The organism is Enterococcus sp. C53, assembly GCF_040887425.1.
Lineage (GTDB): Bacteria > Bacillota > Bacilli > Lactobacillales > Enterococcaceae > Enterococcus_B > Enterococcus_B hirae.
On sequence record NZ_JBFOFT010000012.1, the window covers coordinates 1 to 57,671 of the forward strand.

Here is a 57,671-nt window from a genome sequence, read left to right on the forward strand (position 1 = left end):
TAAACATAGGATTCTCCTTTCAAAATAGTAGTAGCTTATAGCTAAGAAAATTTTAGAAAGGGATAGGTAATTTTACAATAGATTAGGGAAAAATTATAAGTTGGAATTTAATGACAGGTACGACAGAACACCAATTATTCAATGGGAGAAAACGAATGAACATTTCTATGTAGATGTATTTTTTAAGTTAAAAAGAAGGAGATTTTAAATTTAAAATTTCCATACAACAAAATGACTTTTTAGCTTAGATAAATCCTATAAAATAGGTATTTAGGATAAGTAATAATTATTGATCAGTTTTCAGAGCATTGCGTCTATATTTTGTGTTTCTTATAATTTCGTTGAAAATAATTAATTTGAAAGGAAGTTTTCAATGAAACGAACAAGTATGATAGCAAGTATTGCAATTATTTTGACTTCGTTACTTAGTTCAGGAGGTGTCTATGCGGCAGAACCAACACAAACAGCTGATCCAGCAAGTGCATCAACACCAGTCACGGCCGATTTAACGACACCGCAACAAATGACGCCTAAGCCACCTTCTGATCCTAATAATCCTGATATCACATAGAATGAACCAGTTGGTGGTGGAGTTACAGGTGAAGAAGGAAATTTAGGGATTGCGTACTTTCCTAAAGGATTTTCTTTCACAGGGAATCTAGGACCTACTGAGTTAACACTTAATGATTCGAGAAGTAATACTAGTAGTGATAAAACTACTTACAATATCGGTGTAAAAGATAATACACAGCAAAATAATTCTTGGACATTAACTGCACAATTGCAGTGGAGTAACAGTGAATTGCCAGGTTCTGAAATTACAGTAACGAATCCAGATCAAGGAAAAGTAAAACTAAATCAAAATGATGGCATATCTAATTTCCAAAATGAAGATTTAGTATCACAAAATGATGTTCAAGGCACTGATTCAAACACAGTTGTTATTAGTAATAGTCCAACTACTATTATGAAAAAAGGTAAAGTTACAGTAGGTAAAGGAACTTATGATTATAGTTTAGGTAATGTAGGTACTTTGAAGTTGATGATTCTTAATGCGACTGATTTGGTTGCGAAACAATATAGCGGAAATGTAAATTGGAATTTACAAATTTCGCCAGACACTTCAAGCTCTAGTGTCGATTAATTCAATGATAAGATGACAGTATCTATTTTTCACTTCTTGAAACATAGATACGCATTCATAAAAGGAAAATGTTATCGCATATTGTTTATGTGATCTACCCACACGTATTTTTATATGCGATAACATCTTTCCTTTTCGCAGACTGTTCTTGGAGCAGTCTGTTTTTGTATTAAAATTAACTGATGGTTATATATTGTAAGAATAAATTATTTTATGTAAATATAAATTTACTGAATTTTGCAAATAAAAGAGATGGGGATTAAATTTTAATTTTATAAAGGCGAAATAATTGATTAATTATAATATACGTTGTATCTTTTATACGTAATGCGCATTATATTTTTTTGTATTCATGTTTTATTTTTATCGAAATGAAAAACAAAAAGGGAGTGTATAGAAAATGAAAAAGCAAAGTATCTTATTTAGTAGTATTGTAATGGTAGGTGTTTTAGCTAATAATGAAACGGTATTTTCGGATCAAATAGCTGATCCAAACAGTGCGGAAACTCCTGTAAGCGCTACCTTAAATGCGAATGATCCTGGAACTCCTAATCCACCTACTGATCCTACTGATCCTGATAACGGAGGGAATGAACCGACTCATGGAGGTGTAATAGGAGAAGAAGGAAAATTAGGAATTGCTTATTATCCTAAAGCGTTTGCCTTTTCTGGAAATTTAGGACAAGCCACTTTATCATTAAATGATCGTAGTGATTCAATGTCTTCTAATGCAACCTATAATATTGGTGTAAAAGATGCAACCCGTCAAAATAATCAATGGACATTGTCTGCCCAATTAAACTGGACGAATGATGAACTTCCTGGATCAACGATCACTTTAAACAATTCAACGGGAACAGTGATGCAAAATACAAATAATGGGACAGATCCTTTCCAAACCAATCAGTTAGTTGCCCAAACAGATGTTATTGGAAATTCAAATGTAACTATTTCTACAGGTGGAACGACTGAAATTATGAAAAAAGAACAAGGAACAGTCGGAAAAGGAACCTATGATTATCGTTTGGGAACATTAGGGAGTCTTCAATTGACTATTCCTAATGCCACAAATTTAGAGGCAAAAACATATAATGGAACAGTCGATTGGAATTTATTAGTTACACCTTAGAAAGTTATATTTTTGAATTTTAATTTATAAATTACAGTTATCTCTTTCTCTTGAAAAGACGGATAATAGTGTGTTTATTGATTAGTGACGATATAGGAAGAGAATTTTTTCTAGTTTTTAGTTACTAAAAAGGATAGATTAATAGTATTCACGTGAATACCTTAATAATGAAAAGGATGGTATGGAAATGAAACGAGCGATTGGCATGACAATACTTATCTTATCTATCTTTTTCTGTGGGGGAGTCATTGCGTATGGGGAAGAAGGGATTGGTGGATTTACCATTGAAGGCGTGCCAAATGCTCATCAATTAGATTCTTCTGTTGGCTATTTTTACTTGAAAGAAGATCCTGGAGAAAAAGATGAAATCAAAGTGAAGTTGATCAATGAATCGTCAAAAGAAAAAACATTAGAAATTAAAGTAACTGATGCCAATACAAATCCTAACGGCATCATTGATTATACTGGAATGATTGAAAATCATGCGTTGTTGAAGACACCCTTAACACAACTTGTTAAGGCGAATCAATCAGAAGTGAAAGTGCCTGCAAATAGTACCAAAGAAACAACATTGAGTGTAATGATGCCTAAAGACAGATTTGAAGGAATCGTCTTGGGAGGAATTGTTGTTTCTGAAAAAAAAGATGAAGAAGAAAGTAAACAAACGGTTTCTGTTGAAAATACGTATAGTTATACTTTGGGCGTAGTATTGACGAATGAAACAGAAAATCAAATGAAACAGTATATTTCAGTCGAATTAGAAGATGTTGGCCCTATTCTTTATGATGGTCGTCGAATTATTCAAGCAGACATTTTAAACCCTAATCCTTACATATTCCCAGATTCGAAAGTAGAAGGACAGATCATCGATCAGAAAACAAAAGAAGTAGTGCGAACAAAAGAACAAGAAAATGTGAGCATAGCACCGCTCTCTGTTTTTCCATTTCAATTTGATTGGGTAAAAGAAGATTTAAAACCTGGGAAATATCTATTTAAGGGTGTAGTGACTGGTGAGGAAAAAGAGTGGAAGTTTGAAAAAGAATTTGAGATCACGGAAGAACAGGCCAAAAAAATCAATCAAGAATCCGTCTTTCAAATCCAAATTCCGAAATGGGTAAGTATTGGTTCACTTGTATTTGCATTATTGGCTTTCATGACGATACTTTTCTTGCTTATAAGAAGTAGAAGGGGAGGGAACTAAAATGAAACATAAGAAATTTACGATGATACTTCTTTTGTTTTTAGGTGTTTTCCTTCTACAATCCTCTACGATGGTTTTTGCGGCAATGACAGACTCAAAAGAAACAGATGTAGCAGTGGAATTACGGGAAACGATTGCCCCCGATAAAGATTTACCAGGAGTAGAAAATATATCGGCTGAATCGGAAATTGTTCCAAAAAGGCGTGGTGTTTTACCAAAGACAGGAGAAATCATGAATCATGGATATTCTTGGCTAGGAGTTGGTTTGGTTATACTTGGTAGTACTCTTTATTATTCAAAAAAGATAGTAAAGGGGAGAGATTAGATGTATACCTATCCGATAATTTATTTGACGTTGGGAAGTATTTTCTTAATAGTAAGCATATATCTGTTTTTAAAAGACTATAAAAAAGTAGTCCAGCAACAGATAGAAAAACGATTCCTTTTTTTGAATATCTTTAGTATACTGTGTGCATTAGGAACAATGATCATGAGCGTAATCTACTTTTTTGTCATCAATAATCAATTATAGGAATATTGAATGGAAGAAGGTGAAAGACTTGAAACGATTAGTAAGTGGACTACTTTGTTCTGTGCTTGTATTTGGATTAGTTAATAACCATGGTGTTTTAAATAGTCATGCAGAAGAAAATGTAGTTACTTCTGAATCTTTGGAATCTGATAATCAAGTAGAACAATCATCTACAATGATAGATTCAGAAACAGAAGAAGACGTTTCTGAATTTGTTCCTAATACATCAAAGGAAGAAACAGTATCGGATAATCAGACAAATTCTTCAAATAGTACAGATAATTCTAAAGAAGAATCAACTACTAATGATACTGAGCAATTGCCTAACTCAAGTATTATGGCTATACAAGAGGGATTTGATTTAGAGGAATGGGAATATCAAGAGAACGAGAATGAGATAATTTTAATAAGTCATAAAGGTACTGCAGAGGAAATTGTAATTCCAGGAGAAATTAATGTGAACAATATAGGAAAACATGTTGTTTTGCAAAATTTATCTGTAGATACAGTTGGAAATCCGATTTCTTTAACAATACAAGAAATTAATGGGAAAAAAGTGGGGTTACAAAGTACAAATTTAATGGCAGCTTTTTATTTAGCTAGGCTTCGTACGTTAGATTTCAGTGGATTGGATACCTCAAATGTAACGAATATGGCACAGATGTTTTATCAAAGCGATTTACAAAGCGCAAATTTTTTAGGTATGGATACATCTAATGTGACAGATATGTCTCAGATGTTTACCTATACTGATCTGACTAATTTCCAGCAGGATTTTAATACTTCGAACGTAACAGATATGCACAATATGTTTGCGGGACTTTCTTCTTCCCCTAAACAATTAGAGGTAAATAATTTTGATATGTCAAATGTTACTAATGTTAGGCGAATGTTTGCAGCTATTCCTAGTATTTTATACTATGATTTATCGAATTGGCATTTTGGAAAAACTGATGTAAATTTTGACCAAATGTTTGCCACATTTGGTGCTAGTGCTTACAAACCATTATTAGTCGTGACAACTGATAGTCAATTACTAGCACAAAATTTTAATTACGATTCAGGAAGTACTTCTACGCCTGCAACAAGATATCGTTCGCCAGCGGGACCATATTTTGATGGTGGATCAGCTTATAATGAGTCTGATTCTATCGGACTATTTTCGAATGGTTATCGATTTCAACGTTTCTTTACAGATTTTTTTGTTCAGCCAGATGATCCTAAATTAGATTTGAATAGGTTAAAAGAATTTATTATAAATCAGGAACAAACTATTCCTATATTAACACCAGCTGCAGCCTATGATTTTACTGGTTATACTTTAAATAGTGGAGGAATAGATACACAAGATGCTACTCAGATAACAGATTTATTTAATAATATTTATACCGCACAATGGTTAAATCAAAAGATAAATAGTAGTGGAGACAATCAAAATTTTACTCCTAATAGTAGTTTATTAGGTTTTGCCTATCTGCCTAAAGCATTTGATATGGGAACTGTTACGTTACAATCTGGTGGCCGTCAAGAAATTCCTTTAAAGAAAACAGAAAGTTTAAATATTGGGGTTAAGGACCGTACAAATTCATATAATGAATGGACAGTTACAGCAACATTTAATTGGACTAGTGGAATGGAAATTTCAGATGCTTACATTCAGGCGAATAATCAGTCAGGAACAATTATGGATAATTGGAATACTGGGGATTACGCTTATAACCCAAGTACAGATTTACATCCTCTAAGCAGTAATGATGTTACTGGGATACCTGACTTTGAGTTGCAAGTGAATCAAACAGTGGTAGTCATGTCAACGAATACAACAACGAGAAAAAATGGTGTTTATGACTATGATTTAGGAAATGCAGTTTTAGTTATTCCTGATGTTTCTCAAGTAGTTACGGGTACGTATTTGGGAGAAATACATTGGAATCTAATAAATGGGCCATCTTAGTAATAGTCTAATAAAAATGAAACGTACTATAATTCTAAAATTGCTGTGTTCTAGTATGGTTTCCCTATTTTAGAAAGAAAAATAATATAGATGTAGAAGATATTACCAACGTGATGATCTATCCTTGCACCAATGGAAAAATAGAAGCGAAAAATACTAGCATAAAGACAATGAAACGAGTATTCCACGAATTCAAATCATTTGAGAACAGTAAAATTTTTTTGATTAATTAAGATGATATAATAAAAAAGCTGAGCTAGATTTGATTTTTCTCAATTTATTAGTCCTTATTGAAAAACGGCTTAAACAAAAAGATACCGCTAATGAAAATTAATTAGCGGTATCTTTTGGTTCTACAATATTTAGTGTTGGTGGAAAATCTACGGATTTTCTACTGACACTTTTTTTGTAAAAAAAGATAGAAAAAGAGATAGCCTAACTGGTAGAATTTAGTCGTCTAAAACAAAACCAAACCAAGAAAGGATATCTCCATGGATCATTGTACTAGAAATTTGTTAGGTTTAACCGATGAAAATTTATTCTTCGAAGAAGAATGGTTAGAGACAGTAGAAGAAGAGGGGTTTCGCATCAATCTTATCCATGACAAACTTAGCTATATACCAAGCCATTGCCGTAAATGTGGCATCAAAAATGAAGGACAAATCATCAAGAATGGCTCACACAAAACAAAAGTTCAACTTTTGCCTTATCGAGACACCAAAACAGAATTACGCTTGGTACGTACGCGCTTTTACTGTAAAGAATGTCAGTCGACATTCAATGCTCAGACAAACTTGGTGGATGAAAACTGCTATCTTTCAAAAGAATTAAAGGTTCAAATTGCCTTGGAGCTGGCCAAGAATACAACAAGAAAAGAAATTGCCGATCGCTATTTTGTCTCTGACGTAACCGTTCTGCGTGTCCTACACACCTGTTTAAAAACGTATCATCCTCGTTTTGATACGTTACCTTCGGTCCTTTGTTTTGATGAGTTCAAATCAATGAAGTCCTGCAGCGGAAAAATGAGTTTTGTCTTTATGAATGGGCAGACCCAACAATTGATCGGCGTATTGGAGAATCGTCGCCTTGCATTCTTAAAACCATATTTCCTTAAATTCACCCGAAAAGCACGAGTGAACGTGAAATACGTCGTGATGGATATGAATGCCCCTTATTTTGAACTTGTAAAGGCGGTCTTCCCAAACGCAAAAATCGTGACCGATCGCTTTCACATTGTCCAACAAATCACTCGTGCGTTAAACCAGTTGCGAATTAAAACAATGAACAGCTTTCAAAAAACGGAACCGACAAAGTATCGACGATTGAAGCGATTCTGGAAATTGCTCCTTAAGCATGCCTATGATCTGGATAGTTCCAATTATCAATATAATCGATCCTTTCGTAGACCAATGACGCAAAAAGCGATCGTCGATGAACTTTTGAGTTATGACGAACAATTAACAAGGGCTTACGAGACTTGTCAGCTCCTCCTCTATCACTTTAAACACAAGGACAGCCAAAGCTTTTTCGATACGATCAATAGCTTAGATCAACGCCTCCCACAATGGTTTTGTAAGAAGCTGACGTTTTTAAATAAATACAAATTAGGGATTCAATATGCTTTAAAAACCAGGTATAGTAATGGGGCATTAGAAGGAACAAACAACAAGATAAAAGTGATAAAACGAGTAGCCTACGGCTATCGAAATTTCCAGAACTTTCGAGCAAGAATTTATCTCATTCAAGGCTTAATCTTCCAAGTAAAACAAAAACCAGTTAAGCAATCTGCCTAACTGGTTATGACTAAATTTTCAGTTGTATCTTTCTCTACCAACACTAAATGTCGAAGAGCCTATCTTTTTGTTAGCTATTTACAGATGTAAAGTACTAAGTAGGATTGAATAAATGAATTGGATTTATATATTAAATATAACATGATACTATTACTAAATACAGCTATACTTGTTTTAATTATTCGTATTATTTCTATTTTTTTCCTAAAAATAGTGAATAAAATAGCCGTGACAAAAATTTAGGAGAATGTTAAAGTAACTATACATCAAAAATTGAGTATCACTATTTAATTAAGACTGTCCTCATTATTTCAAATGGTGCTTCTGGAGGAATCGTCTTTGGAAAAATAGCTTTTGAGTTGTTAGCCGTAAAAGGTTAGACAGAAGGTTTTGTACCATATGTATCTAACAAATACAAAGAACAAGCTAAAACAGAAAATGAAATATTCTCCGATGAATTTATCATTGAGAAAATATTTGATGGTGAGTATAAAGATTATGCAGCATTCAAAAAAATTATGTTTAAAGAACGGAGTGATAAGAAAAATCAAATTAAATCAATAACCGTGCAATGGAATGGTCAAAATAATGTAATAAATAATTACAATGATTTACGATCATTATTTGATATAGCTATAATAAATGACTTGATGTTAGCACAATCAAATAAAAATATGCATTATATGGATGATTTGAAAGCTAAGATCATGCAGGCTTATCATTTGTTAACGAATGATTTTAACGAATCTATTTTCAAATAAAATAATGTACCATTTCCTTTTGGGGGAATGGTACATTTAACTATTTTATATTCAAGTACAGCTTATATAGCTACACACATAGATGAATATCGATAAATTTTATTCAGTTTAATACATTTCAAATAAATATGTCATAAGAATTTGAGCATTTTGATATGTAGAATAAAATATAGTCTCTTATATTAACTTTTTAAAAATTTTTATTATAAGGAGATGTAGTATGTTTTTTGCGAGTAAATTAAATAAAAGTGGAAATAATAAAGAATTTAGCATAAAAAAATTGTCTATCGGAATAGTGTCAGTCTGTATGATAATTTGTTGTAATTTACTAATAGTTAATCCCATCCAAGTACAAGCGAATGAACCAACTACTATTTTAGAATCTCTAGAGAAAAGTAGTGTTAATGGAAAGCAAGAAAATCAAACATTTTCTATTTTTGATAGTAACAGTTTTAGAACAGCGTTGACTAACTCTAAAGACGGAGATATTCTATATTTTACGCAAAGTTTTCAGGAAATAAACGAAGATCCAATTATAATTAATAAGCAAGTTATTCTTGAAGGAAATAATCAAACGATTACAACACGTGCTCCCCGTATCTTATTAAATAATGATGTTATAATTAAAAACCTTACCATTGGATTACAACAAAATATGCATAGTGGAATTTTTGTAAATGGATACTCTTTAACATTAGAGAATGTATCCTCAGCTAATGAAATTGCAACTCCATTAAATATTTATGGTGGGGCATATAACTCTACGATTACAGATAATCGAGAAGCAACGATTTTACTAAAAGGTTCAAAAGTAATTAATGGCTCGATTTATTCAGGAGGATATGGTCAACAATCTTCTCCAGGAAAAACGACTATTGTTCTTGGAGAAGATATTACTAGCAAAATGGATACTATTTATGCTTCGGGTGTTGATTTTTCAAATTATGATCCCAATGATTGGTTTAGTCATTTAGGCATTAGTAGTGGATCAAATATATATCATCCGCTTCAAGATAGTAATAATGTAAAAACCATTGTACAGCTCCATAATACGAAAAATATTTATAATGCTATAGAGGGAAATGGAGTAACTGAACTCCAATTATTTGATAATAAATATGGTTTTTTTGATTTACGTAGTTCGAATCTTGATAAAATTTCTATTTTAAAGGGAAAATACTCTCCATTAAATCCAGAAGTTATCAAAAATGTTTCATTTTATCTTGCTAAAGATACCTTATTAGATTTAACAAGATCATCAGCATTTGAGGATACTGTTATTCGTGAATTAGAATCTGACAATGGGAAAATTTCTATGTTAAATTATGGAACACTTATTTTAGATTCTATAGAAAATAAATCCAAAGTGCTGGTCTCTACTAATAATTCAATAAATGAGGATTATTTTAAAATAGTTATTAAATCAGGTGGACAAAAGAACCAATTCATTTTAGAAGATAAAGATTATCAATTAAAATATAATAAAGATAATAATACTTTTACAGCAGTTGATATTTTTTCAATTGAAGTAGAAAATACTGAAGCAGAAGCTACAGAAGAAATCTCACAAACAGCTGATTTAGCAAGTGCATCAACACCAGTAACGGTAGATTTGACTACACCGAATACACCAACTCCTAAACCACCTTCAGATCCTACTGATCCTGATATCACAGGGAATAAACCAAGCGATGGTGGAGTTACAGGTGAAAGTGGAAACTTAGGAATTGCATATTATCCAAAAGCCTTTGCATTTACTGGTAAATTAGGAACAGATACCTTAAATTTAACTGATTCAGGAAGCAATTTTTCAGGTGGTAATGTTACCTACAATATTGGTGCAAAAGATAATACGCGCCAAAATAATTCCTGGACATTAACTGCACAATTGCAGTGGAGTAACAGTGAATTGCCAGGTTCTGAAATTACAGTAACGAATCCAGATCAAGGAAAAGTAAAACTAAATCAAAATGATGGCATATCTAATTTCCAAAATGAAGATTTAGTATCACAAAATGATGTTCAAGGCACTGATTCAAACACAGTTGTTATTAGTAATAGTCCAACTACTATTATGGAAAAAGGTAAAGTTACAGTAGGTAAAGGAACTTATGATTATAGTTTAGGTAATGTAGGTACTTTGAAGTTGATGATTCCTAATGCGACTGATTTGGTTGCGAAACAATACAGCGGAAATGTGAATTGGAATCTAGTAATGGGCCCAGATACTTCAAGTTCTAGTGTCGATTAATTCAATAATTAGACGATCGTATCTATTTTTCACTTCTTGAAAAACAGATATGCATTCATAAAAGGAAAATGTTATTGCATATCGTTTATGTGATCTACCCATACATATTTTTATATGCGATAACATCTTTTCTTTTCGCAGCCTGTTTATTGAACAGATTGTTTTTTATTATAAAATAGTAATAAATTGAAAAATAATTATTTGTATTGGATAGAGACAATCTGCAAAGGAGGATAAGTAATGATTATTGATACGGATAAAATACAAGCGTTACTAGATGATGAGAGTATTTCTGATACCTATATCGAAAAAGAAACAACTCTAATACAAATTAGACAATATCGAACTGGGAAGAAAAAGATAGGAAACATGACCTTAAATATGGCTATGGAGATGCAATCCTTATATGAGTATATACAAAAAGAGAAAAGATCAGGCAATATAAAAGGTCTTGAAAAAGCAGTTAGTGATTTTAACAAATGTCAAAGTGCTGCAGTCGTATATTTTAATAAAAAAGAATGGAAGATATGGACAACCATCTATGACGATCTCGGACTACATGATGATTATATGGATGAAAACATTGTGATACTTTTACAAAAAGGTACATGTGATATTTTAACTCGTTATGACAAGACAACGATAAATGATTTAGAATTATTATGTAAAATAGAGTTGGCACTTAGTTAAGTGTACCATATATGGATAAGAAAAAGGGTTTTTGGAAAAAGTGAAACTAAGCAAAAATAATTGCACGGATGGACTTTTGTCACAGGCTATTTCTCAGCAGTAGGTGACGGTCACTACTTTTTTATTGTACTTTTATTGTTTTGATAAATGAGATAAGATGGCTTGTTGGTAGAAGAACTTTTTAAAATGAAATCAGGAAGTATCTCTTATTTACACGATTAAACTTAAGTAAATATAACATTAAGATATACCCGTGGTGCTAGTTAATTTTTTCCTAGAGGAAAATGTCTAAATATGTTGGTAAATCAACAAAAAAACGCATGTAGTAGTCTCAAAACTCCCAAGAAATGAGGACTACATATGCGTTCATCAAAATATACTGAACATTATACAGATACTTTTATAACATTCAAGGAAATTATGAGAACTGTTTCTAACATATACCACAATTGTGTACCAGATAAGATTAAAAACCGAAGAAATACTGATCAACTGAAGCAACGCGATACAGTGATTATTGCTTGTGTTATATGGGGCATAATTAATGGCTATACTAGCCAAAGAGCCACGTATAGAGCGGTTTGTTCCGTCTTATTTCCTAATGGTGACTTTCCTAGTAGGAGTCGATTCACTCGCTTAAGTTCAAACTTAGCTTACACTATCAAGATTATTCGATACTTTTTCATCAAGAAGCTCACCAAAGGTGAACTAGTCGGAATTATAGATAGTTTTCCTAGTCCATTATGTAAACCAGTTAGAAATAGACAAGCAAAACTATTGAATCAAATAGCCAAAGTTGGCTATAACTCAACAAAAAAATCTTATTTTTATGGTCTTAAAATTCATATGATCGTTACTAAGACTGGCTTTCCGATTACTTACTCAATCACGAATCCAGGTGTCCATGACGTGAAAGTGTTAGAGATTTTATCGGAAGAAGCGAATCTTCCCAATATCCTAGGGGACAAAGGATATATTAGCCATAAAATCCATGAAAAGCTTGCCGTTAAGGGCATTACTATATCCGTTCCGCCACGTAAAAACATGGATAAATCAGAAAAACTAGACCACAGCTTACTTGGAAAACAAAGAAAAACAGTTGAGACTGTTTTTTCTTCCTTAGAAAAATTAGGTTGTCAAAATTTCAACTCACATTCTGTTAAAGGGCTAGAGAGTAGATTTGAAAGCATATTACTGGCTTACAGTGTTCTATTAAGTCGAGCACAACGACGTTTTGAAGGAACTTTGAGAATTCTTTAGGATATTAAAATTAACTAGCACCACGGGTTTAAGATATATATGATTATAGAGGAGGATAAAAAAGAAACCATCAATGAATCATAATTGAGGCTCTATACTTTTTGATGTAAAAACATAGAAAAGACACCCTGAAATCCTTTAGAATTAATTTGGCTAACCAATTCATAAGAGGATTCAAGATGTCTTATACTCAGCTTATCAAAGATACCCTAAATATTCTAGACCTAACTATCTATTTCGAGGAAAATTGTTTAACCAAAGAAAGATATAAAGGGCAAATTTGCTTGATTTACAAAGGTACTCTTCAATACACGCCCGAAGAGTGTCCTCATTGTCTTTGTGTCGTCCCCTCTAAGATTATTCGTTGGGGGACGACAACCGTCCGGTTGTTATTAAATGAAGTGTCTGAATATCGGACCTATCTGGAATTGAAGAAACAACGATTTAAATGTAAGACTTGCCAACGCACCTTCGTAGCGGATAGCTCTGTCGCTGAGAAACACTGTTTTATTAGTCAAAAAGTTTGTTGGTCTGTCGTTACTCGCTTAAAAGAGAATACTTCGATGACGGAAATTGCTCGTCAGAAAAATATTTCCACTTCTTCGGTTTATCGTGTCATGAAGAGATTTTACCGCCCATTGAACCCTTTCAAACAGACTTTACCAAAGATCTTATGCTTTGATGAATTCAAATCAGTTCGAAGTGTCGCAAGTGCCATGAGTTTTATTATGATGGATGGACAAAGGCACGAACTACTAGACATTGTTGAAAATCGACGATTGCCTTATTTAGAACGCTATTTTTCTCGGTTTTCTTTAGCGACTCGAAAAGTCGTTGAATTCATTGTTATTGATATGTATGCGCCTTATGTTTCATTGGTTAAAAAGCTTTTACCAAGCTGTCACTTTTCTATTTAAATGGCAAAAATTTTTAGTAATAAATGACAAAAGCTACCAATTTTTTGGTAGCTTTTTATATACCTACCACTAAACTATCTCTTGCTGCTTCGACAACTTCTACAGTAATCTTATCCATTTGATTGATTCTTAAAATACGATCAATCTGTGCAAATAAACGATGAATAAGCCTAAAATTTCCTTTTGTAATTTTAATGATAGTTGTGATAGCCTCATAATCAGAAAAATCTTCTAACTTAATATCAATTCCTAAGTCTGACCATTTGTATTCCAAAATATGATGTGTTTCATCCTTACTAAGGTTATCAAATTCATGCGCAAATCCTATGCGAGAGTAAAGTTGCGGATAACGAGACAACCTTTTTTCAATACCAGGCATACCGATAAGAACCATTGCCAGATCATTTCTATCATAAATATCTCTTAGCTGTTCTAAATGCTGAAGCTTTAAACGATCAATTTCATCGACAATAATTAAATCAATTGCTTCATAGGTTTTAGGCACAGAAGGATATTCTTGATTGTATTTTAATACCATATGCATTGCTTTAGTCAGACCTATTCTACTAGTTATTGTGTTAATATCAGAACTGACACGAGACATCTTTTCAGCTGGTGCAGTATAAAAAACTTTATTTACACTTAATATTTCATCTGTTGCATTTTTTCCAATATCATCAGCACGATGATAGGCAATTTGCTTTTCTATATTATCCCAGTTACAGTAATACCTTGAAGATAATGTTTTACCTACGCCAGGAGCACCATAGCAAATTCCAATATACTTATATTTAATACATGCGTCACAAAATTCAGCAAATCGTTTATATTCTTTTGTTTCAATAAAGGTTTTATTCATTATAGTACCTCTTTAAAGCTGATTTCTTAGGTGGGTTAGTTATTTCTTCATACTTTTTCTCTTCAATTAATAATTCTACAGAACTTGGTACTTGTATCTTTTGTTTTAATAATTTTTTTCGTTTATTTCTAGCAAAAATTAAATCATCCATATTGATTTCATAATTTGAAATATCTGGAGAAATGGCATTACAAAGAAACCGATTCTTATAAAATACTCTAATTTCTGCCAAATCATTTGGCGTATAACGGATTAAAACAGGTTCTCCAACAAACGCAGATAAATTAGGATTAGTATATCGTAATCCTTGGAAATGAATTCCATCAGAGTGGACTTTTCGAGTTTTGGGAATTTCTAATAACAATAAATATATAAACTTAGCTGTGACAAACTCGATTGACATTGCCGATCAATTCTTAAAGACCACTTCAATACCTACTACGATTCTTGGAGGAACTTTAAATAGAGAAAGCCGTTCAGTTACTGGTGGATACCCAATCTGGGAATTAACTAAGTATCGGTTTGATAGTTCTTTCTTAAGTTGTGCGGGTATAAATAATCAGGGAATCTATTATGCCCATGAAGAAGATATCGCAATGAAACAGGCAGTTAGAGAGAAAAGTAATAAAGTCGTATTACTATGTGATCATACAAAAATTAATTTATCACACAATTACCTTGTCTACTCGTTTGAAGAAATTGATTATTTGATAACTGATAAAAAAATTCCTGAAGAATTAGTCGTTAGAATAGGAAAGAGCAAAATCATCTACACAAAGGAGAATAGCTATGATTAAAACGATATTATTTGATGTTGATGGAACGATTATTGATACAGAATATGTTATGACATATTCTCTGCAAAAAACATTGCGTGAAGAATTAGAGAAGGAAATCCCGATTAAAGAATTACATTATATTTTAGGTATTCCTGGAAGAGAAGCTATTAAAAAGTTTGTAAATACTGAAGAAGAAGAGGAAACTCTCTTATCAAAATGGGGTGAAAACGTACTTTTATTAGCAGACAATGCCCAAGTTTTTCCGCATATAGAAGAAACATTACAGACATTGCATGTAAAAGGAATTCAATTAGGACTTGTCACATCTAAAACAAAAGAAGAAATGAAAAATGAGTTTGATCGATTTAATTTAAATCTATATTTTGATATACAAATTACAGCTTCAGATACTAAGTTGCATAAACCTTTTCCGGATCCCATACAAAAGGCAATTGATGAATTGGGCATAAAAAAAGCAGAAACGATTTATATTGGTGATTCATTATATGACATGCAAAGTGCGAAAGCTTGTGGGATAGCATTTGGTTTAGCTAAATGGGGAGCCAAAAATATAGAAAAATTTCAAAGTATAGATATAATTATTGATTCTCCTCAAGAAATACTTGATTTGTTAGAAAAATAGACAAAGAGCGTGAGATAAGGATAGGGTCTCACGCTCTTTGTTTTTCGCCATTTAAAGATTGAAATTTTTGCCATTTAAAAAGAAAAGTGACATCAATTTTTCACTTCAAAGGAGTTTTTTAAATAAAATTGGTTAAAACTTGGAGCTGCGTTTTTTTATATGAGGAAAATTTCAAGCGCTAGCAGAGTATAATTTTACTATTCAAACGCAAGTGTATAGAAAATTATAGTTTTCTATATAGTTAGATTTTTATAAGTTATATCTGGATCAATAAGAACTATGGAGTATTTAATTGTAATGGTCCACCAATATGTGGAGAAATATACTAAATTGAAATTTTCAGTTATGGTATAATGTTTATGCTGTCTGCTACCCCGGCCTATTCTGGCAAGGGGAGGAGGTTGTATAATGAATTACCTTTTCGATATGTTTTTTGCAATTGTAGCAAAAGTAATCGCGCATTACATCTGTAAATGGCTTGATTGCAAAATTATTGCCAAAAAAGACAGTAAGCCTACCGGTTAATCTGAAAAGAACGTAAAAGAAAACCACTAGCCCGCCAGCTAGTGGTTTTTGGTGTATAATGAATTATCTTTTCGTTAAAACAATTATACCATATCTATTAATAATTACAATCAACTAAATACAATAGATAAAGTTTGTTTTTTGCAATTGCGACAGAAGTAGCAGCCCCTACATCTGTAAATAGCTTGATTGCAGAATTGTCAAAAAAGACAGTAAGCCTATCCGTTGATCTGAAAAGAACGTAAAAGAAAGCCACTGGCTCGACCGCTAGTGACCTTCGGTCGTAATATGAACCTGTTTTTAATAATTTTATCATAGCATATATTCTGTTAATTGTAATCAGGCAAATACTTATTTGTAAACTTACAAACAAGTGCAATTTTCAAGTCTACTCTTTTAAATAGCTATAGCAAAACAAGTTAATAAATTACCCCTCAACATCTGCTTAGATTTTTAGGCTAAATTATGTGTTCTTTGGTTATTGCTCTCCCCTTCTTACTCTCTTAAACACTTAACTAGTTACATTCACTTATTTTCAATTATTTAATTATATAGAAAGAACAATCTTTCTATATAATTAAATAAAAAAACTCTAAAAGATTTTTTTGGAGGATCAATCTTATTTAGATAAATTCAACTTTTAATTCTTTCCCCATAGCATGAGCAATTGCTGATAGCTTCTCAAAAGATACGTTATCCCCACGTTCAATTCGAGCGATAGTTGCTTGAGTGGTCTCTGCACGTTCAGCTAGTTCAACTTGTGTTAGTCCCGCCTCTTCTCTTGCTTTATATAGTGCTATAGCAGTTTGCAGTTTCTCCCCTTCACTCTGATAAGCTTCTGCAAAGGCGGTATCTTTTTTCATATCTTTAATTAAATCATCTATCTTCATTTTCAAACCATTCCTTTCTTAATTCCTTTGCATGATCTATTTCTTTTTTGGGCGTTTTTTCTGACTTTTTTGTAAAACCATGTGTGATTACATATCGCCCATTTTCAACATGAAAATATAACCCTCTTTGAATATTTGAACCAACTTTACTTCTCAATTCATATAAATTGGTATCTATTTTTTTAACCCATTTTAAACGTTGTGCGACTAACAGGCCATTTACTTCTGTTTCTTTGATAGTTCTTAATAATTTTGCACGATCTTTAATAGGCAAAGCGGTAACCCACTCTAAAAATTCATCATGTCCATTTGGTCGTTTATAAGTTTCGAATTCTATCTTCTCCATGCACTTATTATATCATATATTTTATTTATTTCGATTTTTGTGTATAAATTAATTGACAAGCAGCTTTCTAATTGGTATAGTCCGATTATAGAGTTACTTCTCTCCCCTACTCTTTGAAAGGATGAATATAATGAAAAATACGGAAATATATATAAAAATAGATGAAATATTGCTTCATATGCCAGCTTATATAAAAGATTTTGTTCAGGAACGTGAGGATAAAGATCAATCTCCTCGTACAACGCTAGAATACTTGAAAAATTATAAACTCTTTTATAATTGGTTATTGGGCGAAGCTATTGTTGCTGATACTTCTATCGCATCAATAAAGCAATTAACAGCCTATGATTTAAATCTATATAAGTCCCACTTGAAGCGTCGCGCAAAAGAAAATGTCAAAAAAGAATCCACTAAATCTCAACTTGAAGACAATAATAACTTGGGCTTATCGATCCCTACTATTAACCGAAACATCACGGCACTAAAAGTTTTGTTTAAGTACCTTTCTACGAGCTCGAATAATCCTTTAGGAAAGCCATATTTAGAAAAAAATCCTATGGACCAAGTATCTACTATTGCAGATAAAACAACTTTAGCTGCACGTGCAAATGCTATAGAGAAAAAATTATTTTTAGAAGATGATACGCAAAACTATTTGGATTATATCGCAGTGGATTATAAGAACACTTTGAGTAAAAGAGCGTTAGTTTATTATCAAAGAGATATTGAAAGAGATCTTGCCATAAATGCTCTTATTTTAGGGTCTGGATTGAGATTATCAGAAGTTGTAAATATTAATTTGGAAGATCTATCTTTAGAGAAGAACAATGTCGTAGTGACTAGAAAAGGAAATAAAAGAGATGCTGTGAATATAGCAGCTTTTGCTATGGAATACATAGCAAATTATTTAGCCATTCGAAAAGAACGGTATAAAGCTTCAGACGATGAAAAAGCCTTTTTCCTAACAATCTATCAAGGAGAAGCAAAACGAATCTCAGGGATTGCTATAGAAAGAATGGTAGCAAAATATTCGAAAGGCTTCAGGGTCCAAGTCAGTCCCCACAAACTACGTCATACGTTGGCCACTAGACTCTATCAACAAACCAATTCTTTAGTACTTACGGCACAACAATTAGGACACTCTAGTACTAATACAACAACTTTGTATACCCATATAGACAACGCAGCTACGATTGATGCTTTGAACGCTTTATAGATGTAGTAAACAAGTATAATAATGAAGCTTGCCTCTAAAATTAGACAAAAACCTAACTTTAGAGACAAGCTTTACTACCGTTTTTATATTACTAAACTACCAGTTGCCAATCAGAATAACTGATATAAAATCTCTTAAATAAAGCTTGAAAAATCAAGAAAAAAATTGTGATTGTTAAAATACTATGCAATTAATAAACCAGTCCACAATACTAACATAATAAAAGGAGAAGTATTCTTATTTCCCTCAACAATAAATGAAGACTTTTTTATTGTTAATAGTTTATTTTTCGATTATTGGATATGAGACTCGCATTCAGAAACCATAGAAAAAAATGTATATGTTTTAAATATAAGATGAGCGTTATAACTTGTGACTGTAAGTTATTTGTTATTTAAAGTTAGGGACAGTGCCAATTGTTTTAATTTCAAAGGCTTTTTTTATATCTTCTAAATTAGAAGATATTTGTTTATCAATATGGACTATATTACCTTTTTTATATTTTCTTATATTGTCTTTAGCTAAAACATTAAATACATATCTTTGAAATTGTATCGAGTTAGCAGGATTTAATTTAAACTGAGGAACTTTCACCACAGCTGATTCAAAACATTTGTCACACTTTTTTATTTTTTTACCTTTGTAAAAATATTCGATTGAATAATCTATTTGACACGACTCATTTGGTAGGATATGTATGTCAATGTTTTTCATCTGTTTCATAGGTATTTCAAAATCCAAAGTATTAAAAACATATAATTCTCTGTAATTATTTACATCTAACTCTACTAAATTTGTCTTTGGAATAATAGAACCTCCGCCCATTCCTCCATAATAATCATTATCAACTACAATATTTTGTTCTATCTCTGGTATTCTATTATAAATGTTACTAAAAGTTTTAAATACTTCCAAAAATTCAGTTATCTTCATTCATCTTACCTTCTAAGTTTTCATTATAGTTATTTAATTATACACGAAAAAACTAATATCTAAATTATCCTCCCAATTTAAATCCACGCAACGAAGCACCTATCTCATCTTCGGTAATTCCGATATATCTTTTTGTAATTGCTTGAGAACTGTGATTGAAAATGAACATTAAGGTAGCAATGTCTTTCGTTCTCTTATAATAATGATACCCGAAAGTTTTTCGTAAAGTGTGTGTCCCTATATCTGTTCTTTCTAGCTTCTTGGCTACATCAGCATAGATTTGATACACGCGATCTCTAGTGATATGCCCTCCCTGCTGCCTGCTTGGAAACAACCATTCATGATTTTCTTTTCCTTCAGTGTAAATTGAAATTTCTTCTCTTAAATTATCTATAAAAATTGGCTTTCTCTTCCCTGTTTTTTGTTCGACAATTACAGGCTTATCTATTCCACAAATGTCCCCTACCCTAAGTTTTATAATATCAGACATTCGCAAACCATTATTTATCCCAAATAGAAACAAAAAGCTATCACGTTCAGCGTAAGTTGTTCTTCGTAGCCAGAATTGAAAATCTTGAATCTCTTCCATCGTTCGCAGCGGTTGAACATTATAGTTCAAATTGTTCACCTTCTTAAAAATATTCTGAGTTCTTTATTTTAGTTATATATTAGCATAATCATAAACTGATAGATACTAAGATTTAAAAGTCAATAAAATCAATGATATGAGTTTATGATTTTATATCATTTCAGTAACTCAGAATATTCTGGAAATAATAAGCAAAAAAAGTATTTTTTCTCAGGAGCATTCTGAGCGCGTTTCAGATTTTTTTTGAGGAATTACCCAAATAAGGCCTTAAAATGCACGTAGATAAATTGAGATTTTAGTCAGCATTCTAATGGTTAAATTTGCTACTTTTATTATAGAGTAAACATTTAAGTAGATTTGTCGTAATTGCAAAAAAGTTTTATAGTGATGCTTCCCTATTTATAAATCAGTTTCTATATTATCTATTAGGTCGTTCTAATAGTAATATATTATGTTACTGTTACTTAAATATTTTTATTGATCCAATACAAAAACAAATAACATACTACCTTAATGCGCAATTAAGGTAGTATGTTATTTTGGTTTGGAATACAATTCTAGATACTGTATGTGAAAAGATTGGGACGGCAAATAGCATAAAGCTCAGGAAGGTGGCGATGTTTTAAATATTATTGGTAAGAGATAATGTACTACTTTAATCAATAAGATACTACCATAATTACGAATTAAAGTAGTAGTTTATTAGTGTTCGTGGTATAATTTCAATTATTCTGATTGAAAATCAAATAGATATTTTAGCTATGTCTATAAATTTTACCATGTATATTAATAGCAATGTTGTTAGTTTTAAATATTTAAAGAGATAGAGAATATTAAATTATGTGGCATATAAAAGACCATATGTAACGATAGGACGCTCTAAATATTAGGTTAACATACATAATATACTACCCTAATCTACAATTAAGGTAGTACATTATGTACGTTATATAGAACTTTAAAAGAGGTTTAAAAACCTTGATATACAGCGGAAAGAGCTTTTTGCATATAAAAAAATAAGATACTACCACAATTATTGATCATGGTAGTACATTATTAATGTTTATAGTTCATTCCCCAACTATCATGTAGGAATGTTTCAGTCTCTTGTTCGATTTCTTCTACTGTGCGAATGATAGTACCATCTGTGTCTATTTCAGGAATTGTAGGTTTCTTTTCTCTAAACAATTCAATATCACGCATAACATTATTAAAAAGATCTTGTTTATCTTCTTGTGTCAAATGCTGCTTGATATACTCATCAAGTGCTTTTCTTAATAACTCATCCCTAGTAAGATTTGTTTCATATTTTTCGACCATTACTCTAGAGGTAGCATTCAGTAGTGGTGATAGTTTCAGTGGCATTTGAGCAGAAAATGAACGATCAAATTTTCTTATCGGGGCCCCTACCCCTTTTGATTTTTTTGGAGAAACTGTTTTTTTGGTTGATCTTTTTGGTGATTGAACAGAATCTGTAACGTTGACTTTTTGGGCTTCAATAGTTTCTTTACTAGCAACAATGGCACTTTCACCAGCAGTTGTTGAATCAACGGAATTTTTTTTTGATTCTTTTCTTGCAGCATTTCCAGCTCGTATCTTATTTAAACCTTTATTTGGCTTAAAGATACCTAGATCTTTTATATCAGCCATTGGATCCCCCTCCTACTCGTACCAAGTTTCATGTTCAACAAGTTCATCATATATATTGATAAAAAGTTCATGAGAACGTCTATCCCACTGTTTTAGCTTACCAGCTTTAGTCAACTCCATAGTTATTCCTGATCCATCATAACGTTTTAATCTTGCATTTTTAAGTACTACATTTTTTAATAGATGATCTCCGTAAATTTTTTTAGCCTGTGCATACATTTCTTGATCTACGGCATCTCCACTCTCAAGCATAAAAGGAATGACTCCAGCAACCTTTAAAGTTGTGTCAAATTCATCAACAAAGAAGTCCATGTATTCTAAGTATTGCATAGCATTTCGCATAGATTTTACTTGTGTTTGCAAGACAACAATCGCGAAGTCAGCTATATACATTGCGGATTTACTATAAACAGAAATTGAAGGAGGTACGTCCAGATAAATCACGTCAAATTTTTCTAATAAAGGTGCCAATCTTTTTTCCATGTAAAGAAGTTTATCTGAAGAATCTGAAAACTGGTCTTTGATCCAATCATCGTAAAGTTCAAAACTCATATCAGCTGGTAATATATATAGATTATCTACTACTTTATATACAGCTTTTTCTGGATCAACGCGAGTATCATTGTCTACTACCTTATCCCAGTTGACTTTCCCATTTTCTTCCAATCCTAGTTCTAGAGGAGGCGTTCCAACAAGAACGTCAGTAATTGTATATTGATAATCTAACGGTTCACCATCTCCACCACCATCCTCAACTGGAAAATTCATATGGGTTAAACTCATAACATCTGATGTATTCCCTTGCATATCCAAATCGATGATTAATGTTTTTTGTTTTTTTGCCACGGCAGATTCAAAACCTAACATTTGGGCGCAAGTGCTTTTTCCAACGCCACCTTTAAAGTTACCAATTACAAATTTTTTGGACAATCTCTATCACTCCTTTATCTATTATCTACTACCTTTTTTAATATTATAACATACTACTTTAATTAAATCTATAAAATATGATACGTACTACCTTATTATTTTTAAATTATAAAATATATAAAGAAAGCTTATTTCAAGACATAAATCTGTAATAATTTAATAAATAAAGGTCATAAATAATAGTAATTTGTTTATCTACTACCTTTTTAGTATTTGGAATCAAATGATCAGTTATACTTTAATGAATTAATAAAAAGCATATGTTTCCTAAAAGGATAAATATATATATATCAAGTATGTCATAATATTTTGTCGCCTATCCTACAGTTTTGCGACTGAATGGAGGTGTAACTTGCGCTTAAAAATATCATTTGTCCCCTTCTTGTAGGGTTGTTAGTAGCAACGTACGATTATTGGCTGAATAATCGTAACAAGAAGTAAAACCACAAAAGGCGACATCAGCTCACAAAAAAGCCCCTAGAGAATCCCACTTCTCTAGGGGCTTCGTGCAACTTGTGCTTATATCATTTGTACGTTTATTATACCACATGCTAATAAAATTAGCTAATTTTATTAGCTAACATAAATTCTATTAAAAACAGATCTTAATTAGATGTATGTTTTATGAATCTCCTAATTTTATATTTCTGACCTTTTAAACATTAATAGTATATTTCAGAGGTCACGCGTTGCAAAGAATGAATAGATAAAAATTGACACTCTACTTCTAAAGTGATAATAGTATCAAAGTAATAAACGACTAGTGTAATTTTTCATAAACATCTATTATATACTACCTAATATTTACAAAAAATTTTTTGGTAGTAATTAATTTTGTTCCTTACTAAATAAAGGTAGTAATTAATGTTTATTAAAGGTAGTACATTATAAAACATTATTTTAATTGTAGTAGTATATAATAGATTAAATTAGTAGTACGCAATTATAATAAAGGTAGTATTTAATAGGTAATAAAGGTAGTATATTATACTATTATTAAAGGTAGTACTTAATTGTAAAAATAGTATTTTATTTATTAACTACAAAAAACAAGTAGCTACATTATATATGTAACCGTATTATTTAGAAAATATATGTGAAACATATGTGAAAAAATAAATACCTACTACGTTAATTAATAGGAGAATTAACGTAGTAGGTATTCTATATTTAAAGTAGTAGGTAATTGCTATTTGAACACATTTTGGTAGTAGATATTACAATACAAAGGTAGTACATAATTAATTTAATATGTTAGAAAGAGTAGTACATTAATGTATATTAAGGTAGTAACTAATATATAAATAGAATTAATTAAGGTAGTAACTATTTTTTTTTAAGAAGAAAAATACTTGTACATAATGTTATCTTCCTCTATTCTTAATATAAATATAAAAAGAAAAGTGATATGTGGTTAAGAAGAATAACTTGCTATAGGTCAAGAAGAAGCTTTTTGAAAAAATATAAAAGAATATCTTGAGCTATTTAGATGAAACGAATTTATTAGATACTTAAAAAAACAAAGGCACTCAAAAAACTATTTACAAAGCATTATAACAAGTGCTATCGTTATAGATAAGAACAATTATAAAAAACAAAAAAAGAGACGGAAATAGTTGATTTTACCAGAATCAATTATTTCTGAATCACATGGATAAGACATGTGTTCACGCTCGTCTCAAGAATATGTAAGTAGCTACCGACTACTTATATTAAAAGTTGATCGGAATACCTTTTCCGATTGTCTTTATTCTATCAAAAAATGACGAGCAACTCAACAGAAGAACGTTTATTTAGTGTATTTAAATTAAATATTCTTAAACACTGAGGAGAGAACACATATTATGGCTGAGATTAAAGCTAAATTGTGTTCTCTTTTTGTTTGGGAAAGGACGTTACAATCGATGTTGAGCGAAATTTATTCAGCTATTCTTAAAAATGGCTTACGTACATACAAATATCGAAACAGCACCATGAAACCTGTAGATTATATTGATTCTAGCAGAAATGGTGCTATCTTTGCGTACCGTAGTAAACAATTAATGAATGGTGGACGTGGTATGGTAATTACGTCTGAAGAAGCGATTTTTGAAAACGAACAAAAGCTAACGCATTGGACACCTAATGTGTATTGTTATGGGACATATGCGGATGAGTATCGAACAGTGGTTAAAGGCCATTCTGAGAAAAACTTAAGCCAAATCAACACATTTCTAGTTGATATCGATTCAAAAGAGAATCATCAAGGCGAAATTATTTTAGCCTGCCTAGATCAAGTGGGTTACATGCCAACGCTAATTTTAGAATCTGAACATGGTTATCAAATCTATTTTGTATTAAAGACACCAGGTTATGTTACAAAGAAAAGCAATTTCAAGGTAATTGATGTAGCAAAAAAAATCTCCAAAACGATTCGTCTACAGTTGGCTGAAAAATTATCTGGAGTGGATCTAGGATGTAACCATTTCGGAATTGCTCGATTCCCACAAGAAAATAATGTTGTTTTTCAAGAAATGAACTATCAGTATTCTTTTGCTGATTGGATTCAATGGTCGATGAAGCTTGAATCAGATCAAAAAACAAAAGAAGATCGAGAACGAAAACTAATTGTCTTTCCTGAGAAAAAAGAAATTCGTCAAGTAGATGAACCGTGGTTCGATATGTTACTTCATAAAGCAAACATTATCGGCGGAGAAGGACGTCTTGGTCGAAATAACGTGATTTTCACACTCTCTTTAGCTTATTACTCTTCAGGCTATGCACTGGATACCTGCGAATACAATATGTTCGCATTCAATGAACGGTTACAAGAACCGCTACCTGAAGCAGAATTAGTAAAAATTGTACGCAGTGCTTATTCTGGTAACTATCAGGCAGCAAGTAGAGAATTCATTATTGAATTGTGTCAGCAATGGGTTTCACCAACCCTAAAAAATAATGACCTGTTCATTCAACGGCGTGGCTGGTGGAAATTTAAAAAACCACGAGATCAAAGAAAATATAGTCATAAAAATGAATGGAAAGAAGATTTATTGGCTTATCTAAGCGAAAAAATTCTTGCTAGTGAGCCTTATTTGAGTCTGTCAAAAAAAGAGTTGGCTTCAGAACTAAACATGCCTAAGCGAACACTTGATAAAATCTTAAACGAGTTACGAGAGGAAAATAAAGTCTTCTACAAAGTAACGCGAGGAAGAAATGGCGGAATGATCATTGCTGCAGTCAAAACGTTGTTCACGAGGGTTATTCAACTAAGTAAAGAAATGAGATTAGCTTATTCGACAAGGATCACAGAGGTGTTCGGACTAAATGGGAGCTTAGTAGAAGAGACATTTAGCCAATTATCAGAGCCCTTAACTCCTCTTAAAGAAGTGCCTCTTTTTGAAGTAGATACGGGTTAAAAAATAAAAGGTGCAAATTGCCTTATACAATATATCTATGATACTTTTGTGGGTGTTGCTGCCTTTGCCTAGCTACGTGTAGGTGGTATACTTATCACTGCGTATGCAGTTTTGTGTGGCTTGGAGGACTTACTATGTTGATAAAAAATTATGTCTATTCACATCCAGTTAATGTGTTTATCATTGGTCGTTTGGGATTATCTGTAGAATTGTTTTGTGAACTTTATGGTTTTAAGCAGGGGACGTTGTCTTCTTGGGTTACTAGGGAAAAAACAGTTGCTACTTTGCCGATTGAGTTTCTTCATGCGTTGTCATTAGCTTGTGGGGAGACTATGGATCAGGTATATGATTGCTTGTGTGTGTTAGAGCAAGAATATGTTGAGTTTAAAAAGGCTAATAAACCAAAGAAAAGGAAAAAGTATATTCAGAAATAGTTTTTATTTACTTAATGTTGAGGAAGGTATTCCTGCTAAGTTTAAGAAAAAATCAAAAGCAGCGTTTGAAGACTTACTAACAGTTCGAACGGAAAAATGGCTAGAGTAGTTTATATAAAATGCTCATGTTCCTAAAAAAGACGGTCAATATCAAATTAGAATTTTTTTATAATTCTAATTTGATTACAAATATTACAAAGTAATAGTTGTTGTTTCGGAATTTTAAGATTAAAAGTTTATGATAAAAATCACAAACGTAGGTTTTAAAGTCATAAACGTAAGGTTGACTGATTGTTTTTGGCTTAAAAAAAAATAGGGAACTAGTGTTTGCATATGAGTTTTTTTGAGTTATAATAATTCATGAAGAGAGGTAATTAAATTATTTACGCAAGCTGAAAAGCCTGATATTACTTCTTTTCAGGCAGTGCTGCTAATATTCATTTACATTTTTTTGTATAATTTTAGTTGTTTTAAATTTAATTGTCTGCTATGCTTGTGACGAATTGATTTTCGTTCTGCACTTTTGGACGATCAATTGGGACAATTGAAAATACAAAAAAAAGAAAGGCCCTGTGAGACTCGGAAGGCTGGTAACCTTCGTCGACGTCCACAGGTGGCATTAAGACTTGCCCCTTAATGCGTTTACCTTTCAGTGTTACGGTACTACCCGCAACGGACTTTAGTATAACAGATATTCAAAAGTGATACTACTTTTTTGGCTTTATTAAGGTTAAAAATACGTGATATTATGATGGATTATGTCAAGGTATAATGTTATAAAAATGTCTGTGTGGTTCTTTGCCGTATGACGAACGCTGAAATTAGAGGGAACGCATGTTTGGATGCGTTCCTTCTTTTTTGTTTGTCATGAACGAAAATCAATTCTCTATTTTTGACAAATAACAAGAAAAACTTGTTAAAAATATTTAAAGTAAGTGGGTGGATTATTTTATGTCATATACAGGAATTTTGAGTCTCGAAGATATTTGTCACTACGGTAAACGGTGTACTGCTACAGAGAAAATCACGAAGAAACTATCAACTGGCCAAAATAAAACCGTTGTGCAGTGTAAGAAATATATAATCCAAAAAGACAAAGTCTCAGAGGAAATGATTTATTACGTTGGTAAACAAAAGCAAATAATTTTAAAAGATCCTATCCCTTTAAAAGAGCTATATCCAGCAATCAAACATGTTTATGACCAAAACGGTGTACTGATTGGTCGAAGAAAAAATGGAGTCTTGCGTTGTACCGCAAAAGGGATGGGGCGTTTAATCAGCTGAATTGATCATTCTCATAACTTGTATTTTATCGTTTTTCGCTTGCTTGAAAATATTGTCGAGACTTCTAGAGGAACTTAGAATCACTAGAAAAATAAGGAGTAGACTTGATCTATCAACAATTCCTTTCGGGGAGTGACGGGGTAGGTTTTTACGATTGGTAACGTAAAAAATTGGTCAATCGAGTAAATGCCCTTGTTTGGATAGTGGTGAAATGAATTTGTGTAAATAATATGCACAGAGTAAACAAGAGGGAATTTAGAAGTTAGACAAGTTAGAATAGCGCCTAGATTAATCATGAGCAGCTACTAAGGGATCTAGGCTTTGACGCAAACTCATGGAATAAGGAGTAGGTCTTCTCGTAATGGGGAGGACGCACAAGAAATTGTGTCGTGTGCTGCAGTACATGTAGATACTTGCGAGGACGTTGGTCATTGGATCAATCGAGCATTTACCGATTTCTACTAGGGTTTCTCGTTTCGGACGCCATAAACGAGTCGATATTTTTTATGTATTTTTAAGTAAACGAAAAACGATAAAATATGAACGAGTCCTGAATAAAGTGAAAAAATTGATATAAAACATAGAGAAAATGAAATTTACGTAATGGAGGAATGACAAATGAAAAATTATGATCCGAATATACGATTGGGCACACATACTATTAAGGTTTCTTTCCAACGTTGGGATTACAAAGGTTTTGTGACGTTTAGAAGAGGCGGAAATTGTAAAGGATTAGATGTTATAGCATTAGACGAGGATGATTTATACGATCAAAAATTGACTGATAATCCAATTGGATTCGGCTTGCTACCTGAAGATGATGAAGGTAATGAATGGTTTAAAATGACGCTTACGAATGATAATGGAGACGAATTATCTGTTGAAGATACTTGGTTATATTTGAGTGATTATATTGTCAGCGTTGAAATCATTGAATTTGTAGCGGATAAAGAAGAATAAAAACTGGAGGAATAAATTTTACAGATAAAGGCTTAGAAGGAGTCACGACGAATAATAAAAAGGTAATATTACCTTAGGCATTGAGTAAGGAATTTATTTAGGAGGAAAATTAGATGGCGCGACCAGTTTTAGAGGCGATGGATATGGATACTTTGACAAAAGGAAGGTATGTACAGCTGTTAGCTCGTGGTTATTCACCTAAAGATGTATTCAAATCCCTGTCTAAAGGAACAGATATGGAAAAAGAAAGATTACGAAAAGAATTCGATTATTGGAGAACCCATAATGGAATCAAGGATTTGAAACCAGCACGGCCAGTAATTAAACGAAAGAAAAAGATAACCCAAGACTGAAGTGTAGAGCGTATGTGATCATAGGCTTTTTTATTTTTGCAAAAAACAAGGAAGATAGGAAAACTCATGAATTATGAAGAAATCAAAAACAGAAAAAAAGTGTCGAAAGAAATGGAAGAAAAGTTGCTAAAAACGATGAAACAAAAACACCTTAAAAGATTATCTGTCATGCAATATATCAATGACATGCTGATAACAGGAAAGGAAAAAGCCTGCTTGTTGGGGTCAATGAAAAATTTTGAACAGTTGAGGCGAACTTATGTAAAAACAAGTTCCAATTGCCAACTATTATTAGAAGTTTCTTGACGATTATGATATGAAAATGATCGATTATGATGTGGCATTGTTATTGAATAAAAAGAATAGTAAAATTTAACGTGGTTTATCTTGGTTAGATGTAGGTAAATTAATTTAAATATAGAAGGTAGATAGATGAATAAAAACAATAAAACTTTATTTAATCCTTACGTGGGCGTAATCATTGTTTTTCTACTTTTTAGTTATTTTGTTTATCAAGGTTATCAAAAGGATAAAATCGCTGAAAGAGTAGATAGTGTAACAAAAACAATCCATATTCAGGAACAGGCTAAAACCTATCAAGATAATTTGACCAGTTTAACGGATATTTCTAAGAGACAACTGATTACTAATCAAAAACAGGCATTAGAAAAGGATCTCAAAGGTGAAATTGCTGGAAAATTTGTTTTTTCTTCTACAGGATTTATTCTCCCTATTTTTCAAGGAGCGAATAGCGACACGCTTAGTTTAGGAGTAGCTTCTACTTATTATCCAGATACTGAAATGGGAAATGGAAATTATATTCTTGCTGGTTATAACGTAGATACACCAAGTGTTTTATTATCCGATATGACTGATTTATCTGAAGGAGAAGAAATTGATCTAATCGATGCTCATTACAAGTATCAGTATGAAGTCTCCAAAAGAGGAAAAATTTCTGATTACAGCCAGGTAGTTCAATCTAAGGAAAACAATTCCTTTTTATCCTTGCCAAAAGCAGGTAAAAAACCACTACTCACACTGTTAGCCTTTCAAGCAAATAATATGAAAAAGTGCGATGTGATCCAGTGTGAATTAGTCAATGTAGAAAAAATCAATAAATAAGGGAAGTGAGTCACATTCAAGAACTTGTAGAAAAATTGATCAATAAAATGAGTGCCATTTTTCTGTTACTGTTGGTATCCATTCTATATTTAATATGGACGGTGGGGTTAAATCCTCCTACGATATTATTTATTTATGATAATGCTGCACAGTTAGTGACGTTTTTCGTAGGCTGTTTGTTTCTTTTGAATCTGTACAAGGTAAAGAGAAACGATCTATTCTTCATTGCAGCAGGCATTCTTTTTTACCTTTTCTTTTCTTTTTTTAGAAGCTACCGAGGAGATACTTTCTATGGTGATCTGATCGTTCCGACAATTATTGCTATTATTTTGATTGTAAAATGGACGGAATTTACTGTAATTGATCGTAGCTTGTATCTTGTAGTATTCTATGTCTTTTTACTCGTAACGGTTTATCGAGTATTTACTGAGATACCAGTACCAGAAGGACAAAGTATTTGGAATCCCTCGAACAAATTATCAGATATTTGGATCAATACAAATACGATAGGTAGTTCTTTAATGACATTAGCCCTTCTTATCACAGGATTTGCTAGTTCATTTGGAAAATGGTACATGCGATTGCTATCATTACCAGCGTTGATCCTTGCTGGGGCAACGATTTGGGTTTGCCAATCGAAAGCAGCATTATACGCGCTGGTTATCTTCATTATCTTAGAAATTTTACCTAAGAAGATTTTTCGAAACACACACTTGTCCTTTTGGATGTATGCAGCAGTTTCAGTTTTAGCTTTACCGATTTCCTATTTTGCTGCAATGTCAGACAAAGTTCACTTATTTACAGGACGAGAAGAAATTTGGCACAAATTCTATGAAATATTAGGCGAAAAAACAGGACAAATATTTGTAGGGATGAAACCTTTCTTTTTCCATAGAGGAAATCAGATTCTAGGTAATCATAATACGTATCACGCACTCGTCAATCACTATGGATTGATTGGTTTTGTTCTATCGATTATTCTTTTGCTTAGTTTCTTATGGTTGCTCGTAAGAAAATGTGAGCTGACAAATGGACAACTAACATTCTTGTGGGCTTTTTTAGCGATCATGTGTCAATCATTCATGGAAGAAACATTAACTACAATCAGTTGGGTACCAATTGTGTTCTTAATGTTAGCAATGGCTACACACCAATATAAAACCACCAGATAAATGAAATAGAATAGTAATAAGAGAAAACACTTTTTCGTTGTGAAAAAGTGTTTTTTGTTTTGTCTGAAAGGAGGCAGATGGATGAAAAAATGGTTATTTGGTTTTTTAGGAGTCGATTTAATCGTCTTTTGCAGTGTGTTTGGCTATGTTAGCTACCAAAAACATGAAGGAGAGGTGTTTAAGCAAAATATAGAAAAAAAGATGCACGTAGATCAAATCAATGCACATGCAAAGAGTTATAAGGAGGATGCAACGAACGTCAATAATGATATGTCTTTGGGGCAAATGTTGTCCATACAAAAAGAAGCAATCGAAATGGGCGTCAATAAACAAGTATTTGCACAAATTCAGATTCCTGCACTTGGTTTAGCATTGCCGATTTTTAAAGGGGCAAATCAATACACTTTGAGTCTTGGAGCGGCTACTTATTTTTATGAAGATGCCGAAATGGGCAAAGGAAACTATGTCCTAGCAGGTCATAACATGGAAATGCCAGGTGTTTTATTTTCTGATATTCAAAAGTTGTCATTAGGGGAGGTGATGGACTTAGTTAGTAACGATGGCGTCTATCGTTACAAGGTAACGCGTAAATTTATCGTACCTGAGTACTTTAAATTAATCGATGGCGTTCCTGAAGAGAACTCTTTCTTGTCTTTGCCAAAGAAAGGAGAGAAACCCTTATTAACGTTGTTTACTTGTGTTTATACGTCACAAGGAAAAGAAAGATACGTGGTACAGGGAGAGCTACAATAACAAGGTTTTAATCAACGCAAGTCGTTGAAATATGAAATGAGGAGATAAAAAAATGGCAATAAATCGGTATGTAAAAAAAGCTGGAATGCTTGTTGGAATGTTAGGAATCATTGCAAGCTGCTTTCAGGGGTATCAAGCACATGCAGAAGATGTCACGCAAAAAACGCCACCAGAGAAGGTCAATATCACGGTTCATAAATTAATGTACGATCAAGGAACGCAATTGAATGTTGATATTGACGGGATCAAAAACGATGGTTATACGCACGATCAATATCCTACAGGTGTAACGAAATACAACAAGGCAGATTATGGTGATGTTGAGTTTACGTTAGGAAATATTACGGATCAAGTATTACCGACTGAAGATTCTGATCTAACCAACGCGAAAGTGGATGAAATCGTTAAAGATGTAGAAGACAAGGGATCTAACAGTGAATACGTCAAGAATGCAACCAACAAAATTACTTCAGCTGTAGATGAAAATGGTGAGATCACTTTTGCTGATCAACCAGCCTATGTTAATTCCAAAGGGAATGTATATGTGGTTTATGAAAGTAAATCCGCTGCTGGATTAGTCACACAAAAAGCAAAACCAATGGTTGTGATTGCGCCAATGACTGATAATACAGGTTCAGGTTTTTTAAAAGACATTCACTTATATCCTAAAAATATTGTTTCTAAGTTGAGTTTTGAATTAACGAAATTTGGTGACGATGGCACAGCTCAAAGCAAACAAACACCTTTAAAAGGGGCAAAATTTGAGTTATACAAGGGCGAACCTGGAAAAGGAACAAAATTAGGAGATCTTGTATCGGATGATCAAGGAAAGCTGACTACTACTGATTTGACGTTAGGAAAATACTATTTTGTGGAAGTTCCTTCAGAAGTTGTAGTGGGATCAGATAAAGAACCAACAGCAGATCAATATTTATTAGGCGCAGACGCTCGCAACGATGCGCACAATAAATTAACCTTTGAAATTACGAATGATGGCGTGACAAGTGACTTAAAAGCTTCATACGTAAACTATAAAGCACCAGTGATCGATAAAACAGTAACAAATGGAACAGGACAAGAACATTCTTTCCAAATTGGTGACGCAGTAAATTATCAAGGAACGATTCATATCCCAACAGACATTGCAGGCGGAGCAGACGGTATCACAGTAAACGGCGTGAAAAGCGAAACTTCTCCTTACAGTGTATTTAAATGGGGGGATGTAGCAGGACAAGGACTTTCTTATGTCGCTGCTAAAGCAAATATCAAAGTAACAAATAAAAATGGATCTGTGGTATTAAAAGAAAATACAGATTATAAAATCCAAAATTCAGAAAATGGCTTTGTGATCGATTTTATCGTGAATAATGGCCAAGTAAGTGATACTGTCGCAAGTTTACACGGACAAGATCTTCAAATGACTTATAACATGTATGTAAATGACAGCGCAGCTGTTGCCAATCCATTAACAAATAGCGTGGATTTCGTTTATAACAACAATCCATTTAATCAGGAAGAACACCACGAAAAAACGAAAGCTGACGTTGTGACTTATGGCGCAAAATTCTTAAAAGTCGATAGCGGACTATTTGGAACAGGAATCAAAGCAACACCGCTTGAAGGCGCAGAATTTGCTGCTAAAAACGCAGAAGGAAAATATTATGGTGGATTAGTTGATACGGATAAAGACGGTGTCAAAGAAGCAGTATGGGTGGACGATGTAGCAAATGCAGCGATCCTAAAATCAGATAAAGAAGGTCACTTTGAAATCACTGGTTTAACTGAAGGTGAATATTCACTGGAAGAAACAAAAGCGCCTGAAAACTATCAAAAATTAACGAAAGAGATCTCTTTCAAAGTAGACAAAGATTCATACAAAGAAGAAAACCGAATCACGATCAAAAACAATCAAAAAGCTTCCGTACCAATGACCGGTAGCAACGGTTTTCAAACGTATGTATTAATCTCTTGCTTGTTGCTAGGAGCAGGGGCACTTTCTGCAGTTGTTTACTTTAAGAAGAAAGCCTAGAAGGATCAAAACCAATGATTATCAGGAAGCCTAAGAAAAAGCGAATCATGGGTAAATGGATCATTGCTTTCTGGTTACTTTCAGCTGTAGGTGTCTTACTTTTGATGCCTGCTGAAGCGAGCGTGGCGAAATACCAACAAAATCAGCAGATTGCCGCAATCGATCGAACAGGAACGGCAGCAGAAACGGATTCTTCTTTGGATGTTGCTAAGATTGAGTTAGGCGATCCCGTTGGTATTCTTAAAATTCCAAGTATTTCTTTAAAACTACCAATTTATGACGGAACGTCCGACAAAATTTTAGAAAATGGTGTAGGTATTACGGAAGGAACTGGTGATATTACAGGAGGAAACGGTAAAAATCCTTTAATCGCAGGTCATAGTGGACTTTACAAAGATAATCTTTTTGATGATTTACCTTCAGTAAAAAAAGGAGAAAAGTTTTATATCAAAGTTGATGGTGAGCAGCACGCTTATCAAATCGATCGGATTGAGGAAGTGCAAAAAGACAAACTACAAAGAAACTTTGTCACTTACTTAGAACCAAATCCCAATGAAGATCGAGTAACGCTAATGACATGTACGCCTAAGGGAATCAACACACACCGTTTTCTAGTGTATGGGAAACGAGTAACCTTTACAAAATCAGAATTAAAAGATGAAGAAAATAAGAAACAAAAATTATCTTGGAAATGGCTTTTAGGAAGTACTGTTTTTCTTTCAGTCATGATTATTGGTTCGCTATTTGTTTATAAAAAGAAAAAATAAAGGAGGGTAACCAACATGAGAAATAGAAAATGGCTATTTGTTTGTGCAGCCGCTCTTTTTTCTTTCACTGCCTACACACAGTTGACGGTTGCAGACAGTCAAGAAAGCACGGATAGCACAGAACAAACGATGCAAACGTCAGATAGCAGCACGATTCAAAGCAGCGATGAAACCGTCGATTCGTCAACAGTTGATTCTTCAGAAGAACCTAAAATTGCTGAGGACGATCAAATAGTCAAACAGACCATTCACGTTCAAAAGATTATTTCTTCCGAACAATTAGACAACCAGGGGCAAAAGCTTGAAAAACAAGAAGGAGTAAATGGCGCGAAGTTTTCTGTTTATGATGTATCGGACATTTTACAAAAGATGGATGTTAAGGATCTCTCAACTGATCAAATTGAATCCCAATTAAAAGATCGAGTGAAAAAACTGTCCAGTGATCAATTGAAGCTAGTTTCTAATGGAGAAACAAAGACAATTGATCAACAAACAGGTGTCTTTGAATTCTCGGTAGAAGTACAGGCAAATCAGAAACAAGCTTATTATATTGTCAATGAATCAAGTCCTGAAAACATTTCTAATAGCGAGGATATTTTGCTATTAACACCTGTTTCTGATAAAAACGGTGAATTCTTAAAGGATGTGTGGATTTATCCTAAATCAGAAGCTTCGCAACCTAAAGAAGAAGTTAAAAAAATCGTTTCTACTGGCGTAAAGAAAAACTTCTTTGAGAATTGTTGGGATTTTGTTACTCACTTGTTTTCTAGAGATTAAGGAAGAAATAAGATGAAACTGATCAAATTATTATTATTCAATCTTTCTTGTTTAACCGCAGTCTTTTTGTACTGCGGTTTATTATTTTCTCAACTATCTATTTTGCCAAGCTACCAACTATACCTAATGAGGATTTTAAACATACCAGCTGCTTCCATGCCGCTAGATATTATGGAAAAGCTCATTAGGAATCCATTATTTACTACGATCAATTTGATCGTTATTGTCGGAATTTCACTAGTCATTTATAAAAAAGAGGGGATGAAGGGATGAATTTTAAACACTCGTGGACAAGACGGTTAAAATATGTTTTTCCCATAATGATGATGTTAGGTACATTGTTTGGGTTAAAAACAGCCAATGTCTTTGCTGAAAAAGTTATTGTCGATCCGTCAAATCCAATCCAGAACGTAAAGAATAATTTTATTATTCCAAAAGATGTACCTAATACAAAAACAAATATTACTGTAAGCGGAGCGTCCAAAGTTTACAAATATCATGTTGATGCCAACAAAGGTGGTTTTACAGACGACTACGTAGGATTAGTGGAGGGAAACAAAAATATACGCTATCCTTCTTTCCAAAAAGAATACGGTGAAACAAACCTTGTTTTAGAAGGCGTAACAACCAACACCAAAGTCAATATTGACTATGGAAAAATCGGTACGTATAACGGGAAAAAAGTCAATATCAAGCTAGTTTTATCTAATATTCACTTATACTCGGATACGTTGCCGTGGAATCTACTAGATAATAACTATACAAAAACTCATTTTCGAGACGATGGCTATAAAAATACGAATGGTGCAATGAGTAAATCTAAAAAAAGAACAGTACTTTGGATCTCAGACAATCTTTTCTCAGGAATTGTTTACCATTCAACACAAATGAATGTGCAGTTAGTAGCCACATATGAGGACGGTAACCCCGTTCAATTTTCAGGAGACACGTTTATCAGTTTTAACTCTTTGAACCCTGCAGGAGGAAAAAGCACGGATCTTAAAGGAGAATATGCCCACTATGACAAAATGAATACGACAGATTGGTATGTCAGAAAAGATACGGTTCTTTCAGAATTTAAATCTTTCTACAACAATCTGAACGTGGTAGGTGGCCACCCAGGAGGAAGCTCTAAGCTGACACAAGCGGATAATGATTTCAATAATTTGCATGATAAATTAGGAGATCCGAAGTTTGGTCAAGGTACTGTGTCCTTTAAAATATCTGAAGCAAATCCGACGTTTGTGATTGGTTCTTCTAATGTTCAAACCTGGTTTACTTTATCTTCTGCGACAATCTTTAGTGTTGTTCCTGATCAACCTGAAAAAACAGGGGTTGATAAAAATGGAAATAACGTGAACGATAAAATGTTGCAAGTAGGAGACACGATTCAATATCGAATCAAACAGAAGGTGAATCGATTAGGAGTGGATTTACTAGCGGTTTACGATCGATTTGAGTTAATCGATAATTTACCAAAAGAAGTAGATTACGTCGATGCACACGTTGAAAGTGGTACAAATAAAAAGTTCGATATCTCTGGTGAAGTAATCTATGACAAAACAAAACACCAGGTAAAATATGCAGCGAAAGCTGATACATTAAAAAACCGAATGAAGTATAACGGCGAAACTTACGAATTAGTGATCAACGTAAAAGTTAATGAATTGGCCAATCAAAATAGTGTAGCCAAAAATCAGGGAACGTCGATCATTAATAAAGTAGAAAAGGATACAAATATCATTACCGTTTATTTCCCTAAAATTCCAGTGAAAGAAGTACAACAAAATGGAAAAGATGTAAACGGACGAAATGACGGTAAGAAGGGTACGCCGACAGCTCCTTTAAACGCAGGATCTGAAGTACAATATCTAGTCACACAAAAATGGCACACAAAAGGCGTAGACGCTGTGTCAGATCACTACAAGCAATTTAGTATTCAAGATCCAATTGAAGCTCGTTTGACATACAAAGAAGGTTCTGCGCAAGTGATCGATAAGAGTACAGAAAAAGATATTACTTCTGAAGGCACACTAACCTATGATAGCAATTCAAGAACGCTGAAGTGGGAAGCTTCCGCTGACTTCTTAAGTAACAATCTTTTAGACGGACGAGAAATTCAACTGATATTTACAGCTAGAACCCCACTACAATCAGAAAAAAATATTGATAACCAAGCCGTAGTAGCAGTAGATAATGTTTCTAATAAAACAAACGTTGTGACAATTGGTGTTGATCCTAACTTGCCACAAGTTATTGTTCCTAAAACAGGTTCTACACATTTAGTAACAACTTTAGTGGTCAGCTTACTATTACTTGTGTTAGCTCCTTTTAGTTATGTGGTTCTTAAGTTTAATTAATAAAAAAACAAGGCTGAAAATCAGCCTTGTTTTTTTATTTGAAAATTGGATTGGCACTAATAAATACGTTGTCTGAAGAAAGTGATCCGTCTGCAGAAACTTCATAAGCATGGGATAAACCAACGATGCTTTGATTGTTGTAAAGCAAGTTTGCGTTATGAGCAGGGCTGTCTTTCCACATAATCATGGCATTCACTGCTCCCGTATCTGAAAGAATATCGTCAACGTAAAGGTAGAAACTATTGATATTTTCTCCTTTACCGCCATAGCAACCTAAACTTTCTAAGAGATCTTGGAAAGTACCGCCACCAGGTCGATAATGACTGAAGCTTACTTGTAATTCTTTTGCACGAATATCTGCAGCTTTTTGTACGACGTCGTTAAATTGCATTGGAGCAACACCGTTTTGTTGACGGTAGCTATTTAACCAAGCAAGTTCTTTTTGACGCACATAATTGTTTAAATCACTTAATGAGATATTTTTGTATTTGAAAGTGATTGTTCGATTTTGGTCAACATTATTAATTATACGTTGTCCATTTTTATCAACGGCAACAGATGAATCGTCATTTCTACACAAGAAGTAGTTTTGATCGGTCATATTTTTCCAAGGAGTTGAGAAATTGTCTCCCTCGTAAACCGTTTGTGTTTCAGTAGATAAAACAGCGTTGGTGTCAACGTTTATATGGTTCACAGTGACGTTATATTGATGAGTATAGGCAAAATTGATTCCTTGGTTGCTTGTAACGTTGTTTAAAGTCACAGTGTTGCTAGAGCTTTCTCTAGGGTCAAGAACAAAATTAGTGAACGTAGGTGCTTCAATTGTGATGCTTTGTCCATAAACGACGGGATAACTCTTACTGTAATTATAGAGTTCTTGGATATTTGGATCAGTATCAGTGACTTTATTTGGACGAGCTTTCACTTCAACTAGAAAGACTTCGTCATAGTAAAAAGTAAATGTGGTATTTGTGTTAATCGTTTGTGTTTGTGTTTCATTCCCATTTACTTTGTACTGTGGTGCTTCAAAGTTAGTCAAGTCGGTTCTAGCTTTTGCAGTGTAACTTGTACCAGCTTTTACTGAGACATGTTCTTCTTTTAGCAGTGTTCCAGTTTGTCGATTCATATGACGGACGGTTACCGCATATTCTGAAGGTTTAGGTTTGTGTTGCAACCCTTTAAACGCTGAATCAAGGCTATTTTTAGCGTTGTTAACTTGTGTTTGAGAAGATTTAGAATCGTCTAGTACTTTTTTAGCATTATTCAAGGCATTTTGGAAGTTATTCCAAGAAGCATCTGTAAAGTCATCTTTAGCTGTAGTCTTTACTTTATTGTATAAGGATTGAAGTTCTGATTTATTAACTGTTGGGGTCGGTTTTTTCTTCAATCCTTTAAATGCTACGTCTAAACTATTTTTTGCATTATCAACTTGTTTTTGTGTAGCATTTGAATCATTTAGAACTTTTTTAGCATTGTTTAGAGCACTTTGAAAAGTGTTCCAGGTACTATCTGTGTAATTGTCTTTCTTTGTACCTTTAACTGAAGTATATAGGGCTTCTAAAGTAGATTTGTTTACTGTAGGTTTTGAATCATCAGCACCGTACCAACCAACACCTTCATACTTCCAACCATAGTTCTTAGTTAGCCATTGGACTTCTTTCCAACTGGCAGTGTAATGGTGTGAACCGCTTGTAACACCTTTAAGGAATAAGCGATAAATCGGGTGATTGTTTTTGGGAGCTGATCGCCAGGCAGGCCCTTCATAAGTCCAGCCGTAGTTCTTAGTTAGCCACTTTACTTCATCCCAGCTAGCAGTGTAGTGGTGATCATGTAACCCTTTGTTATAAAGGCGGTAAACTAGGTAACCACCACTTGTTGGAGCTTCCCATGCAGGCCCTTCATAATTACCCCACTTAATCTTTACCAGGTGATCGCGTTCTTTTTTGCTAGAGGTGTAGAAATGTTCATGATTATTAGGATTGTAAAGGCGATACATGACGTTAGTTGATGCAGCGTCAACAGATCCAGCAAGAGCAAGTGTGGCAGCAAATGTTCCAATAGCTATAATAGTTTTTGGGTTTAATAATTTCATGTTTTCAACTCCTAAATTTAATTAAAATTGTTTACATGATCATTTTATATCGGTAAACCGATATAGTCAACAAAAAAATAAGAAAAGCCTCGTTAAAATGTGGCTTTTCTTATTTTATTCCTTACTAGATCTAGTAGTATCAATGGTTTTTTCAGCTAATTTATTTAATTTCGCAGCATTTAAGAATCTCATATTATCTATACTAGAGCGCTTATTGGCGAGGTCACTGACGGTAGTTAAAGGTACGCCAGATTCTATGGATATAGAACGAACTGATTTACCACTATCAAACAGCAACCATTCGATTTTCTTTTTATCAGCGTACATTGCAATGCTCCCTCTTGATTTTTTCTCTATTATATCTCTTTTTTGTAATAAATCACAATATCAAGAGAAAAAGTTTCTATAGAAAGGTGGGAAATTATGAGTATCCGTTCCCCGTGTACCAGAATGTGGTTTGTTGCTACTTTCGTTATTTGATATACTAAAAATAAACGACGAAAGAAGGAATAAAATGAAGAAAAAGCAACTAGGGTTTGTTTCTATGTTTGCAATATTTTTTATTATTTTAAGTGGATGTTCAAGTAACAAGAAATCTGAAGCTAAAGAAGATAATAGTTTATTGCAGCCAGGGACTGTTTGGAAAGAAGAAGTAGGAGGTCTTGTTCATAATTTAAAAATTATAGACGATACTACTTGGGAATACTCTGAAAGTGTATGGCATCCAGATCCTGTACAAATAACAGTTAAGAGACAAAAAGACTATGAAGGTTTAGAAAGATATAAAATAGTAGATTCTGCAGGCGTAAAACAATTTATAAATAAACCTGATTCTTTATTTATTGTCGTTCCTTACGAGAAGGATGGCGTAAAAAAAATGGTTTTTCTTGGATCTAGTAAGGACGAAAAGCGAACGAAAGAGAAATTGATTCATGATGGATCACAATCAAATAAATACAAATTACAAAAGACTAGCGAATGATTGCTAGTCTTTTTATTTATCCTGAAGGAGGAATCACAGTGGCAAAAGCCAAAACGCCATTTGAAAAAGCCGCGTCTAAAATATTAGAACGTCGTGGTGTTTCTGAAGCACAGTGGAAACAAGAAGTCCTTGAAAAAGCACAATTTGACCTATTAAGAGGAAAAGATAAGGACTTGGAAGGATATATCTATCAACGTGAACGCGAAAAACTTGTTTTCGATGAAATTATTAAACATTAAAAGGAGCGAACAATCTTATGTTTGAATCAATCACAATGAATTTTTTAACACAACCGAAAGTAGTAGCTGCGGTTGATATTTTTAGAGCATTACAAGGTGCAGCTACAAGCTTAAAAAACAATCTGATGATTTTTGCGGCTGTTGCGGCCGTTGCCTCTATTGTTCTTGGAGGTATTTTCTTCTTCTTTGGGCGAAGAGGAGCTGAAAACGGGAAGATGCACGTCGGTTATGTATTGATGGGGGTAGGAGTTATATTGGCTGCCGCCTCTATTGTGGTTTCGTTATTCGGAATGTTTGGACAAACCCCACAGGGACTATAAAAACAAAATGAAGGAGTAAAAAGTACGTGGCTACTTTTTACTCCTTTTTTATGAAAGGAGAATACTCATGTACTTTATGATTGCAGGCAATATCAAAAAAGATAAAGAGTTAATAAAAAAAGCAACGAAAGAAGTAGGAAAGCGGACTTCTTTTTTACCAAAAACAATTAAATATTCGGTCATTGAGACAGAAGAACAACTACATGCACTAGGAAAAGTATTGGAACAAGAAAAGCAATCTTCTGTTAAGTTGACTCTCACGTTACATGACACAGAAGGAAAAATAGAGAAAGCTGGTACAGAATATGTTTTTGGCCCGCTGGATTATCAAATTTCAGAAGGGTTCTATCCTACATTGATGGATCTAATTCGTCTTGATATATTTAAAGAAACAGATGAAAACATGAGTGTGGAAGAATCTTATCGAAACGAAAAATTGCTTCAAGTTTTAGAAGAAGAATTAGAAAATGACCAACTGAAAGTTAGTCAAGTGAGTGAAGGAGAAGCAAACGAAGAAGTACCATGGGAACGACCAATCTTTCCAAAGAAGGAATCAAAAGAAAAAGAGCCAGTGAATGTTGACGAACAAGCTGATATTCCGACTCAGAAATCGATATTTGAGGAAGAGAACGAGGTAATGGATCAATTGGATGGAGATCCCTTTGAAGAAACAATGGAAGAGACGACCAAAGTAGAGATTGATCCAGTCGAAGCGAATGAAGAGCCAACATGGACTGAAGGGGATTCTCAGGAATATATTGAACCACTTATCAGTGAAGAAGTAGAGAAAAACGAAACAGAGATACAAAAGGCAACTGTATTTGATTATATTTTGGATCAATATCCGCCAGAGTATGAATGGATGAAAGAAAAAAATAAATTATTTTTAAATGAGCTTTATTCGAAATATCAATTACCCCAAACCTATCAAGCATTTTTAGAGAGTAAAGAAGAATTAATCTCACAAGGGAAAGGTACACTTTTAGAACAGTTAGAGTCTGTTCAATCAACCAATTGGCATGAGCTTGTACAAGAAGATTTATTAGCTACTTTTGAAGAACGCCAACAGGAAACAGACCAAGAAATAAATGAGTATGCGACGGAACAGTCGTCGAATTGGGAGAGAGCAAAAGAGGAACTAAATAAAGAAGAACAGCGAGTGATTGAAGAAGAAGTACAAAGAATCAAAGAGCGGTACGAAAAGAAACGCGACAATGCGTATTCCTTATGTGTAGAAAAGATCAACAATTTTACTCAGACGAATCAAGAAGCGCTATCAAAAGAAAAAGAAAACTTGTTAAAAGAACGCATAAGAGAACGAAAAGAAGAATTTTATCGAGGTTTGCGTACAGACAAGCTAAAGATTAGTAAAGAATTAAATGAGCAACTGAATAAGCTCTATCAAACAACGACTGAAGTTCTTACGGAAAAACATGAGCAGATCCAGCAAGAATTGCAAATACAAATTCCAAAATGGAAAAAAGAGTATGAAATTCAACAACAAGAATTGAAAGAACAAGAAGAAAAACAACGGCAAAAAGAAAAAGAGCGCGAACAATTAGAATTAAAAAAACGGGAACAGGATCTTGCGGAACAACAAATGGCGATAGAAAAACAACGGTTAAAGCAAGAAAAGGAAAAAGAAGTAGCTGCTCGTAAGGAACGTCAAGAACAAATGGATACATTGCGACAAGCCCAATTAAATTATCTAGCACACCCTCAACCAGTATCTACTGTTCAAACGCCAGTGGACAACAACCAAGCAAATTTAACTCCTTCACCACAGCGTTCCTTTAACGGATGGATGGTGGGATGTATTGCAAGTTTAAGCTTGCTTCTAGGTGGAGGAACAGTATTTGCTTTTAATCATATCAATCAATCTTCACAGGCTGATTCTGTAGCCACAACAGCATCAATCAAGGAAGAAGCCCAGGAACAAGCAAGAAAAGAGTATGAACAACAATTAGAAGAATTATTGAATCGTACCAATCAGTCAACAACAGATTCAAGTGTGGAAAACAGCAAAGAGAGTGATTCTAGTAAGACCAAAGATGGATCAAGCGATTCAACTGTACACTCAAACTCTTCCGAAAATTCAGAATCAAATGAGGTGAAATAATGCGTGTTAGAGAAACAACGAGACGAAAAGACAAACGATTCAATTTAGAAAAGAATAGGTATCTTTCTCATTTCTATCGCTATACTCCTTCAGGAGAAGAGCTACCAGAAAAACATGACAAACGTCTTTCTCAAAAGATTTTTTATAGTGGCTTAGCTTATCTTCCTTTAAACTATGTTGTTACAAGAATACCAGAAGCATTTCATCGATTTGAGATTATTCCAGGAAGTTTACAAGGAGTGAATCTTTTTCAGTTACAAGAAATGCCGCAGTTATTCCATTTTGATTCAGATGGTTTCTGGAATCCTTTGACTCCAGCCACAAGCTTGGGTACACGCTTAGTTGTTTCTACCGTTTGTTTGGTACCAGCTGTACTCATGGGCTTAAAAATAGACATGTGGTTTCGTCCTCTAGCAGATGGGCAAAAAGGAGATAACCGATTAAAAACGTTAAAGGAAATCCAACAAATTTATCCGCAAATACCAGAATCAAAGCGAGGTTTTCCTGGTTATGGCGGAATACCAATTACTCATTATAAAAAGTACTGGTATATTCAGACGGATACCGTCAATACCTGTATTGTCGGTACTTCTCGATCAGGGAAGGGACAGATCGAAGTATTGGCGACGATTGACAACCTTTCTCGTGCAGAAAGACAAAGTTCAATGGTTGTTAATGATCCAAAAACTGAATTGTATGTGGCTAGCAAAGATGAGTTGGAAGCCAGAGGTTATGATGTGTATGCTTTTAATATCACTGACCCGTTACAGTCAATGAGTGATAATCCATTGGCGCTCATTGTAAAATACTGGAAACGAGGAGACATAGATACTGCAACACAGTTAACCAATACTTTCACGAATACGATTTATTATGATGCCAACGCTTCAGACAATAAATATTTTAACGAAAATGCGCAGAAAGCTGTCAATGCGCTTATTTTTGCGTTGTTAGAACAAGCGGATCAAACAGGGGATTATTCCAAATTAACCCCCAATAATCTCGTTGAGCTTCTTTCTGAGATTGGCGGTTTTAATTATTATCCAGATCCAGACAATGAATTCAAACAGCTCAATGCTTTAGATGAATTCATGAATCAGTTACCACCTGGAAATCTAGCGAAAAAGCAATACGGGGCAACAAAAATTGGTTCTGATAAGGCAAAAGGGAATATTTTATCGACGGCAATCACAGGATTGAATCCATTTACCCTAACGAAAATTGCGAAAATGACCTCTCAATCAACCATTGATTATAAATCGGTTGGATTTCCAAAATATTTAGATTTGAAATTACATGAAAGTCTTTTAAATCAACGAGTCGTAGTGGAATTTTATCATAAAGGAAGGAAATTTCATGAGGAACGTGTAAAAGTTGGTTATAGAGGTTTTTGTGAAATCAACTTTGATTGTCATTTAGAGCAAGGGGATCATGTTTGCTTAAAATATGACCATCAAGGAAAAGAATATGTGGCCTGGTATGAATTCTCTCAAAAAGTATTGAAAGACGAAGAGGGGAATATCGTTTATCGAAAAAAACGAGGAGAAACCCATTTGCCAGAATTAGAAAAAGAAGCCGTTCTAACATTAGATGAGGATAAAAGTAACTTATTAGTAGAGTCTATTCGGATGCACTATACCGATAAACCAATGGCTATTTTTATGCTCACACCTGATTATGATCCATCTAACCATATCATTGTTAGTATTTTTCTTAGTCAGTTATACAAAGAATTATCTACGCAATGTGTTAAGACTAAAGGAGATAAATGTCACCGTAGGATTCATTTTATATTAGATGAATTTGGGAATATGCCACCAATGGATAACATGGAAGGAATCATGACAGTCACAGCTGGTCGAAACATGTTGTGGGATCTGTTTATTCAATCCTATCAGCAACTTTATGCGAAGTATGGGGAGCAAAACGCAGCGATTATCAAAGAAAATTGTCAGACACATATTTATATTATGTCGACAGATGATAATACCATCGAAGAATTTTCTAAAAAAGTGGGGAATAAAACTGTTGAACAGGAAAATAGTACGATCAATGCGTTAGGTATGAATACTCATATCAATCGTAATGTTGATTCAGATCGTATCTTAACTCCTGAAAGAATCTCTACTTTTTTAGAAGGAGAAACGATTGTACTTGCTCCTTTAAAACGGCAAGATTTGAAAGGGCATAAAATACGGCCGTATCCTATTTTTAATCATGGGGAAACGAATCTTCCTTATGCTTATCAATACATTGAAGATTTTAATCCATCGTGGGATATCAATGATATAGATATACATTGCACACATGCGGACCTCGATTTGAAGGCTTTGCAGATTGATTATGATTACTTCCTACCAGATGAAGATGCTAGAAATCTCTATCATGGACTGCATGATCAATTAGAAGAAAAAAACGAAGAAAATATGTTTTATAAAATCGTTCAATCTCTTGAGAATGAGACGGCTAAAAAATTATTAATTCAATTTTACGAAGAACAAGCAACGGATCGTCTTCAAGAATATGTTGAAAAGTTGATCAAAAATGAAGAAATTTCTGAAATGATTGGGAAACGGTTGTTATTGGAATCTGAAAAGGTGGTGAAAGAATGATCATTGGAGGAATTTTTTCTGGCATTACCGACTGGTGGTCTGGTTTATTTGGAGAAGGTGATGCAAATCCTAAAGTCGTGACGAAAGTATTACAAGAGTATAGTAATTATCTGCAATATCAAGATGTGTTCAGTTGGATTTGTAATACTTTTTTGTGGGGGCTGATTAAAGGATTATATAATCTCAACACATTGCTAGAAAAAACAATTTATCAAAGTTTTGATTTAAAAGACTTATTGAACGCTGCTGGTGTGAATGAACTGTTTCAAAGTTTGATTAGTAAGGTATTAGCTCTTTTTTGTGTCGTCACATTAATTTATTTAGGCTTGAAATTTTTTATGAGTAAACACCCACCAAAAATCAAAAATATCTTGGTGAATTTAGTCATGGCCATGATTTTGATTTTTGGTGGTAGTTCTTTAATCGATGAAGGGCTAAATATCAGTAAAAGTTTTTACGGAGACGTCACTGCAGCAAACAAATCAGATAAAACTGGTTCACCTGCTTTTCAAATTATTCAAAATAATGTGATCGATGTAAGTACATTACTAGCGACTGACCCGAATAAAGTAGAATCCCTACCAACAGACAAAAGAAATGCCTTGACTGCTAAAAATTTTAAAACAGCGAATATCAATGGAATTATTACTCCTGACCAAGCTAAAGACATGGCGAATAAAGATAAGAGTGGGCTATCAGACATACAAAAGAATCGATTAAGAGCGTTGCAATATCGATTGGAACTGGATGATAATGGGAAAGAAATTCCTGTGGAGATTAGTGATGAAGGGTTAGCAAAATATGTCTATACTTCAGGGTATCGTCGATACATTAGTAGTCCAGGGATTATTTTAGCTGGTGAATCTTCTTTGTCGGTTGCCTATTTATTTATCTTGTTTACGATTATTACTTGTATTATTGAGCTGGTATTTAAAAAATTCTATTTAGTAATTGCCGCGTCAACGGACTTTGAGACAGGCCAACGGATGAAAAGTGCGATAGAAGATATTTCTCAATCCTTCTTGTTATTGGCGTTTACGATTTTAGAATTACGAATCTATACATTAATGCTTTCAGGTATCGGTGATTTGCATGCGGCAGGAAAAATCAATGGATTTTTGTATGTCGTTGCTTTAATTGTATTGACCATTGCGCTATTCAAAGGCTCTCAATCAGTTACGAAAATTTTCGGTGTTGATACAAGTCTGAAAAACGGCAGCAATTCTCTTCTTAGCATGTTTGCCTTAGGAAATATTGCGAAAAATGTGGGTAGTGGTGCTAAAAACCTTGCAAGTGCTGGTAAGAGTGGTTTAAGCAATTTAAATGATATTCGTAAAAATGGATTTGGCAATCGAAAAGATGTTACCCCTGATAACGGGGAAGAACAATCAGACGATAAAGCTACAACTGTACCTAATAGTAAGAAAACAGTTTCCGAAATGTTCGGGAAAGCGAAAAATGGTGTTTCTAAAGCCGCAGAAGGTCTTGGTTACGTCAATGAACGTGGGTTAAAAGGAACAGCTGAAGATCTTACAGAAAAAGCCAAAGACACCTTAGAAGAGAAATTAGACGGCACGAGAGCTAAAGAATTGGCTGAAGCTGTGAAGAATCCATCCGAAGCACTAGAAAAACAAAAAGAAAAAGCTTCAGAAGTCAAAGAAGGACTAAAAGATGCGTATGGTGAAGGACAAGTCAATGCAGCAGTAAAAGCTAATACAACAACCGAAAAAGAAAATCAAGAAGGTGCAGCGATTCCTTCAGCCAAAGATCACCAAGATGAGTTACATTCTAACGAAAATTCAGAAGAACAAAATGGTCAATTACCAAAAACAGATCCAGAACAATATCGTTATAAATCTAACATTAATTCTGAAAATGAAAAGCGTATTTCAGATTTACCAAAACGAAATCAAGAAGTACAAACGGATGAGGATTCCATCGATCTGCCAAATGATAATGGAATCGAAGTTGGAACTGAAAAATCAACGAAAATTGGTTTGCCTAAGACACAAAATTTACCAATGAAAGATAGTCGTTTGAATCAATTCAAGGAGAATGACCAAAGCTTTGTTCACCAATCAACTGCAGGTACTGTTCAAATGAAACCAAGTCGTTTGCCTGAAAATGGAAATCTGACAACTGTTTCTTACAATTTATCTGATAGCACTGAGGCAGCAAATCTTTCCGTTCAAAATATCGTTTCAGGGGAAGCTGCACCACAGCCTATTCAAAAAGTTCACACGGGTTACAAGCCAGCAAATGTGGCATTTACTGCACCAACAAAAATAAATGTGACAAGAGAAACTAAAAACAGGAACAATGAATTGAAAGAACAACTATTGAAGAATATCAAGCAATAAAAGGCCTCTTTAAGGGCTTTTTTTCTTCATAAAACAAGTTATGTTAAAATGGAAAGGAGAAAATTGTGGAGGATATTTTTATGGCTACGTTTATAACTGCATTAGGAGCAATCCTAACGATTTTTGCGGCGACTATAAAAGGATTTAAAGATACGGGGAGTTTACAAAAAGATCATCAGTCTATTTTAAAAAAACAAGAAGAACATGCTCAAAGTATTATTGGACATCTTTCGGAAGGATTCACTTATTTGAAAGATGCTATGCCCACATTCACAGTAAAATTAACGGAGTTATTTCATTCTGTTGAGCAAATATCGTCAGAATTGAAAGAGCAAAGACAACAAAAAGATCGTCAACTTGGCTCACTTAATTTTAGGCAAGAAACGATACAAGAATCATTGGAGAATTTAAATCGATTAAACGATGAAATGCAACGAGTTCATTTGGAAAATGAAGAATTACGTGCACAAAATTATGATTTAATTCAAAAGAAAAGAAATCTGGAACAGAAAATTGTTGAATTAAAAGAAGAAAATCGTCAATTGAATTATCAATTACGACGAGGAAAAAATCGTTCTCGTGATTTAGGAAATGAATTATAGTTGTAATATTTAGAAAAACGCTGTGAGAAATCACAGTGTTTTTTGTTTCTAAAAATAAAGAATATAAGGGGTATGGTTATATTATGGATAAATATATTCATATGAAAAATCCACCAAGATTTAGTGGAGAATGGAAGTTTTTCGCATTTTTCTTTATCGATCTATTAACACTTGGTGGTTGCTTTTTTTGGGCAAAAATGGTCAATAATCTTGTCCATTTACCACTATTTTTTGCCCTTCTGAATTATGGATTATGGCTTGCGATAGGCTTAGTGATTGTTTGGCGTTCCTATAATAATCCAGGTCAAAGGCAGATTTTTGCGATTATCGAGTCTATTTTTTTTACGGATAAAAATCATTATCATGCCTTAGATCCCAACAGAAATTATCATGGTACGTATAAGGAGGATGAATAAATGCGAGTCAAAGGACAAAATTCAGTTGATAAGAAATCCATTTTGCAGTTTGGAAAACCAGAAGAACGATCGATCTTGGATTTATTTCCTTATAAATCCTGTACAGAAGAGGGAGTCTTAGTTACTAAAGAAGATCATTTTCAACGCTATTATCGTGTAGTTTCTACAGACGTGGAAGGATTAAACGAACAAGAGAAACTAGAACGAATGAATCAGTTGACCACCGTCATGCGTACGTATGTGCCAACAATTAAGTTAGTTAGTTTGACCACAGAGACGGATCTAACGGAACAAATCGTGCAAAAGCGGCAGTTATTAGATAAGAATCGTATGGAACAATCCTTAGGAAGAAATCTACAGCGATTAAGAAAATATGAAAAGAAATTAGTAGAGGAAATCCAGGAATTGAAACGAGCAGAACAAGAACGTCCTGACTTAAGCTTCTTTTTCGTCATTGAAGGAAAGACAATCAAGGATTTACAAACCAGAAACCGTCAGTTAATGCGATCTAGTGGCATTTTAGGATTAAAACCACTCTACAAAAAAGAATTGATCAAGATTCTTTATCGAATGAATAACATGAATGACGAATAGAATATTTAAAGAGGGATTAAATCTATGATTCAAGATTATAAACGAATACAAAAAGTATTATCTGACATTGGTGTAAATGTTACAGTACAACAAGCTAAAGATATTTGCGAATACTATTCTAAATGTTATATGTCAACCGAACTCCCTACGGAAGATAGGACTCTTTATTTAAAAGTCGTTCACATTATTAAAAATCTGAAACCAATCGGTTACGTAGACAAACGTCCAGCTTATTTTAATAGGATTGCAGATCAAATAGATATTAACACCTCTAAAATAGCGCTGGAAAAAATGCTATTTTTGCAAAATCTAATCTACTATGAAATTCCTAATAATGAACCATCGTACAAAAGAAAGGTCTATTTTGAATACGCAAATACCTATATTTTAGGACTGAATATTCAACCAGAAGAGCGGAGAATTATTTTTTACCCTTGGTATAAAGGAAAAGAAATGTTGTCTGAGGGAATGATTGAAAATATCTTGATTTTACTAGAATGTCTTTGGTTAGGACTGAAGGCATATGTAGATATATATTATGGAGAATTCCAAGAATATAAAATTGAAAGATACTATCCTTTATCTAATGAACAATATGAATGATGAGTAGGAATGGAGAAGAGAGAATGAAATATCCGTTGATATGGTTAGAAAAAGATGTTCCGAAAGAAGAGACCACTAGAAAATTTCCTCACACGTTAAGCCTGGGTAAGTTGGGAAAAGGGCACTCTTTTAACCAAGTAGAGAATCAAAAAAGAAGAGGTGATTGTACATGTTAGAAGCGATTAAAACAGCTTTTTCACCACAAAATGATCAAAAAGTACTTGATCCATTAAAGCAACTAGGAAATCGGGAAATAGAAATTTTAAAATCCAAAGGGTATGATTTAGATTTTTTAAAACAAGTGATGCCACAAGGTGGATTAAATTTCGATGAAGAGTATGTGACCTATGGAAATGGTTATTCACGATGTGTGACAGTTTATCACTACACAAAAAATCCAACGCTTTTTTGGTTGGCCAATCTCATGAACAATCCTCATACAGTGGCCACACTAGATGTTAGCACAGATGAAAAGCAAAAAGTGATTGATCAAATCAATCGCGCATTAGATGAATTAAATGATCGATCAGATAACGAACGAAAAGCGACTGACCGAAATAAAAGCGCAGAAGAATACCTGGAACTAGCGGAATATGCCCGTAAATTGACTTCTAATGGGGAAATTTCTAAGCAAGTCAAAGTGAGAGTACATGTTTATGGAAACACGATTCAAGAAGTAGATGAAAGAGCGCAGGAACTGATTGAAAATTTAAAAGGGATGGATTATCGTGCAGTGACCTATCTGCATAAAACCAAACGAGATTGGCAATCGATGTTTACCATGTTCGATGAACAAGCTGAATGGTTCGGAAATATCAAAGGGCAATCATTACCATCGTTAAACATTGGCGGAAGTTTCCCGTTCCACCACCAAACGCTAAAAGATCCAGGAGGTACACAATATGGGGAAACCATGACAGGCGGCCCATTTGTCTGGAATGCGACGTATAAAAATAGTGTACGGTTGTCTACTAATACCTTGCTTCTAGGAATGATGGGAGCTGGTAAATCAACCGTTCTTAAAATGATCGCGGAAGCCCATTTAGCTGCAGGAGACTTTATTTGGGGCTTTGAAAAGGGAAAAGACTTTATTCCTTTCTTAAAGGAATATAACGGTATTATGGTGCGTTTAGACGGATCTGACGGAATGATCAATCCTTTAGAGATATTTGCCACACGAACGTATGATGAAGCATCCAGTTTATATGACGATGGATCAGTCAAAGATTTGAAGATCAATGAAGCAGCGTCCTATCAAACGCACTTAGACAAAGTGGTTTATCAGGTACAGCTAGTGAGTCCTCAGCTAAAAGGAACGATGAAAGCAGAATTTAAGACCTATTTAAATCGTTTTTATGAAGAGTATGGAACAGTACCACGCGGATTTACTTCCTCAAATTCGCGTTCAAATACTGAGACGCAAGTCACAGGGAAAGATCCAGAAGCTTATCCGACGTTCAAAGAATTTTTAGACTTTTTAGGACAACTGGAATTACCAGGTGCTTCCCAAGAGAAAAAGAATCGAAAAGAAGAAATGGAATCCATCGTAGAATCCTTATGTGAGACGTATGGCATGATTTTTGATGGTCATAGTACGATTCGACACCTTGACCAACAACAGTTGGTCTTTTTTGACATTGACTCTATTACAGGCTTAGATCGAGGGGTACAACAATGTCAAATGTACATGGCGATGACGTTGATTTGGAATCAGGCATTGATTCAAGGGCGAAGACAACGACGCTTAATTAAAGAAAAACAAATGGAAGAACAAGACTTCAAACGCTTCTTGGCGATGATTGATGAGTGTCATAATGCGATTAATCCAGATTTTATTGAAACGGTAAATTATGTCACAAACTTTCAACGAGAAATGCGTAAAGTAGAAGCAATGACTGTTTTAGCTACACAATCCCCACAAGAAATGGTGCCAGAAAATATGTCTTCTGATAACTTCTCGAAACTGAAGAAAGTCTTTGAATTTTCTTCTACGAAGATCTTTATGCGTATGGATGAATCTATTTTACGTCATATAGAAGGATTAGTTGGTAAATCAATGACGAACTCAGAATTAGAATCCATTCCTCAACAAAATCAAGGAGACGCTGTGATCAATTTTGGCTCAAAAGAAACCATTCGTGTTCATTTTAGTCCGAACAAACGTCAATTAAATTTGTTTGATGGAGGAAAATAATGGAAAACCAAAATGAAAGTTTAATCAAGCAGTATGTTAAGCGTCGTGCAAAGCGACGCTTATTTTTGTGGTTGTTTGGTACTTCTGCAGGTTTGATTACTATTTTGATTACTGTGTTCGTGACCCTTTTTCTAATACTTGCGGCGGGTTCGATTGATAATTCGGATTCAGATTCAAGCAGTGGCGGCGAAGCTTTTACAGGAGAATATTCGGAAGGCTTACCGATTTATAAAGAAATCAAAGGGAGAGGCCCATTTTCATATGAAATTGCGCAATATGCGGTAGGAGCAGCAGTGAAATATAAATTATTACCAAGTGTGATCCTTTCGCAATACGGTTACGAATCAGCATTTGGTACATCGGCGTCCGCAAGAAATGATCTCAATTATTTTGGGCTTACGTGGTTCGATGGTTGTCTATTTCCTAAAGGAACTCCAAGAGGAATTGGTGGCAGTGAAGGGGGCTGGTATATGAAGTTTCCTAATTCTAAAGCCACGTTCTCCTTTTATGGCTTTATGGTTGCCACACAGTCCAATTTCAATGCTTGTGTAGGAAATAAAAGCCCTGGCGCAAGCTTATTGATTTTAGGACGAGGTGGTTATGCCGCTGCAGGAATTACTGAAGATAGTGCGTATTATAAAAATTGTATGTCTATTATTAATAAAAATAAATTAACAGAATATGATGAATTTGCGATCAAACATTGGGGTGAAGGTTGTAATAATAACGGAATAATAACTGGTGAGTGGACGAACCCATTCCCTGGCAGCAGTTTAGATAAAAATTCCTTTAGCGGTGGGCAATTGTTTGGAACGAATCCAGGAGGAGAGTTCCGACCAAATGGTTTCCATGATGGATTAGATTTTGGTTCAGTCGATCATCCAGAAAGTGAAATTCACGCGGTGCATGGAGGAAAAGTCGTGTACGTTGGCAATCCTGGTATTTCAGGGTTAGGGGCATGTGTGATTGTGATTAATTACGACGGGTTGAATATGGTGTATCAAGAATTTGCGAATAGTACAGGAAATTCTCGTGTGAAGGTTGGTGATCAAGTGAAAGTTGGTCAAGTAATCGGGATACGAGATACCGCACACTTGCATTTAGGATTTACGCGAATGGATTGGCGTCAAGCACAAGGTCACGCATTCATTGATGATGGTACATGGATCGATCCATTACCATTTTTAAACAGCAGTAAAAAATAATTTAGGAGAAAAAATATGGAAAATAAAACGTTAAAAATCGTCTTAACAGCTGCAATTAGCATTAGTTTAATCGGCAATATCGCGTTGTTTTGGCAGCTGAAAGAGGAACAAGAGATAAATACCTATAAAATTGAAGAAGTGGCTAAAAACGCGTCTGAGAAGCTCAAAAAAAATTCCTCTGAGGCACAGGTGAAGATCGACAAGTTAAATCAAACCATCAATGAGAAAAACCAAGAAATCGATCAGCTGAAGCAACAAGATGGCACAAAAGCAAAAGAGGAAGTCACTGAAGCACAAAGAAAGACGGCAGAAGAGTTCGGTCAATTGGCCATTGATAAATCATTAAGCAGAAATGAATTAACGGAAAAACTAAAAAATGTCGCAACCCAAGAAGTGATCGACAAATTAAGTCCTGCAGCCGATGATCACCAACATGATGATTACGGAAGTTACTCCTTTACATTAGGTGACGTGCAAACTTACGCTCAAACAAGCAGTGTAAAAGAGGAACAAAACTTTGTGGTATTTGTTGATTATACAATCGGAAATCCCCAATTCAAAGATGTCAAGCCACAAAAAATAAAAGGTGGACTGACTGTCACTGAAAAACAAGTCGATGGGCAATGGAAAGTCACAGACTTTAGTTATTTCACTCGATAGGAGGAGAAAAATGAGTAAGAATAAAAAGCCAAGAGAACGTTTTAGAAGACGAAAAAGTTATCTTCAATGGCTGGGAATCTTTATGATTCTCGGCTTTTTAATCCTTGCTAGTCCGATTTATACGCATCAAAAGGTAGATATACCAGATGAAGTAAGCACGAACGCATTTTTAAACACGAAGGAACTGACGATGGTTTCAAAAGAAAAAGGAGCGAACCAGCAATTAGTTTTTGAATTTGCGATCGACGATGAAGATCAGAGCTTATTAAAAGAACTCGCTAATCTTAATTATCGTGTAGAAGTAAAGACAGCTAAAGGGGATTATCAAGCAATAAAGGCCAAAGTGATCAAAGTTTCTGATGATTATTTTGCAGTGAAGCTATCGCATGTACCAGAAGAATATATCGCTATGCGTTTAACCATTATTCCTGAAAAAATTGATCCAAAGGTGGATATGCAAGAACCTCAAGATCTGATTTTTTATGTTCACGAAGATAAGATCAAAGATCACGTGAAAGATGAAGATTATGAACAACATGCGATCAATTACAAAGTGAAAGGATACAAGAAAGAACAAAAAGCGGCACAAAAACAAATTGAATCCTTCCAAGCAACCATTGATTTGAATGAAGAATTAGTGAAGAAACTAAAAGATCAATTGCCATATCAAGTCGCAGACGATCAGGAAAATACTGAAAATAAGATTAATGGTTACCAGCAAGAAATTGAAACATCGAAAACGCAAATGAAAGATCAAGAAGAGATCATTCAAAAACTTCAAGAAAAAATTGATCGTATGACAAAAGAAAATATTTAGAAGAATAGGTGGAGTAAAAGAAATGAAGCGAGCGAACTTGGTCGGTAAAGATACTTTTGCTGAGCAGAAAGTATTGATTAAAGCCTATCTCAAAGTTGTAAAAGCTAAAGACATTTGTCAAGAAGTGAATTTATCTAACACAACAATATCTGAGTTGAAGAATGGTAGAAAGAATTTAGATACCTTAAAATTCAGATCATTTGAAGCTCTTTATGTAGCTGCAAAAAAATATTTTACGGCTGACAGAAAATAAAAACAGGAGGATTTTATGTTTTATGAAGTCGAAGCAAGTCTAAGACATTGTATTGGAAAATTGTCGTTAGATGGAAGAAATATCCCACAAAACAAATCATACATTGGATGGAAAAGTGATGCTTTAGAAGTATCTAAGAAGCTTTCTATGGAAGAAGATGAGCTTCCATGAGTTCGATCAATTTGAACCATTTATTTGAAGATATCAGTAATCATTTTCAACAATTTTCAATTGAAGATAATGATGAATTGATGGGATTATTTCAAATAGAAAAAGAATACGACTATTTGACATTTATTTGTCGTGAAGGAAGAATCATTGATCCAAAAGAATCAAAAATCATTTCCCATTTAAGACGATTCAAAAATTATATCAGTAAAAATAAAGAAACTATTTCAGAAATAAAATTTGATGGAACAACAAACTTAGAATATTTAGTAAGAGTCACATATCAAAGAAACCGTCGACTGATTGAAGATGATCAGGGAGTTTTAATATGTGCTGGTGAAGAATACGATAGTCTCAAATTTACTCAGCTAAAATTTGAAAGTATTGGTCGTTCTATTTATTTTGAGTCACGACCATTTTATATCCGATATAATGATTTTCAACATTTGTTTTTACAAGATGAATCAAATGGATTCACCATTTTAGAACAAAGAAAGACGAAACAAATTGCATTATCTTACGAGAGTTCCCTCACGTTCATGGATTGTTCCTGTGAATCAATATTAAAAAAAATCAATCCGTTTATTAAAGAAATGATGGGAGAAAAGGATTCATTGCCTTTCACTTGGGCTGAAATTATAAAAGCAAAAAATAAATATGAGTTATTGTGTAAGAAGTACCCAACAAAAAGATTTACTAAAAAAGTAAATAAATATCCTTTACGTTATACGTATTCGTTGATGAAGATAAGAACAAGAGTAACAAGCAAACAGTTTAGAAAAATAGAGGCTGCGATGGAACAAAAAAACAATGATGTTTTTCCCTCAGAAGTATTTAGATTTGTAAAGAAGAACAGCCGTGAATTTGTAAAAGTATTATTAATTAGCTATGTTCAAACGTGTATTTTACCAAGTTTTGCAACAATTATTTTATCTGATTTAATTGACATGAGTTTTTCTTTAAATAAGAAACTAGAATTCAATTTTAAAACAGAACGCGGATTATCAAGACAACATAATCAAATTGTTTAAGAA

The 57,671-nt window shown here is 33.8% G+C and carries 53 protein-coding genes and 5 pseudogenes; 48 read left to right on the forward strand and 10 right to left on the reverse strand.

Annotated elements, in window-relative coordinates:
* Positions 1-373: 373 nt before the first annotated feature.
* From AB3I42_RS12675 to AB3I42_RS12735, 13 genes and pseudogenes are all read left to right on the forward strand, one after another.
* Positions 374-571: a hypothetical protein gene (locus AB3I42_RS12675; protein ID WP_081125757.1), complete on the forward strand. Its 198-nt coding sequence runs from the start codon at positions 374-376 to the stop codon at positions 569-571.
* Between the two features lie 33 nt (positions 572-604).
* Positions 605-1,144: pseudogene (locus AB3I42_RS12680) on the forward strand (WxL domain-containing protein); the annotation flags it as partial.
* 400 nt (positions 1,145-1,544) lie between these two features.
* Positions 1,545-2,273, forward strand: coding sequence for a WxL domain-containing protein (locus AB3I42_RS12685; protein ID WP_181934772.1), 729 nt, complete (start codon positions 1,545-1,547; stop codon positions 2,271-2,273).
* A 187-nt stretch (positions 2,274-2,460) separates the two neighbouring features.
* Positions 2,461-3,474, forward strand: coding sequence for a DUF916 and DUF3324 domain-containing protein (locus AB3I42_RS12690; RefSeq protein WP_081123664.1), 1,014 nt, complete (start codon positions 2,461-2,463; stop codon positions 3,472-3,474).
* A 1-nt stretch (position 3,475) separates the two neighbouring features.
* Positions 3,476-3,799, forward strand: a complete 324-nt coding sequence (locus AB3I42_RS12695) for an LPXTG cell wall anchor domain-containing protein (protein WP_081123665.1) — start codon at positions 3,476-3,478, stop codon at positions 3,797-3,799.
* Between the two features lie 235 nt (positions 3,800-4,034).
* Complete coding sequence (locus AB3I42_RS12700; protein WP_081125760.1) at positions 4,035-5,960, forward strand: BspA family leucine-rich repeat surface protein; 1,926 nt, start codon at positions 4,035-4,037, stop codon at positions 5,958-5,960.
* Between the two features lie 68 nt (positions 5,961-6,028).
* Positions 6,029-6,193: pseudogene (locus tag AB3I42_RS12705) on the forward strand (transposase); the annotation flags it as partial.
* Positions 6,194-6,451: 258 nt separating this feature from the next.
* Positions 6,452-7,753, forward strand: coding sequence for an ISL3 family transposase (locus tag AB3I42_RS12710; protein ID WP_181934771.1), 1,302 nt, complete (start codon positions 6,452-6,454; stop codon positions 7,751-7,753).
* 395 nt (positions 7,754-8,148) lie between these two features.
* Positions 8,149-8,514: pseudogene (locus tag AB3I42_RS12715) on the forward strand (ZmpA/ZmpB/ZmpC family metallo-endopeptidase); the annotation flags it as partial.
* Between the two features lie 220 nt (positions 8,515-8,734).
* A complete protein-coding gene (locus AB3I42_RS12720) occupies positions 8,735-10,765 on the forward strand; it encodes a WxL domain-containing protein (protein ID WP_181934770.1) in 2,031 nt (676 codons plus the stop codon).
* A gap of 240 nt (positions 10,766-11,005) precedes the next feature.
* The gene (locus tag AB3I42_RS12725; protein ID WP_081123670.1) at positions 11,006-11,455 is read left to right on the forward strand and encodes a hypothetical protein; all 450 of its coding nucleotides are present in this window, start codon (positions 11,006-11,008) and stop codon (positions 11,453-11,455) included.
* Between the two features lie 360 nt (positions 11,456-11,815).
* Entirely contained in the window at positions 11,816-12,715 is a 900-nt protein-coding gene (locus tag AB3I42_RS12730; protein WP_081125764.1) for an IS982-like element ISEfm1 family transposase, read from the forward strand.
* Between the two features lie 179 nt (positions 12,716-12,894).
* Positions 12,895-13,611: pseudogene (locus AB3I42_RS12735) on the forward strand (transposase); the annotation flags it as partial.
* Between the two features lie 76 nt (positions 13,612-13,687).
* On the opposite strand, the gene AB3I42_RS12740 reads toward AB3I42_RS12735, so the two are convergent.
* Positions 13,688-14,491, reverse strand: coding sequence for an AAA family ATPase (locus AB3I42_RS12740; RefSeq protein WP_081123835.1), 804 nt, complete (start codon positions 14,489-14,491; stop codon positions 13,688-13,690).
* The gene (locus AB3I42_RS12745) at positions 14,484-14,894 is read right to left on the reverse strand and encodes a Mu transposase C-terminal domain-containing protein (RefSeq protein WP_081129177.1); all 411 of its coding nucleotides are present in this window, start codon (positions 14,892-14,894) and stop codon (positions 14,484-14,486) included. Before AB3I42_RS12745 ends, AB3I42_RS12740 begins: the two co-directional genes overlap by 8 nt.
* Here AB3I42_RS12745 and AB3I42_RS12750 point away from each other — a divergent pair.
* Both AB3I42_RS12750 and AB3I42_RS12755 read left to right on the forward strand, forming a co-directional pair.
* Positions 14,854-15,288 (forward strand): annotated as a pseudogene (locus AB3I42_RS12750) (DeoR/GlpR transcriptional regulator); the annotation flags it as partial. The gene AB3I42_RS12745 and the pseudogene AB3I42_RS12750 sit on opposite strands and share 41 nt — an antisense overlap.
* A complete protein-coding gene (locus AB3I42_RS12755; protein ID WP_081129176.1) occupies positions 15,281-15,913 on the forward strand; it encodes an HAD family hydrolase in 633 nt (210 codons plus the stop codon). The pseudogene AB3I42_RS12750 and the gene AB3I42_RS12755, both read left to right, overlap by 8 nt.
* A 1,148-nt stretch (positions 15,914-17,061) precedes the next feature.
* Here AB3I42_RS12755 and AB3I42_RS12760 read toward each other — a convergent pair.
* Positions 17,062-17,328, reverse strand: a complete 267-nt coding sequence (locus tag AB3I42_RS12760; RefSeq protein ID WP_010738094.1) for a helix-turn-helix domain-containing protein — start codon at positions 17,326-17,328, stop codon at positions 17,062-17,064.
* Complete coding sequence (locus tag AB3I42_RS12765; RefSeq protein ID WP_081129174.1) at positions 17,315-17,674, reverse strand: type II toxin-antitoxin system RelE/ParE family toxin; 360 nt, start codon at positions 17,672-17,674, stop codon at positions 17,315-17,317. Before AB3I42_RS12765 ends, AB3I42_RS12760 begins: the two co-directional genes overlap by 14 nt.
* Before the next feature lie 130 nt (positions 17,675-17,804).
* On the opposite strand from AB3I42_RS12765, the gene xerS reads away from it, so the two are divergent.
* A complete protein-coding gene (gene xerS, locus AB3I42_RS12770) occupies positions 17,805-18,890 on the forward strand; it encodes a tyrosine recombinase XerS (protein WP_081129172.1) in 1,086 nt (361 codons plus the stop codon).
* 390 nt (positions 18,891-19,280) lie between these two features.
* Here xerS and AB3I42_RS12775 read toward each other — a convergent pair whose 3' ends face one another.
* The 4 genes from AB3I42_RS12775 to AB3I42_RS12790 all read right to left on the reverse strand — a co-directional run bounded on the left by AB3I42_RS12775 (position 19,281) and on the right by AB3I42_RS12790 (position 22,992).
* Complete coding sequence (locus AB3I42_RS12775) at positions 19,281-19,823, reverse strand: hypothetical protein (protein ID WP_081129171.1); 543 nt, start codon at positions 19,821-19,823, stop codon at positions 19,281-19,283.
* 64 nt (positions 19,824-19,887) lie between these two features.
* The gene (locus AB3I42_RS12780) at positions 19,888-20,442 is read right to left on the reverse strand and encodes a tyrosine-type recombinase/integrase (RefSeq protein ID WP_081129169.1); all 555 of its coding nucleotides are present in this window, start codon (positions 20,440-20,442) and stop codon (positions 19,888-19,890) included.
* Positions 20,443-21,468: 1,026 nt separating this feature from the next.
* Positions 21,469-22,062 carry a hypothetical protein gene (locus AB3I42_RS12785; protein WP_128427787.1) on the reverse strand — a complete coding sequence of 198 codons (594 nt, stop codon included), beginning with the start codon at positions 22,060-22,062 and terminating at the stop codon, positions 21,469-21,471.
* A gap of 12 nt (positions 22,063-22,074) precedes the next feature.
* Positions 22,075-22,992 (reverse strand): ParA family protein, encoded by a 918-nt coding sequence (locus tag AB3I42_RS12790; RefSeq protein WP_368022537.1) that lies wholly within the window; start codon positions 22,990-22,992, stop codon positions 22,075-22,077.
* Between the two features lie 369 nt (positions 22,993-23,361).
* On the opposite strand from AB3I42_RS12790, the gene AB3I42_RS12795 reads away from it, so the two are divergent.
* The 15 genes from AB3I42_RS12795 to AB3I42_RS12865 all read left to right on the forward strand — a co-directional run bounded on the left by AB3I42_RS12795 (position 23,362) and on the right by AB3I42_RS12865 (position 38,401).
* Positions 23,362-23,433: a type I toxin-antitoxin system Fst family toxin gene (locus AB3I42_RS12795; RefSeq protein WP_368022546.1), complete on the forward strand. Its 72-nt coding sequence runs from the start codon at positions 23,362-23,364 to the stop codon at positions 23,431-23,433.
* A gap of 1,463 nt (positions 23,434-24,896) precedes the next feature.
* Complete coding sequence (locus tag AB3I42_RS12800; RefSeq protein WP_181934775.1) at positions 24,897-26,390, forward strand: primase C-terminal domain-containing protein; 1,494 nt, start codon at positions 24,897-24,899, stop codon at positions 26,388-26,390.
* A gap of 134 nt (positions 26,391-26,524) precedes the next feature.
* Positions 26,525-26,824 (forward strand): type III secretion system protein PrgN, encoded by a 300-nt coding sequence (locus AB3I42_RS12805; protein ID WP_128427489.1) that lies wholly within the window; start codon positions 26,525-26,527, stop codon positions 26,822-26,824.
* Positions 26,825-27,775: 951 nt separating this feature from the next.
* Positions 27,776-28,108: a type IV conjugative transfer system protein TraE gene (gene traE, locus AB3I42_RS12810; RefSeq protein WP_094940037.1), complete on the forward strand. Its 333-nt coding sequence runs from the start codon at positions 27,776-27,778 to the stop codon at positions 28,106-28,108.
* A 618-nt stretch (positions 28,109-28,726) separates the two neighbouring features.
* Positions 28,727-29,068, forward strand: coding sequence for a DUF5406 family protein (locus tag AB3I42_RS12815; protein WP_181934764.1), 342 nt, complete (start codon positions 28,727-28,729; stop codon positions 29,066-29,068).
* Positions 29,069-29,181: 113 nt separating this feature from the next.
* A complete protein-coding gene (locus AB3I42_RS12820) occupies positions 29,182-29,421 on the forward strand; it encodes a hypothetical protein (protein ID WP_002299885.1) in 240 nt (79 codons plus the stop codon).
* A gap of 66 nt (positions 29,422-29,487) precedes the next feature.
* Complete coding sequence (locus AB3I42_RS12825) at positions 29,488-29,727, forward strand: hypothetical protein (protein ID WP_368022538.1); 240 nt, start codon at positions 29,488-29,490, stop codon at positions 29,725-29,727.
* Positions 29,728-29,853: 126 nt separating this feature from the next.
* Positions 29,854-30,543 carry a sortase gene (locus tag AB3I42_RS12830; protein ID WP_368022539.1) on the forward strand — a complete coding sequence of 230 codons (690 nt, stop codon included), beginning with the start codon at positions 29,854-29,856 and terminating at the stop codon, positions 30,541-30,543.
* Positions 30,544-30,548: 5 nt separating this feature from the next.
* Entirely contained in the window at positions 30,549-31,715 is a 1,167-nt protein-coding gene (locus AB3I42_RS12835) for an EpaQ family protein (RefSeq protein ID WP_181934763.1), read from the forward strand.
* An 81-nt stretch (positions 31,716-31,796) separates the two neighbouring features.
* Positions 31,797-32,468: a class A sortase gene (locus AB3I42_RS12840; RefSeq protein ID WP_181934762.1), complete on the forward strand. Its 672-nt coding sequence runs from the start codon at positions 31,797-31,799 to the stop codon at positions 32,466-32,468.
* 52 nt (positions 32,469-32,520) lie between these two features.
* Positions 32,521-34,497: a SpaA isopeptide-forming pilin-related protein gene (locus AB3I42_RS12845; protein ID WP_181934761.1), complete on the forward strand. Its 1,977-nt coding sequence runs from the start codon at positions 32,521-32,523 to the stop codon at positions 34,495-34,497.
* Between the two features lie 14 nt (positions 34,498-34,511).
* Positions 34,512-35,264, forward strand: coding sequence for a class C sortase (locus tag AB3I42_RS12850; protein WP_081129548.1), 753 nt, complete (start codon positions 34,512-34,514; stop codon positions 35,262-35,264).
* A 15-nt stretch (positions 35,265-35,279) separates the two neighbouring features.
* A complete protein-coding gene (locus tag AB3I42_RS12855) occupies positions 35,280-36,041 on the forward strand; it encodes a pilin N-terminal domain-containing protein (RefSeq protein WP_128427483.1) in 762 nt (253 codons plus the stop codon).
* A gap of 12 nt (positions 36,042-36,053) precedes the next feature.
* Positions 36,054-36,314, forward strand: coding sequence for a hypothetical protein (locus tag AB3I42_RS12860; RefSeq protein WP_002293489.1), 261 nt, complete (start codon positions 36,054-36,056; stop codon positions 36,312-36,314).
* Positions 36,311-38,401 carry an isopeptide-forming domain-containing fimbrial protein gene (locus AB3I42_RS12865; protein ID WP_181934760.1) on the forward strand — a complete coding sequence of 697 codons (2,091 nt, stop codon included), beginning with the start codon at positions 36,311-36,313 and terminating at the stop codon, positions 38,399-38,401. The genes AB3I42_RS12860 and AB3I42_RS12865 overlap by 4 nt, the downstream gene beginning before the upstream one ends.
* Before the next feature lie 34 nt (positions 38,402-38,435).
* On the opposite strand, the gene AB3I42_RS12870 is transcribed toward AB3I42_RS12865, so the two are convergent.
* Both AB3I42_RS12870 and AB3I42_RS12875 read right to left on the reverse strand, forming a co-directional pair.
* Positions 38,436-40,493 (reverse strand): CAP domain-containing protein, encoded by a 2,058-nt coding sequence (locus AB3I42_RS12870; RefSeq protein ID WP_128427481.1) that lies wholly within the window; start codon positions 40,491-40,493, stop codon positions 38,436-38,438.
* A 114-nt stretch (positions 40,494-40,607) separates the two neighbouring features.
* A complete protein-coding gene (locus tag AB3I42_RS12875; RefSeq protein WP_128427480.1) occupies positions 40,608-40,820 on the reverse strand; it encodes a hypothetical protein in 213 nt (70 codons plus the stop codon).
* 187 nt (positions 40,821-41,007) lie between these two features.
* On the opposite strand from AB3I42_RS12875, the gene AB3I42_RS12880 reads away from it, so the two are divergent.
* The 17 genes from AB3I42_RS12880 (at position 41,008) to AB3I42_RS12960 (ending at position 57,668) form a co-directional block, all read left to right on the forward strand.
* A complete protein-coding gene (locus AB3I42_RS12880; RefSeq protein ID WP_128427479.1) occupies positions 41,008-41,475 on the forward strand; it encodes a hypothetical protein in 468 nt (155 codons plus the stop codon).
* On the forward strand, positions 41,472-41,714 hold the full coding sequence (locus AB3I42_RS12885) for a DUF5415 family protein (RefSeq protein ID WP_094940051.1): 243 nt from the start codon (positions 41,472-41,474) through the stop codon (positions 41,712-41,714). The genes AB3I42_RS12880 and AB3I42_RS12885 overlap by 4 nt, the downstream gene beginning before the upstream one ends.
* Before the next feature lie 17 nt (positions 41,715-41,731).
* Positions 41,732-42,034, forward strand: coding sequence for a hypothetical protein (locus tag AB3I42_RS12890; RefSeq protein WP_002302862.1), 303 nt, complete (start codon positions 41,732-41,734; stop codon positions 42,032-42,034).
* 67 nt (positions 42,035-42,101) lie between these two features.
* Positions 42,102-44,153, forward strand: coding sequence for a hypothetical protein (locus AB3I42_RS12895; protein WP_368022540.1), 2,052 nt, complete (start codon positions 42,102-42,104; stop codon positions 44,151-44,153).
* The gene (locus tag AB3I42_RS12900) at positions 44,153-46,765 is read left to right on the forward strand and encodes a VirD4-like conjugal transfer protein, CD1115 family (protein WP_181934759.1); all 2,613 of its coding nucleotides are present in this window, start codon (positions 44,153-44,155) and stop codon (positions 46,763-46,765) included. Before AB3I42_RS12895 ends, AB3I42_RS12900 begins: the two co-directional genes overlap by 1 nt.
* Positions 46,762-49,125: a pLS20_p028 family conjugation system transmembrane protein gene (locus tag AB3I42_RS12905; protein WP_368022541.1), complete on the forward strand. Its 2,364-nt coding sequence runs from the start codon at positions 46,762-46,764 to the stop codon at positions 49,123-49,125. Before AB3I42_RS12900 ends, AB3I42_RS12905 begins: the two co-directional genes overlap by 4 nt.
* Before the next feature lie 80 nt (positions 49,126-49,205).
* Positions 49,206-49,727 carry a hypothetical protein gene (locus AB3I42_RS12910; protein ID WP_220380993.1) on the forward strand — a complete coding sequence of 174 codons (522 nt, stop codon included), beginning with the start codon at positions 49,206-49,208 and terminating at the stop codon, positions 49,725-49,727.
* Positions 49,728-49,810: 83 nt separating this feature from the next.
* Positions 49,811-50,143 (forward strand): hypothetical protein, encoded by a 333-nt coding sequence (locus tag AB3I42_RS12915; RefSeq protein WP_047927452.1) that lies wholly within the window; start codon positions 49,811-49,813, stop codon positions 50,141-50,143.
* A complete protein-coding gene (locus AB3I42_RS12920; RefSeq protein WP_002319881.1) occupies positions 50,144-50,737 on the forward strand; it encodes a hypothetical protein in 594 nt (197 codons plus the stop codon).
* Between the two features lie 24 nt (positions 50,738-50,761).
* Positions 50,762-51,340 carry a hypothetical protein gene (locus tag AB3I42_RS12925; RefSeq protein ID WP_081125710.1) on the forward strand — a complete coding sequence of 193 codons (579 nt, stop codon included), beginning with the start codon at positions 50,762-50,764 and terminating at the stop codon, positions 51,338-51,340.
* A gap of 169 nt (positions 51,341-51,509) precedes the next feature.
* Positions 51,510-53,534 carry a VirB4 family type IV secretion system protein gene (locus tag AB3I42_RS12930; protein ID WP_181934758.1) on the forward strand — a complete coding sequence of 675 codons (2,025 nt, stop codon included), beginning with the start codon at positions 51,510-51,512 and terminating at the stop codon, positions 53,532-53,534.
* Positions 53,534-54,739: a glucosaminidase domain-containing protein gene (locus AB3I42_RS12935; RefSeq protein ID WP_081125708.1), complete on the forward strand. Its 1,206-nt coding sequence runs from the start codon at positions 53,534-53,536 to the stop codon at positions 54,737-54,739. Before AB3I42_RS12930 ends, AB3I42_RS12935 begins: the two co-directional genes overlap by 1 nt.
* A gap of 15 nt (positions 54,740-54,754) precedes the next feature.
* On the forward strand, positions 54,755-55,399 hold the full coding sequence (locus AB3I42_RS12940) for a hypothetical protein (protein ID WP_081125707.1): 645 nt from the start codon (positions 54,755-54,757) through the stop codon (positions 55,397-55,399).
* A gap of 10 nt (positions 55,400-55,409) precedes the next feature.
* Positions 55,410-56,216 carry a hypothetical protein gene (locus AB3I42_RS12945; protein ID WP_081125706.1) on the forward strand — a complete coding sequence of 269 codons (807 nt, stop codon included), beginning with the start codon at positions 55,410-55,412 and terminating at the stop codon, positions 56,214-56,216.
* Between the two features lie 22 nt (positions 56,217-56,238).
* Positions 56,239-56,469, forward strand: coding sequence for a hypothetical protein (locus AB3I42_RS12950; protein ID WP_081125705.1), 231 nt, complete (start codon positions 56,239-56,241; stop codon positions 56,467-56,469).
* 15 nt (positions 56,470-56,484) lie between these two features.
* Positions 56,485-56,640: a hypothetical protein gene (locus tag AB3I42_RS12955; protein WP_179130754.1), complete on the forward strand. Its 156-nt coding sequence runs from the start codon at positions 56,485-56,487 to the stop codon at positions 56,638-56,640.
* A gap of 11 nt (positions 56,641-56,651) precedes the next feature.
* Positions 56,652-57,668 (forward strand): hypothetical protein, encoded by a 1,017-nt coding sequence (locus AB3I42_RS12960; RefSeq protein ID WP_241546000.1) that lies wholly within the window; start codon positions 56,652-56,654, stop codon positions 57,666-57,668.
* Positions 57,669-57,671: the final 3 nt, after the last annotated feature.

Excerpts from the sequence above, each read along its gene's own strand:
- AB3I42_RS12675 (WP_081125757.1), top strand. The coding sequence starts at position 374 with ATGAAACGAACAAGTATGATAGCAAGTATTGCAATTATTTTGACTTCG.
- AB3I42_RS12685 (WP_181934772.1), top strand. The coding sequence starts at position 1,545 with ATGAAAAAGCAAAGTATCTTATTTAGTAGTATTGTAATGGTAGGTGTT.
- AB3I42_RS12690 (WP_081123664.1), top strand. The coding sequence starts at position 2,461 with ATGAAACGAGCGATTGGCATGACAATACTTATCTTATCTATCTTTTTC.
- AB3I42_RS12695 (WP_081123665.1), top strand. The coding sequence starts at position 3,476 with ATGAAACATAAGAAATTTACGATGATACTTCTTTTGTTTTTAGGTGTT.
- AB3I42_RS12710 (WP_181934771.1), top strand. The coding sequence starts at position 6,452 with ATGGATCATTGTACTAGAAATTTGTTAGGTTTAACCGATGAAAATTTA.
- AB3I42_RS12720 (WP_181934770.1), top strand. The coding sequence starts at position 8,735 with ATGTTTTTTGCGAGTAAATTAAATAAAAGTGGAAATAATAAAGAATTT.
- AB3I42_RS12725 (WP_081123670.1), top strand. The coding sequence starts at position 11,006 with ATGATTATTGATACGGATAAAATACAAGCGTTACTAGATGATGAGAGT.
- AB3I42_RS12730 (WP_081125764.1), top strand. The coding sequence starts at position 11,816 with ATGCGTTCATCAAAATATACTGAACATTATACAGATACTTTTATAACA.
- AB3I42_RS12740 (WP_081123835.1), bottom strand. The coding sequence starts at position 14,491 with ATGAATAAAACCTTTATTGAAACAAAAGAATATAAACGATTTGCTGAA.
- AB3I42_RS12745 (WP_081129177.1), bottom strand. The coding sequence starts at position 14,894 with ATGTCAATCGAGTTTGTCACAGCTAAGTTTATATATTTATTGTTATTA.
- AB3I42_RS12755 (WP_081129176.1), top strand. The coding sequence starts at position 15,281 with ATGATTAAAACGATATTATTTGATGTTGATGGAACGATTATTGATACA.
- AB3I42_RS12760 (WP_010738094.1), bottom strand. The coding sequence starts at position 17,328 with ATGAAGATAGATGATTTAATTAAAGATATGAAAAAAGATACCGCCTTT.
- AB3I42_RS12765 (WP_081129174.1), bottom strand. The coding sequence starts at position 17,674 with ATGGAGAAGATAGAATTCGAAACTTATAAACGACCAAATGGACATGAT.
- xerS (WP_081129172.1), top strand. The coding sequence starts at position 17,805 with ATGAAAAATACGGAAATATATATAAAAATAGATGAAATATTGCTTCAT.
- AB3I42_RS12775 (WP_081129171.1), bottom strand. The coding sequence starts at position 19,823 with ATGAAGATAACTGAATTTTTGGAAGTATTTAAAACTTTTAGTAACATT.
- AB3I42_RS12785 (WP_128427787.1), bottom strand. The coding sequence starts at position 22,062 with ATGGCTGATATAAAAGATCTAGGTATCTTTAAGCCAAATAAAGGTTTA.
- AB3I42_RS12800 (WP_181934775.1), top strand. The coding sequence starts at position 24,897 with ATGTTGAGCGAAATTTATTCAGCTATTCTTAAAAATGGCTTACGTACA.
- AB3I42_RS12805 (WP_128427489.1), top strand. The coding sequence starts at position 26,525 with ATGTTGATAAAAAATTATGTCTATTCACATCCAGTTAATGTGTTTATC.
- traE (WP_094940037.1), top strand. The coding sequence starts at position 27,776 with ATGTCATATACAGGAATTTTGAGTCTCGAAGATATTTGTCACTACGGT.
- AB3I42_RS12815 (WP_181934764.1), top strand. The coding sequence starts at position 28,727 with ATGAAAAATTATGATCCGAATATACGATTGGGCACACATACTATTAAG.
- AB3I42_RS12820 (WP_002299885.1), top strand. The coding sequence starts at position 29,182 with ATGGCGCGACCAGTTTTAGAGGCGATGGATATGGATACTTTGACAAAA.
- AB3I42_RS12825 (WP_368022538.1), top strand. The coding sequence starts at position 29,488 with ATGAATTATGAAGAAATCAAAAACAGAAAAAAAGTGTCGAAAGAAATG.
- AB3I42_RS12830 (WP_368022539.1), top strand. The coding sequence starts at position 29,854 with ATGAATAAAAACAATAAAACTTTATTTAATCCTTACGTGGGCGTAATC.
- AB3I42_RS12840 (WP_181934762.1), top strand. The coding sequence starts at position 31,797 with ATGAAAAAATGGTTATTTGGTTTTTTAGGAGTCGATTTAATCGTCTTT.
- AB3I42_RS12845 (WP_181934761.1), top strand. The coding sequence starts at position 32,521 with ATGGCAATAAATCGGTATGTAAAAAAAGCTGGAATGCTTGTTGGAATG.
- AB3I42_RS12850 (WP_081129548.1), top strand. The coding sequence starts at position 34,512 with ATGATTATCAGGAAGCCTAAGAAAAAGCGAATCATGGGTAAATGGATC.
- AB3I42_RS12855 (WP_128427483.1), top strand. The coding sequence starts at position 35,280 with ATGAGAAATAGAAAATGGCTATTTGTTTGTGCAGCCGCTCTTTTTTCT.
- AB3I42_RS12860 (WP_002293489.1), top strand. The coding sequence starts at position 36,054 with ATGAAACTGATCAAATTATTATTATTCAATCTTTCTTGTTTAACCGCA.
- AB3I42_RS12865 (WP_181934760.1), top strand. The coding sequence starts at position 36,311 with ATGAATTTTAAACACTCGTGGACAAGACGGTTAAAATATGTTTTTCCC.
- AB3I42_RS12870 (WP_128427481.1), bottom strand. The coding sequence starts at position 40,493 with ATGAAATTATTAAACCCAAAAACTATTATAGCTATTGGAACATTTGCT.
- AB3I42_RS12875 (WP_128427480.1), bottom strand. The coding sequence starts at position 40,820 with ATGTACGCTGATAAAAAGAAAATCGAATGGTTGCTGTTTGATAGTGGT.
- AB3I42_RS12880 (WP_128427479.1), top strand. The coding sequence starts at position 41,008 with ATGAAGAAAAAGCAACTAGGGTTTGTTTCTATGTTTGCAATATTTTTT.
- AB3I42_RS12885 (WP_094940051.1), top strand. The coding sequence starts at position 41,472 with ATGATTGCTAGTCTTTTTATTTATCCTGAAGGAGGAATCACAGTGGCA.
- AB3I42_RS12890 (WP_002302862.1), top strand. The coding sequence starts at position 41,732 with ATGTTTGAATCAATCACAATGAATTTTTTAACACAACCGAAAGTAGTA.
- AB3I42_RS12895 (WP_368022540.1), top strand. The coding sequence starts at position 42,102 with ATGTACTTTATGATTGCAGGCAATATCAAAAAAGATAAAGAGTTAATA.
- AB3I42_RS12900 (WP_181934759.1), top strand. The coding sequence starts at position 44,153 with ATGCGTGTTAGAGAAACAACGAGACGAAAAGACAAACGATTCAATTTA.
- AB3I42_RS12905 (WP_368022541.1), top strand. The coding sequence starts at position 46,762 with ATGATCATTGGAGGAATTTTTTCTGGCATTACCGACTGGTGGTCTGGT.
- AB3I42_RS12910 (WP_220380993.1), top strand. The coding sequence starts at position 49,206 with ATGGCTACGTTTATAACTGCATTAGGAGCAATCCTAACGATTTTTGCG.
- AB3I42_RS12915 (WP_047927452.1), top strand. The coding sequence starts at position 49,811 with ATGGATAAATATATTCATATGAAAAATCCACCAAGATTTAGTGGAGAA.
- AB3I42_RS12920 (WP_002319881.1), top strand. The coding sequence starts at position 50,144 with ATGCGAGTCAAAGGACAAAATTCAGTTGATAAGAAATCCATTTTGCAG.
- AB3I42_RS12925 (WP_081125710.1), top strand. The coding sequence starts at position 50,762 with ATGATTCAAGATTATAAACGAATACAAAAAGTATTATCTGACATTGGT.
- AB3I42_RS12930 (WP_181934758.1), top strand. The coding sequence starts at position 51,510 with ATGTTAGAAGCGATTAAAACAGCTTTTTCACCACAAAATGATCAAAAA.
- AB3I42_RS12935 (WP_081125708.1), top strand. The coding sequence starts at position 53,534 with ATGGAAAACCAAAATGAAAGTTTAATCAAGCAGTATGTTAAGCGTCGT.
- AB3I42_RS12940 (WP_081125707.1), top strand. The coding sequence starts at position 54,755 with ATGGAAAATAAAACGTTAAAAATCGTCTTAACAGCTGCAATTAGCATT.
- AB3I42_RS12945 (WP_081125706.1), top strand. The coding sequence starts at position 55,410 with ATGAGTAAGAATAAAAAGCCAAGAGAACGTTTTAGAAGACGAAAAAGT.
- AB3I42_RS12950 (WP_081125705.1), top strand. The coding sequence starts at position 56,239 with ATGAAGCGAGCGAACTTGGTCGGTAAAGATACTTTTGCTGAGCAGAAA.
- AB3I42_RS12955 (WP_179130754.1), top strand. The coding sequence starts at position 56,485 with ATGTTTTATGAAGTCGAAGCAAGTCTAAGACATTGTATTGGAAAATTG.